Annotated in this window: 49 protein-coding genes, 1 tRNA gene and 1 other RNA gene (2 of these 51 only partly in view); 23 read left to right on the top strand and 28 right to left on the bottom strand. The window is 71.7% G+C overall.

Annotated features, from left to right (window positions below; genetic code table 11):
- The 5 genes from ACIQH8_RS13185 to ACIQH8_RS13165 all read right to left on the bottom strand — a co-directional run.
- On the bottom strand, window positions 1-2448 hold the 5' portion of the coding sequence (locus tag ACIQH8_RS13185) for a M14 family zinc carboxypeptidase (RefSeq protein WP_400999325.1). 654 nt of this gene lie to the left of the window's left edge; the window shows 2448 of its 3102 coding nt (coding positions 1-2448); it begins with the start codon at window positions 2446-2448; its stop codon lies beyond the left edge, outside the window.
- Between the two features lie 135 nt (window positions 2449-2583).
- Window positions 2584-3402, bottom strand: a complete 819-nt coding sequence (locus tag ACIQH8_RS13180) for a TIGR01458 family HAD-type hydrolase (protein ID WP_400999323.1) — start codon at window positions 3400-3402, stop codon at window positions 2584-2586.
- Window positions 3399-4592: an FAD-dependent oxidoreductase gene (locus tag ACIQH8_RS13175; RefSeq protein ID WP_400999321.1), complete on the bottom strand. Its 1194-nt coding sequence runs from the start codon at window positions 4590-4592 to the stop codon at window positions 3399-3401. Before ACIQH8_RS13175 ends, ACIQH8_RS13180 begins: the two co-directional genes overlap by 4 nt.
- A gap of 104 nt (window positions 4593-4696) precedes the next feature.
- On the bottom strand, window positions 4697-6022 hold the full coding sequence (locus ACIQH8_RS13170) for an MFS transporter (RefSeq protein WP_400999319.1): 1326 nt from the start codon (window positions 6020-6022) through the stop codon (window positions 4697-4699).
- A gap of 10 nt (window positions 6023-6032) precedes the next feature.
- Window positions 6033-6956, bottom strand: a complete 924-nt coding sequence (locus tag ACIQH8_RS13165) for a hypothetical protein (protein ID WP_400999317.1) — start codon at window positions 6954-6956, stop codon at window positions 6033-6035.
- Window positions 6957-7082: 126 nt separating this feature from the next.
- On the opposite strand from ACIQH8_RS13165, the gene prfB reads away from it, so the two are divergent.
- From prfB to smpB, 5 genes are all read left to right on the top strand, one after another.
- Window positions 7083-8189, top strand: a complete 1107-nt coding sequence (prfB, locus tag ACIQH8_RS13160) for a peptide chain release factor 2 (protein WP_400999315.1) — start codon at window positions 7083-7085, stop codon at window positions 8187-8189.
- A gap of 93 nt (window positions 8190-8282) precedes the next feature.
- Window positions 8283-8813 (top strand): flavodoxin domain-containing protein, encoded by a 531-nt coding sequence (locus ACIQH8_RS13155; protein ID WP_400999313.1) that lies wholly within the window; start codon window positions 8283-8285, stop codon window positions 8811-8813.
- A 100-nt stretch (window positions 8814-8913) separates the two neighbouring features.
- On the top strand, window positions 8914-10389 hold the full coding sequence (gene ftsE, locus ACIQH8_RS13150; protein WP_400999311.1) for a cell division ATP-binding protein FtsE: 1476 nt from the start codon (window positions 8914-8916) through the stop codon (window positions 10387-10389).
- Window positions 10386-11297: a permease-like cell division protein FtsX gene (gene ftsX / locus ACIQH8_RS13145; protein WP_400999309.1), complete on the top strand. Its 912-nt coding sequence runs from the start codon at window positions 10386-10388 to the stop codon at window positions 11295-11297. Before ftsE ends, ftsX begins: the two co-directional genes overlap by 4 nt.
- A 125-nt stretch (window positions 11298-11422) precedes the next feature.
- Window positions 11423-11899 (top strand): SsrA-binding protein SmpB, encoded by a 477-nt coding sequence (gene smpB / locus ACIQH8_RS13140; RefSeq protein WP_204394997.1) that lies wholly within the window; start codon window positions 11423-11425, stop codon window positions 11897-11899.
- 15 nt (window positions 11900-11914) lie between these two features.
- Here smpB and ACIQH8_RS13135 read toward each other — a convergent pair whose 3' ends face one another.
- Both ACIQH8_RS13135 and ACIQH8_RS13130 read right to left on the bottom strand, forming a co-directional pair.
- Window positions 11915-12241, bottom strand: a complete 327-nt coding sequence (locus ACIQH8_RS13135; RefSeq protein ID WP_400999307.1) for a transcriptional regulator — start codon at window positions 12239-12241, stop codon at window positions 11915-11917.
- Window positions 12234-12692 carry a hypothetical protein gene (locus ACIQH8_RS13130; protein WP_400999305.1) on the bottom strand — a complete coding sequence of 153 codons (459 nt, stop codon included), beginning with the start codon at window positions 12690-12692 and terminating at the stop codon, window positions 12234-12236. Before ACIQH8_RS13130 ends, ACIQH8_RS13135 begins: the two co-directional genes overlap by 8 nt.
- 81 nt (window positions 12693-12773) lie before the next feature.
- Between ACIQH8_RS13130 and ACIQH8_RS13125 the strand changes: the two genes are divergently transcribed.
- Complete coding sequence (locus tag ACIQH8_RS13125; protein WP_400999303.1) at window positions 12774-13511, top strand: tyrosine-protein phosphatase; 738 nt, start codon at window positions 12774-12776, stop codon at window positions 13509-13511.
- Between the two features lie 41 nt (window positions 13512-13552).
- Here ACIQH8_RS13125 and ACIQH8_RS13120 read toward each other — a convergent pair whose 3' ends face one another.
- Together ACIQH8_RS13120 and ACIQH8_RS13115 are read right to left on the bottom strand one after the other, a co-directional pair.
- Window positions 13553-14215 carry an SIMPL domain-containing protein gene (locus ACIQH8_RS13120; RefSeq protein WP_400999301.1) on the bottom strand — a complete coding sequence of 221 codons (663 nt, stop codon included), beginning with the start codon at window positions 14213-14215 and terminating at the stop codon, window positions 13553-13555.
- Between the two features lie 121 nt (window positions 14216-14336).
- Window positions 14337-14891 carry a glycosyltransferase gene (locus ACIQH8_RS13115; RefSeq protein WP_400999299.1) on the bottom strand — a complete coding sequence of 185 codons (555 nt, stop codon included), beginning with the start codon at window positions 14889-14891 and terminating at the stop codon, window positions 14337-14339.
- On the opposite strand from ACIQH8_RS13115, the gene ACIQH8_RS13110 reads away from it, so the two are divergent.
- Window positions 14869-15714 carry a hypothetical protein gene (locus ACIQH8_RS13110; protein WP_400999297.1) on the top strand — a complete coding sequence of 282 codons (846 nt, stop codon included), beginning with the start codon at window positions 14869-14871 and terminating at the stop codon, window positions 15712-15714. The genes ACIQH8_RS13115 and ACIQH8_RS13110 overlap by 23 nt on opposite strands.
- Here the strand turns inward: ACIQH8_RS13110 and ACIQH8_RS13105 are convergent.
- A complete protein-coding gene (locus tag ACIQH8_RS13105) occupies window positions 15697-17892 on the bottom strand; it encodes a glycoside hydrolase domain-containing protein (protein WP_400999295.1) in 2196 nt (731 codons plus the stop codon). The two genes, ACIQH8_RS13110 and ACIQH8_RS13105, sit on opposite strands and share 18 nt — an antisense overlap.
- Window positions 17893-18118: 226 nt before the next feature.
- On the opposite strand from ACIQH8_RS13105, the gene ssrA reads away from it, so the two are divergent.
- Window positions 18119-18486: a transfer-messenger RNA gene (gene ssrA, locus ACIQH8_RS13100) on the top strand.
- A 96-nt stretch (window positions 18487-18582) separates the two neighbouring features.
- On the opposite strand, the gene ACIQH8_RS13095 is transcribed toward ssrA, so the two are convergent.
- The 3 genes from ACIQH8_RS13095 to ACIQH8_RS13085 all read right to left on the bottom strand — a co-directional run bounded on the left by ACIQH8_RS13095 (window position 18583) and on the right by ACIQH8_RS13085 (window position 20647).
- Window positions 18583-18840: a hypothetical protein gene (locus ACIQH8_RS13095; protein WP_400999293.1), complete on the bottom strand. Its 258-nt coding sequence runs from the start codon at window positions 18838-18840 to the stop codon at window positions 18583-18585.
- 86 nt (window positions 18841-18926) lie between these two features.
- Window positions 18927-19862: an LLM class F420-dependent oxidoreductase gene (locus ACIQH8_RS13090; protein ID WP_400999291.1), complete on the bottom strand. Its 936-nt coding sequence runs from the start codon at window positions 19860-19862 to the stop codon at window positions 18927-18929.
- A complete protein-coding gene (locus ACIQH8_RS13085) occupies window positions 19859-20647 on the bottom strand; it encodes an inositol monophosphatase family protein (RefSeq protein ID WP_400999289.1) in 789 nt (262 codons plus the stop codon). The genes ACIQH8_RS13090 and ACIQH8_RS13085 overlap by 4 nt, the downstream gene beginning before the upstream one ends.
- Window positions 20648-20788: 141 nt before the next feature.
- Between ACIQH8_RS13085 and ACIQH8_RS13080 the strand changes: the two genes are divergently transcribed.
- Window positions 20789-20864, top strand: a tRNA-Lys gene (locus tag ACIQH8_RS13080).
- A gap of 81 nt (window positions 20865-20945) precedes the next feature.
- Here the strand turns inward: ACIQH8_RS13080 and ACIQH8_RS13075 are convergent.
- The 3 genes from ACIQH8_RS13075 to ACIQH8_RS13065 form a co-directional block, all read right to left on the bottom strand.
- On the bottom strand, window positions 20946-21707 hold the full coding sequence (locus ACIQH8_RS13075; protein ID WP_400999287.1) for an SDR family NAD(P)-dependent oxidoreductase: 762 nt from the start codon (window positions 21705-21707) through the stop codon (window positions 20946-20948).
- An 8-nt stretch (window positions 21708-21715) separates the two neighbouring features.
- Entirely contained in the window at window positions 21716-22312 is a 597-nt protein-coding gene (locus ACIQH8_RS13070) for a VOC family protein (protein WP_400999285.1), read from the bottom strand.
- Between the two features lie 164 nt (window positions 22313-22476).
- The gene (locus ACIQH8_RS13065) at window positions 22477-23262 is read right to left on the bottom strand and encodes a metal-dependent hydrolase (RefSeq protein ID WP_400999283.1); all 786 of its coding nucleotides are present in this window, start codon (window positions 23260-23262) and stop codon (window positions 22477-22479) included.
- Window positions 23263-23500: 238 nt separating this feature from the next.
- On the opposite strand from ACIQH8_RS13065, the gene gnd reads away from it, so the two are divergent.
- A complete protein-coding gene (gene gnd, locus ACIQH8_RS13060) occupies window positions 23501-24553 on the top strand; it encodes a phosphogluconate dehydrogenase (NAD(+)-dependent, decarboxylating) (protein ID WP_400999281.1) in 1053 nt (350 codons plus the stop codon).
- Here the strand turns inward: gnd and ACIQH8_RS13055 are convergent.
- The 8 genes from ACIQH8_RS13055 to ACIQH8_RS13020 form a co-directional block, all read right to left on the bottom strand.
- Window positions 24550-25143 carry an energy-coupling factor transporter transmembrane component T family protein gene (locus tag ACIQH8_RS13055; protein ID WP_400999279.1) on the bottom strand — a complete coding sequence of 198 codons (594 nt, stop codon included), beginning with the start codon at window positions 25141-25143 and terminating at the stop codon, window positions 24550-24552. The genes gnd and ACIQH8_RS13055 overlap by 4 nt on opposite strands.
- 15 nt (window positions 25144-25158) lie before the next feature.
- Complete coding sequence (locus ACIQH8_RS13050) at window positions 25159-25839, bottom strand: energy-coupling factor ABC transporter ATP-binding protein (protein ID WP_400999277.1); 681 nt, start codon at window positions 25837-25839, stop codon at window positions 25159-25161.
- Window positions 25836-26996: a thiolase family protein gene (locus ACIQH8_RS13045; protein WP_400999275.1), complete on the bottom strand. Its 1161-nt coding sequence runs from the start codon at window positions 26994-26996 to the stop codon at window positions 25836-25838. Before ACIQH8_RS13045 ends, ACIQH8_RS13050 begins: the two co-directional genes overlap by 4 nt.
- Window positions 26993-28282, bottom strand: coding sequence for a class I adenylate-forming enzyme family protein (locus ACIQH8_RS13040; protein ID WP_400999273.1), 1290 nt, complete (start codon window positions 28280-28282; stop codon window positions 26993-26995). The genes ACIQH8_RS13045 and ACIQH8_RS13040 overlap by 4 nt, the downstream gene beginning before the upstream one ends.
- Window positions 28240-28881: a biotin transporter BioY gene (locus tag ACIQH8_RS13035; RefSeq protein WP_400999271.1), complete on the bottom strand. Its 642-nt coding sequence runs from the start codon at window positions 28879-28881 to the stop codon at window positions 28240-28242. Before ACIQH8_RS13035 ends, ACIQH8_RS13040 begins: the two co-directional genes overlap by 43 nt.
- A gap of 529 nt (window positions 28882-29410) precedes the next feature.
- A complete protein-coding gene (locus tag ACIQH8_RS13030) occupies window positions 29411-29662 on the bottom strand; it encodes a hypothetical protein (RefSeq protein ID WP_400999269.1) in 252 nt (83 codons plus the stop codon).
- A 31-nt stretch (window positions 29663-29693) separates the two neighbouring features.
- Entirely contained in the window at window positions 29694-30137 is a 444-nt protein-coding gene (locus tag ACIQH8_RS13025; protein ID WP_400999267.1) for a hypothetical protein, read from the bottom strand.
- 141 nt (window positions 30138-30278) lie between these two features.
- Window positions 30279-30467 (bottom strand): hypothetical protein, encoded by a 189-nt coding sequence (locus ACIQH8_RS13020; protein ID WP_155049931.1) that lies wholly within the window; start codon window positions 30465-30467, stop codon window positions 30279-30281.
- Between the two features lie 127 nt (window positions 30468-30594).
- Between ACIQH8_RS13020 and ACIQH8_RS13015 the strand changes: the two genes are divergently transcribed.
- From ACIQH8_RS13015 to ACIQH8_RS13005, 3 genes are read left to right on the top strand one after another with little or no spacing between them, the layout of a single operon-like run.
- A complete protein-coding gene (locus tag ACIQH8_RS13015; protein ID WP_400999264.1) occupies window positions 30595-31188 on the top strand; it encodes a TetR/AcrR family transcriptional regulator in 594 nt (197 codons plus the stop codon).
- Window positions 31189-31197: 9 nt separating this feature from the next.
- A complete protein-coding gene (locus tag ACIQH8_RS13010) occupies window positions 31198-34092 on the top strand; it encodes an MMPL family transporter (RefSeq protein WP_400999262.1) in 2895 nt (964 codons plus the stop codon).
- Window positions 34089-36335, top strand: coding sequence for a YhgE/Pip family protein (locus ACIQH8_RS13005; protein WP_400999260.1), 2247 nt, complete (start codon window positions 34089-34091; stop codon window positions 36333-36335). Before ACIQH8_RS13010 ends, ACIQH8_RS13005 begins: the two co-directional genes overlap by 4 nt.
- A 69-nt stretch (window positions 36336-36404) precedes the next feature.
- On the opposite strand, the gene ACIQH8_RS13000 is transcribed toward ACIQH8_RS13005, so the two are convergent.
- Window positions 36405-37265 carry a sugar phosphate isomerase/epimerase family protein gene (locus tag ACIQH8_RS13000; RefSeq protein WP_400999258.1) on the bottom strand — a complete coding sequence of 287 codons (861 nt, stop codon included), beginning with the start codon at window positions 37263-37265 and terminating at the stop codon, window positions 36405-36407.
- A gap of 160 nt (window positions 37266-37425) precedes the next feature.
- Here ACIQH8_RS13000 and ACIQH8_RS12995 point away from each other — a divergent pair, with 160 nt between their 5' ends.
- The 6 genes from ACIQH8_RS12995 (at window position 37426) to ACIQH8_RS12970 (ending at window position 46884) form a co-directional block, all read left to right on the top strand.
- The gene (locus ACIQH8_RS12995) at window positions 37426-39597 is read left to right on the top strand and encodes a bifunctional alpha,alpha-trehalose-phosphate synthase (UDP-forming)/trehalose-phosphatase (protein WP_400999833.1); all 2172 of its coding nucleotides are present in this window, start codon (window positions 37426-37428) and stop codon (window positions 39595-39597) included.
- 111 nt (window positions 39598-39708) lie between these two features.
- On the top strand, window positions 39709-41403 hold the full coding sequence (gene ilvD, locus ACIQH8_RS12990; protein ID WP_400999256.1) for a dihydroxy-acid dehydratase: 1695 nt from the start codon (window positions 39709-39711) through the stop codon (window positions 41401-41403).
- Between the two features lie 47 nt (window positions 41404-41450).
- Window positions 41451-43262 carry an acetolactate synthase large subunit gene (locus ACIQH8_RS12985; RefSeq protein WP_400999254.1) on the top strand — a complete coding sequence of 604 codons (1812 nt, stop codon included), beginning with the start codon at window positions 41451-41453 and terminating at the stop codon, window positions 43260-43262.
- A 2-nt stretch (window positions 43263-43264) separates the two neighbouring features.
- Window positions 43265-43774 (top strand): acetolactate synthase small subunit, encoded by a 510-nt coding sequence (ilvN, locus tag ACIQH8_RS12980; protein WP_400999252.1) that lies wholly within the window; start codon window positions 43265-43267, stop codon window positions 43772-43774.
- Window positions 43775-43843: 69 nt separating this feature from the next.
- The gene (ilvC, locus tag ACIQH8_RS12975; protein WP_400999249.1) at window positions 43844-44872 is read left to right on the top strand and encodes a ketol-acid reductoisomerase; all 1029 of its coding nucleotides are present in this window, start codon (window positions 43844-43846) and stop codon (window positions 44870-44872) included.
- A 140-nt stretch (window positions 44873-45012) separates the two neighbouring features.
- Window positions 45013-46884, top strand: a complete 1872-nt coding sequence (locus tag ACIQH8_RS12970) for a 5'-nucleotidase C-terminal domain-containing protein (RefSeq protein ID WP_400999247.1) — start codon at window positions 45013-45015, stop codon at window positions 46882-46884.
- 66 nt (window positions 46885-46950) lie between these two features.
- Here the strand turns inward: ACIQH8_RS12970 and ACIQH8_RS12965 are convergent, their stop codons facing one another.
- A complete protein-coding gene (locus ACIQH8_RS12965; protein WP_400999245.1) occupies window positions 46951-51345 on the bottom strand; it encodes a hypothetical protein in 4395 nt (1464 codons plus the stop codon).
- A 138-nt stretch (window positions 51346-51483) separates the two neighbouring features.
- A complete protein-coding gene (locus ACIQH8_RS12960) occupies window positions 51484-52071 on the bottom strand; it encodes a hypothetical protein (protein WP_400999243.1) in 588 nt (195 codons plus the stop codon).
- A gap of 35 nt (window positions 52072-52106) precedes the next feature.
- Here ACIQH8_RS12960 and ACIQH8_RS12955 point away from each other — a divergent pair, with 35 nt between their 5' ends.
- The 3 genes from ACIQH8_RS12955 (at window position 52107) to serA (ending at window position 54776) form a co-directional block, all read left to right on the top strand.
- Window positions 52107-52622: a DNA polymerase III subunit gamma/tau gene (locus ACIQH8_RS12955; RefSeq protein WP_400999241.1), complete on the top strand. Its 516-nt coding sequence runs from the start codon at window positions 52107-52109 to the stop codon at window positions 52620-52622.
- A complete protein-coding gene (locus ACIQH8_RS12950) occupies window positions 52619-53020 on the top strand; it encodes a bacitracin resistance protein (RefSeq protein ID WP_400999239.1) in 402 nt (133 codons plus the stop codon). The genes ACIQH8_RS12955 and ACIQH8_RS12950 overlap by 4 nt, the downstream gene beginning before the upstream one ends.
- A gap of 163 nt (window positions 53021-53183) precedes the next feature.
- Window positions 53184-54776 carry a phosphoglycerate dehydrogenase gene (gene serA, locus ACIQH8_RS12945; protein ID WP_400999237.1) on the top strand — a complete coding sequence of 531 codons (1593 nt, stop codon included), beginning with the start codon at window positions 53184-53186 and terminating at the stop codon, window positions 54774-54776.
- Between the two features lie 102 nt (window positions 54777-54878).
- Here serA and ACIQH8_RS12940 read toward each other — a convergent pair whose 3' ends face one another.
- Window positions 54879-55445, bottom strand: coding sequence for a TetR/AcrR family transcriptional regulator (locus tag ACIQH8_RS12940; protein WP_400999235.1), 567 nt, complete (start codon window positions 55443-55445; stop codon window positions 54879-54881).
- A gap of 79 nt (window positions 55446-55524) precedes the next feature.
- Between ACIQH8_RS12940 and ACIQH8_RS12935 the strand changes: the two genes are divergently transcribed.
- A protein-coding gene (locus ACIQH8_RS12935) for an MFS transporter (RefSeq protein WP_400999233.1) crosses the window boundary here: on the top strand, window positions 55525-57027 show its 5' portion. The gene runs 51 nt beyond the window's last position; only the first 1503 of its 1554 coding nucleotides appear in the window; its start codon is at window positions 55525-55527; its stop codon lies beyond the right edge, outside the window.

Genomic DNA, 57027 nt, shown 5'->3' with positions numbered 1-57027 from the left:
CTGCTTGTACGAGACGTCGCCCAGCTGCGAGTACAGGTAGTAGTCACCCGTGTGCGGCTCGAACGGCCCGCCCGCGCGATCCCAGCGGGCCGAGACCCAGCTCTCGAACTGCGGGTAGTCCGACACCGGCAGCACGCCGCTCGTCGTGATGAACGAGTTCGTGTGGAACTGGTTCTGCGCGCTGTCGCCGCCGTTGAAGCCCCAGGCGAGGCCCTCGAGCGGGACATCCACGCCGAGCGCGTCGAGCACGTCGCCCTGCTCGTCGAGGCCCGCCGAATCGACCGCCACGTAGGCGCCGAGCCAGTACTGCAGCACGTCGTTCGTGCCGTCGCCGGAACCGCCGAGCGGCCTGCAGCGATCGACCACGAGCGCTCCGCCGACGACGCACTGGTCGTTCGCCGAGGTCGGGTCGTAGTACTGGCCGCCGACGTTCGGCGTGTACTGGCTGCCCGCCCAGTCGCCCGTGTAGAGCACCTGGCCGCCCTCGTTCATGAAGTCGCGCACGTTCAGCAACTCGTCCATCGCCAGGCGCGAACCGTTGCCACCGGTCCGGCCGGCGTCCCGCGTCACGATGTCGTCGCCCGTGTACCAGACGACCGCCTCGTAGTGCGAGAGCACGCCGAGTGCGTCCGCAGCGACACGGCCGCGGGCGTCGACGTCGTAGACGTCGTAGCTCGTGCCGTTATCGTCGAGCGCGTCGGTGTAGTACGACAGGTAGTTCGGCCCACCGGCTTGTCCGGGTGAGGCGCCGGTGTAGTCCTCCGCCGCGAGCACCAGCACGTCGGCATCCGACTCGGAGACCGCCTCGTAGGTGAACGAGTCGCTCACCTCGCCGCCGCCCTCGAACCAGACCTCGACCGAGTCACCGGGGTCGGTGCCGGTCACCATGCCGCTCATCACGTGGTAATAGACATCGGTGTCGCCGCCGTAGCGGTCGCCGCCGTCCCACTCCGCCGTCGATGCGCTCTGCGCGTCGCCGCCGTTGATCGACCACTTCACGGTGACGTCGCCGAGGCTGCGCTTCGCGAGGACGCGCACCTCCTGCGGGTCGCCGTAGGAGTAGTCGAACGTGAAGTTCGACTGCGGCAGCCCGACCTTGTAGTCGTCGTCGCTCTGCAGGTAGAACGGCTCCGTCTCGAGGCCGAGGTGCGACACCGGGTTCGCCGGGTCGGCCGCCGACTTCGCGACATCGGTCGAGAACGGCAGGATCCGCTCGAACTCGGCCTGCACGAGCGCCTCGTCATCGGGGAAGACGAAGCCGCCCCCGCTGCCGCCGTCGCTCAACTCGGGCGTCCAGGCGAGCGTGCCGTGCGCGGAGTGCGCGAAGTCCGTCGTCTCGCCGTTCGTCACGTAGAGGACGTCGGAGGACAGGCCCGGCTCGAAGCCCTCGATCGACGGGCTGTCGAGGTTTCCCGACAGCGCGTAGTAGATCGGGTCGTCGGCGCTCGGAGTGGCGATCTGCCAGCCCTCCGGGTACAGCAGCCACTCGCCGAAGGAGTGCCAGTTCACCTGGAACTCGGGCTGGGCGCGATCGAAGAGCGCCATCATCGCCTGCGTCTCCGGCTCCGATGCGGGCGACGGGCCGCGGTAGGTCTCGCTCGCGGTCTGCGACGACGATCCCTCCTCGTCGTAGCCGAAGTGCTCCTCGTAGTTGCGGTTCGGGTCGACGCCGTCGCCGCGGTTGACCTCGCCGTTGCCGTCGTTGTCGCGCAGGTTCTTCCGCCACAACCGCTCGGCATCGAACGTGTACTGGTAGCCGTCGGGGTTCGCCACGACGAGGAACCAGAGCTCCGTGGTCTTCAGGAGGTCCTTGACCTCCTTGTTGTTCGAGCGCCACCCGTCGACGTACCAGTTCAGCAGCCGCCGGTTGGTCTCGGTCGAGATCCACTCGCGCGCGTGCTGCGTCGAGCTGTAGAGCACCGCCGGGCGGGAGCCGTCCTTCTGGCCCTTCGCGCCCTGCGTGAGCTTCAGCGCGATGATCTCGCGGCCCTGGTAGGTGTGCCCCAGCACGACCAGCTTGACCAGCTGCGGGTTGTCCTTCGCGAGCTGGTACATCTGGTCGCGGATGCCGCCGGGCTCGTCGTACGACCGCCAGACGTCGTAGCCCGAGGCCGCCTGCTCCTCCGCCATCTGCTTCGCGGACTTGCCGTTCTTGCCCTTCGTCAGCTTCACGTCGATGCCGCGCTCGGAGAGCCCCTTCACCTCGTCCTCGGAGAGGATGAGCTGCATCTCGACGCCCTTCCCGGACGCCTTGCTCGCGGCGATGTCGAGCCCGGCATTCGCGAGCTCAGCGGCCTCCTCGGCGCTCACCTCGGCCGTGTACATGTCGAGCGAGCCGACGTCGTCCTCCGCGGCGTTCGCGCCGATGGGACTCAGCATCGCCGCGGCGAGGGCCGCGGCGGCGGTTCCGAGGGCGATCCGGGTTCGGGTGGAACGGTTTCCAGTCATGACGACCCCTCCGGTCCGGCTTCCGGCCAGAGGGGATTGGTGACGACGACGTTGTGCGTACCAAGCTCGCCACGCTTCTGGCGCCTGCGGACCCTACGGGCCACCTTGGCCGCGCGCGTCTCGCGCTGTCAAGGATCAGGCCGAGGATTCGTCGATTCCGCCGTCGGGCGGTCGATTCCGCCACCATCCGGGCAGTTCCGCGACGGAATCGAGCACCGCATCGGGTTCGATCGCACCTTCGAGATCGGCCGGGTCGAACTTCCCGGTCCGCACCAGCACGCCGGTCAGTCCCGCGCCCTGCGCCCCCTCGACGTCGGCCCTGATGTCGTCGCCGACCATGACGGCCTCGTCCGGGGCCTCGGCGAGCGAGTCGACGGCGGCCCGGTAGAACGCGGCCGCCGGCTTGCCGAGGACGACGGCCTCGCGCCCTGACGCGTATTCGAGGCCGCGCACGAACGCGCCGACATCGAGTCGCAGTCCGTCCTCGGCGCGCCAGTAGCGCGTGAGGCCGAGGGCCACGAGCGGGATGCCGGGATCCTCGGCCAGCAGCCGGAACGCCCGATTCATCGTGGCGAAGTCCCAACCGCTGCCGAGGTCGCCGACCACGACGGCATCCGCGAGTCCGGAGGGCTTCGCGCCGCCCACGCCGAGCTCGGCGAACTCCTCGGCCGTCGCCTCCGGCACGAACAGCGCAGGATGGCGGCATCCCTCCGCCTCGAGCCAGGCCGCCGCCGCGACGACCGGCGTGAGCACCTCGCCCACCTCGACCTCGATGCCCATCCGCCGGAGCTTCGCGACGATCTCGCGCCGCGGGCGCGAGGTCGTGTTCGTCACGAACCGATGGGGGATGCCGCGCTCGACGAGCCACGCGACCGTCTCGGCGCCGCCCGGCACGGGCTCGTCGCCGACGTAGAACACCCCGTCGAGGTCGAGCAGCACGCTGCGGACGCTCATATCCCGGTACCGCCCTTCAACCCCGTGCCGCCCGCGATCGAACGCATGACGAGCGAGTCGACGACCGGCAGCGACGACGCGCGCAGCGCCCACCGCCGCAGCAGCAGGCGGAACCGGTCGGGCGGCAGGAACGTGTTCGCGGCCCGGCGACCGGCGGCCTGCTTCTCCTCGACGACCGGACGCCACCGTCGCTCGTACTCGCCGAGGGCGGCCTCGAGCGCAGCGGCGTCGCGGCACGGCCCGACCAGTCCGGTGAGCAGCTCGGCACCCGCGATCGCCATCGACGCGCCCTGCCCGGCGAGGAGCGAGACGGCCTGGCATCCGTCGCCCGCGAGCACGGTCGAGCCGCGGTGCCACTGCGGCAGAACCACCTGCGCGACCAGGTCGTCGTACGGGTGCGGTGGGCAGCGCTCGAGCAACCGGTCGATCGGATGCCACAGCCCGCCGAACACGCGGCGCAGACGCGTCGGAGCGTCCTCGCGCGGATCGGTGCCGGGATGCGCCTCCTCGCGGTACGCGAGGAACGCCGCGACCCGGCCGTCCCGCAGGCCGTAGATGCCGGCCTGCCGGTCGACCGTGTCGGTGAGCACGAACCGGCCGTCGAATTCGGCGTGCAGGTCGGGCGCGCCGTCGATCACGTACGCCGCGGCCCGGAGCCCGAGCGGCCGGACGAACCGCGACTCGTCGCCGAACAGCGCCGCGCGGACGGCCGAGTGGATGCCGTCGGCGCCGATCACCAGGTCGGCGCCGGCGAGGCGCCTGCCGAGCTCGCTGCCGGCGTCCGCCGCCTCGACCGGGCGGTACGGCACACCGTAGTGCACGCGCACCGAGCCCTCGGGTGCGTCGCCGAGTGCCTCGAGGAGCACCAGTTCGAGGTCCGGACGCATCAGGCTGAGCAGCCGTCCGTCGACGGCCCTCGCGAACTTCTCGTAGTCGATGCTCGCCGTCCGCTTCCCCGATCGTGCGTCGACGTACTCGACGGCGCCGATCCGGTAGGCGACCTCGCGCAGCCTCGGCAGGAGGCCCATCCGCTCGGCGGCGTCGAACCCGAGGCCGAAGAAGTCCATCATGTAGCCGTCGGCGCGCGGGCCGTCGGCGCGTTCGAGCACGTCGACCTCCCAACCCGCGAGCGCCAGCTGCCGCGCGCTCGCGAGTCCCGCCATCCCGGCCCCGACGACTGCTGCCCGCACCCTGCCTCCGCTCCGGCGATGGCGCGCACCGCCCGCCGCCGACGCTACTCCGGTCGTGCGGGCGACCCCGGGTCATCCGGCCCGCGGCGCGAACCGATCACGGCTCAGGTGTCGGCGGCGGGGGTCCAGGCCGCGTCGGGCTCCGGCGGTTCGGGCGACGGATGCCGCGGCGCACGCGGCACGTACCGCGGGATCCAGCGCCACAGCATTCCCGCGCCGAGCACGCCGAGTACGCCCATCGCCGCCGCGGCGGCCATGAGGGAGAGCGCCGAGGTGATCGCCGAGATCGCGAGCGGCGCCGCGGCGCCGCCGGCGTCGGCGATGGTGCGGAACGCGCCGAGGAACGGCGCCGGGTTCGACGCGGGCGCGAGGTCGGCGCCGAGGGTCAGGATCACCCCCGACGAGAGCCCGTTCGCGACGCCGAGCAGCATCGTGGCGGCGATGAACCAGGCGACCGCGCCGGGAACGTCGTGCGTGACCGCGAGCACGAGGTGGCCGATCGCGAGGCCGACGAGCCCCGGGATCGCACTCCAGAGCCGGCCGTGGCGATCCATGACGTGCCCGCTCACGTAGAACAGCGCGAAGTCGATCGTCGCCGCGATGCCGATGACGAGCGCGGCGGCATCCGGTGGGACGCCCAGCGACACCGCCCACAGGGGCACGATCACGGTGCGACTCGCGCGCAGCGCGGCGAGGAGCCCGACGCCCGTGCCGATCCGGCCGAGCACCCCGCGATACGTGACGATCGCGTGACGGATGCCGCCCGCGGCATCCGCTCGGCCCTGCCCGACGGTCGCGACGTCGCCGCCGTTCTCGGCGGATGCCGCGCGGACCCGCACCGCGGCACCGAAGACGCGCTCGGGGTCGGGGAGGACGAGGAGCACCGCGACGACCGCGGCGCACGACACGACGAGGACCCAGAACACGGCCGTCGCCGAACCCGTCCACGCGATGATCGCCGCCGCCGTGAAGGGGCCGATCGCCCAGCCGCCGCGGAACACCCCCGCGAGCGTGGACAGGGCGCGGGCGCGGACGCGCGCCGGCACGTAGCTCGTCAGGAACGCGTGCCGGGCGAGCCCGAACACGGCCGTCGCGAGTCCGAGCAGGAAGACGCCCACCGCGAGCGCCCACGTCGTCGGCACGAGCAGCGCGAGGAGCGTGCCCGCGGCGGCGAGCACCGACGCCCCGATCATCGCGGCGCGTTCGCCGATGCGGGCCACGAGCCATCCGGCCGGCAGGTCACCCACGAGGCCGCCGACCATGAGCATCGCCGCGATGAGTCCGGCGAGCGCGAGCGAGGCGCCGCGGTCGACCGCGACGACCGGGATGACCGGGATCAGCGCGCCCTCGCCGAGCGAGAACAGCAGCGTCGGGAGGTAGGCGGGGAGGACGATCGACCGCCACGAGAACGGGGGCGCGGTGTCGGTCATCCTGTCGATGCTATGCCCGGCCGCCCTCCGCCCAGCGCAGCACCCGGAGCGCCCGCAGCGTGTTCCAGCGGCTCGGCCGACCGTCGCCGTCCTCCATCTCGAAGTGGCGGAGCGCCGGGTGGGTGTTCTGCAGGGGCCAGCGCCCGTCGGCGCGGCGGCGCCGGTGCACGAGGTCGATCGCCTCGTCGCAGCGCGGGTCGGGCGGCGCACCGGTCGAGCGGAGGTGGTCGAGCGCGCGCAGCACGTCGTAGTGCCACTGGGGCGGGAAGGAGAATCGGGTCCAGGGGGTCCTGATCACCTCGCCCGTCGTGAGCGAGCGGAACAGCCGGCGCTCCAGCAGGTGTTCCTCGCCACGGACGCGGGCGGCCGCGACGATCGGATCGGGTCCGGACGACCGCTCGACCTCGAGCAGGGCCTCGAGCGCGAGGATGGTGGTGTTGAACGACGCCTTCTGCGACCGCCGCGGGGCCTGGCAGTTCCAGCCGCCGTCGTCGAGCTGCTCGCCGAGCAGCCACTCCAGCAGGCGGTCGACGTGGTCGCCCCTCTCGTGGAAGTACGCGCCGAGCACGAGCACCATGCTGTTGACGCACGTCTCGCGCTCGCCCGCGAAGAACGGCAGCCCGCCGCGTCCTTCCCAGGTCACGCCGTCGCGGACGCGGGCGATCGCGGCGACCGCCTCTGGGGAGTCGGGGTCGAGGCCGAGCAGTCGGAGGAGCAGCAACGTGTACGTCGTCGAGATCCACTTCGGGGAGTAGGTGCCGCCGCCCCACTGCCCGTCGTCGGCCTGCAGCGCGAGCAGGCCCGCGCCCCAGCCCTCGCGGGCGACCCGGGCGCGCTCGGCCGCGACGGCATCGGCCGGGGCATCCGTCAGGTCTCGCATGACCTGCCACCGGATCGACGGGTCGCCGTCGAGCAGCCATTCCGTGACGTCCACCGCACGTACCCCGCTTCCCGTGCCCCTCGCGAACGGGTCGAGTCTGCCGCAGGCCGCGCGCGACCGGAAGGCCGGGCTCGACGCGCGCAGGCCGCTCACGGTCCGGGCCACTAGGCTGGACGGGCCATGTTGGATCTTGACCTCACGCAGGAGATCTCCGCCCTGCGAACCACCTTCAGCGACATCCGCGCCGTCGTCGACGTCGACGCCCTCCGGGCCGACATCGCCCGGCTCTCCGAGGAGGCCGGCGCGCCCTCCCTCTGGGACGACCCCGCGAACGCGCAGAAGGTCACGAGCGCGCTCAGTCACCGCCAGTCCGAGCTCAAGCGCGTGACCGACGTCGAGCGCCGCATCGACGATCTCGAGGTGCTCGTCGAGCTCGCGAACGAGATGGAGGACGAGGACTCCGCCGTCGAAGCCCGCAAGGAACTGGCCGCCCTCGAGGAGACGGTCAGCCAGCTCGAGGTGCAGACCCTCCTCGACGGCGAGTACGACGCGCGCGGCGCGGTCGTCACCATCCGCTCGGGGGCCGGCGGCGACGACGCCACCGACTTCGCCGAGATGCTCATGCGCATGTACCTGCGCTGGGCCGAGCGTCACAAGTACCCGGTCAAGGTCATGGACACCTCCTACGCCGAGGGGGCGGGGATCAAGTCGGCGACCTTCGAGATCGACGTGCCGTACGCCTACGGCACGCTGTCGGTCGAGGCCGGCACGCACCGCCTCGCCCGCATCAGCCCGTTCGGCTCCGCCGACAAGCGCCAGACGAGCTTCGCCGCGGTCGAGGTCATCCCCGTCATGGAGGAGGCGCAGGAGGTCGACATCCCCGAGAACGACATCCGCGTCGACGTGTTCCGCTCGTCCGGACCCGGCGGTCAGTCGGTCAACACGACCGACTCGGCCGTGCGCCTCACGCACATCCCGACCGGCATCGTCGTCTCGATGCAGAACGAGAAGTCGCAGATCCAGAACCGCGCGGCCGCCATGCGGGTCCTCCAGACCCGACTGCTGCTGCTGAAGCGCGAGGAGGAGGCGGCGAAGAAGAAGGAGCTCGCGGGCACCATCACCGCGAGCTGGGGCGACCAGATGCGCTCCTACTTCCTCTACGGCCAGCAGCTCGTGAAGGACCTCCGCACCGGCTACGAGGTCGGCAACCCGGCGACCGTGTTCGACGGCGACCTCGACGGGCTCATCGCGGCCGGCATCAGGTGGCGCAAGCAGAAGGACGACTGATCCGCCGGGACCTTCGGCACCAGCGGCACTGAACCACGCGGCCTAGCCTCCCCGGTGTGGGACTGCGCACGTCCCGCGAGGGGAGTGAGGATCATGCGCGTGCTGGTCGCGTACTCGAGCAAGTACGGTTCGACGCGGGGCATCGCCGACCGGATCGCCGATCGCCTGCGCGACGCAGGGCACGAGGTCGATATCGAGCACTGCGACGACGTCGAGTACCCGGAGGGGTTCGACGCGTTCGTCATCGGCAGCGCCGCCTACGTCGGCAAATGGCGCAAGGAGGCGCGGAAGTTCGTGCGGCGCAACCACGAACTGCTGGCCAAGCGCCCGGTCTGGCTCTTCTCGAGCGGACCGCTCGGCACCGAGCGGGTCGACAAGGACGGCAACGACATGCTCGTCGAGGCCAGGCCGAAGGAGTTCGAGGAGTTCGCCGACCTCATCCACCCGCGTGGCGACATGGTCTTCTACGGGGCGCTGCACAAGGACGAGCTCCGCGGCCCCGACCGGATGGTGAGCTGGATGCCCGACAACGGACTGCTGCCCGACGGCGACTTCCGCGACTGGGACGCGATCGACGACTGGGCGAACGCGGTCGCGGCCGAACTCGCGGAGCAGCCCGCCTGACGGGAGTCCCGCCGCACGGGAGGACGGCGCCCCGCGCGGGCGGCGCGATTTCCGGTGTCGCTGCCCCGAATCACCCGGGCAGCGCCTACGCTCGAACGCGATGATCCGCTTCGACTCCGTCACCAAGTCCTACCCGGGGCAGACCCGACCCGCCCTCGACGACATCACGGTCGAGATCCTGCGCGGCGAGTTCGTCTTCCTCGTCGGCGCCTCGGGGTCCGGCAAGTCGAGCTTCCTCCGCCTGATCCTCAAGGAGGACCGGCCGACGGCGGGTCGCATCCACGTGCTCGGCCAGGACCTCCGTTCGATCTCGACGCGCAAGGTCCCGTACTTCCGCCGCAACCTCGGTGTGGTGTTCCAGGACTTCCGGCTGCTGTCGAACAAGAACGTCTTCGAGAACGTCGCATTCGCGCTGCGGGTCATCGGCAAGTCGCGCGGTTTCGTCCAGTCGGCGGTGCCCGAGACGCTGAAGCTCGTGGGCCTCGACGGCAAGGGCAAGCGGATGCCGCATGAGCTCTCCGGCGGCGAGCAGCAGCGCGTCGCGATCGCACGCGCCATCGTGAACAAGCCGCAGATCCTGCTCGCCGACGAGCCGACCGGCAACCTCGACCCCGTGACGAGCGCCGGCATCATGACCCTCCTCGAGCGGATCAACGCGAGCGGCACCACCGTCGTCATGGCCACGCACGAGGCGGGCATCGTCGACCAGATGCAGCGCCGCGTCATCGAGCTGAGCTCTGGCGAGGTGGTGCGCGACGAGCGCAGCGCGGGCTACGCGGTCGGCGGCACGCTCGCGCCGCCCGTCACGTCGGTCGTCGGCGCGATCCCCGCGGGCGATGCGGTACCGGCGGACCGGGCCGCCGTCGCGCTCGCCGCGGTCGAGGCGGAGACGGGCGCCGACGCCGTCGGCGTCGAGGCGGCCCATGCCGCGGCCGAGGCCGCCACCGCGTCCGCCGGCGGGTCCGCGGTCGCCGATGACACCGCAGACGCGCTCGTGGCGTCGATCCGGGCCGAGGAGGCCGCGCACTCGGGCGAGCATGCCGGCGACCGTCCCGACGCGCCCGACACGTCCGAGCCGGCGGAAGCCGCGGCATCCACCGGCGGGACCGCCCCGTCGAAGACCACGCGCACCCCGGCGCGGAAGAAGCGCACGTCGAAGGCCGTCGAGGCGGCGGCGGCAGAGGACGCCGCCGTCGCGGCATCCGTCGACACCCCGATGGACACCGGCACCGTCGGCGTGGCCGCACCCAAGGTCACCCGGAAGGTCATGCAGGAGGCTCCGCCGCTCTACGTCGAGCCGGAGGAGCGCGACGCGGTCACCGACGAGGCCGCCGAGATCACGGCGGCCGCGACGATGCCGATCGAGCCGCTGACGACCGAGGCCCGGACCGGCGACGGAGGGTCGGACGGCGACGCCGACGGCGACGGCGACGGGCGCGACGGTCCGCCCGGCAGGCCGGCGGCACCCGCGGGTGCCAGGTCCGCGCACCTCACGCTCGCCGAGCGCCTCGGCCTGCGCAGCCCCGCCGGCCCGCGCGCCGGCGACGACGACCAGGAAGTGGGGCCGGTGAAGTGAGGTTCGGTCTCGTACTCGCCGAGGCGGCGAACGGCCTGCGCCGAAACGCCACCATGGTCATCTCCGTCGTGCTCGTCACGTTCGTCTCGCTCACGTTCGTCGGCACGGCGGCGCTGCTGCAATTGCAGATCGCGCAGATGCGCGGCTACTGGTACGACCGCGCCCAGGTCGCGGTGTACCTCTGCACCGCGGTCTCCACGACCGAGGGATGCCTCGACGGCGAGGCGACGCCCGAGCAGAAGGAGGCCGTCGAGGCCCAGTTGCGCGGCGACACGCTCGCGCCGTTCATCGACGAGTACTACTTCGAGGACCGCGACCAGGCGTATGCGAACTTCCAGGAGCAGTTCGCCGGGACGCCGGCCGCCGACTACGTCACGCCCGACGTGCTGAACGAGACCTTCTGGGTCAACCTCACCGACCCGTCGCAGTCGGCGGTGCTCGTCGAGAGCCTGGCGGGCCTCTCGGGCGTCGAGCAGGTCGTCGACCAACGCCGGTACCTCGACCAGATCTTCGACGTGCTGAACGCCGGGAGCTACACGGCGATCGCGGTCGCCGCGGTCATGCTCGTGGCCGCAGCCCTGCTGATCGCCACCACGATCCGGCTCTCGGCGTTCTCGCGCCGCAAGGAGCTCGGCATCATGCGGCTCGTCGGCGCGTCGAATCGCTTCATCCAGACGCCGTTCGTGCTCGAGGGCATCTTCGCGGGGCTGCTGGGGTCGCTGCTCGCGGGCGGTGCCGTCGTCGCGATCGTCTACTTCTTCGTGCAGGGCTACCTCGCCGACTCGCTGTCGTTCACCTTCGTCGGCCTCGACGATGCGCTCCTCGTCGTGCCGCTGCTCGTCGCCGTCGGGGTGCTGCTCGCGGCGGTCTCGGCGGCGATCGCGATCCGGCGCTACCTGCGCGTCTGAGTCGGCGAGCGGGGCGCGCCGTTCCGAAGCCGGCGTCGCGGGCGACGGATGCCGCGACCGCCGCTAGACTGAAGGGCTTGCCGGCGCTCGCCGGCGGCATCCGTCATCGAAGCGAGGAGTGGACCGTGCCCAGGGAACGCGGTGAGAAGGTCGTGGCGACCAACCGCAAGGCGCGCCACGACTACCTGATCGAGGACACCTACGAGGCCGGCATCGTGCTCTCGGGGACCGAGGTGAAGTCGCTCCGGCAGGGCCGGGCGTCCCTCGTCGACGGGTACGCGTTCATCGACGGCGGCGAGATCTGGCTCGACGCCGTGCACATCCCCGAGTACACCGAGGGCACGTGGAACAACCACGCGCCGCGGCGCAAGCGCAAGCTCCTGATGCACAAGCAGGAGATCGTGAAGATCAGCCACAAGACGAAGGAGGGCGGCTACACGCTCATCCCGCTGTCGCTGTACTTCAAGGACGGCCGTGCCAAGGTCGAGCTCGCAGTCGCGAAGGGCAAGCGCGAGTACGACAAGCGGCAGGCCCTGCGCGAGCGGCAGGACAAGCGCGAGGCCGATCGCGCCATGGCCAGCCGCCGGCACCTGGGGGAGTAGGCGGGCGGTCGGCGTTCAGCCCGCGATCTCGCGGAGCGCCTCGAGATGGGCGGCGAAGGCGGCCCGGCCCCGTTTCGTCATCGACAGCCACGTGCGCGGGTACTTGCCGACGAAGCCCTTGCGGACGGAGACGTAGCCCGCCGCCTCGAGCGCGGAGGACTGCTTGCTGAGCGTCGAGTCGCTGAGTTCGACCGCGTCGCGGACGAACGCGAACTCGGCTTCGTCGGCGGCAGCGAGCAGTGCCGCGATCGAGAACGGCACGGGTCGCTGGAGGATCGGGTCCAGACGATGGCGTGGGTGGCCGCCATCCGCCGCGTCGGCGCCGGCCGCCGGGTCAGCCACGGACGACCACCAGTTCGCGCAGCGAGCCGACCAGCGGCGGCGTCGCCGTGACGATGGCGGCGATGGCGAAGTAGGCGGGCGACGCCGGGAAGACCAGCAGTCCGAGCGTCAACCCGACCGCGAAGGCCGCGCCCCAACCCGCGACGGCGATGCCGAACCGGCGGGTGAAGCCGAGGCTCGCCGCACGCATGCCCCGGAGGTGGACGACGGTGAGCGCGCCGAGCACGGCCGCGAACGCCAGCGAGGTGCCGAGGATCTGGGCTTCGTCGGTGCGGTCGAACCACCCGAGGGTGAAGAGGTACAACGCGGATGCCGCCGCGAGGCCGGTCAGCCACGCCGAGGCGGAGGCCGAGCCCTCGACCGAGACGCGGCGGCCAGCGGCGGCCGCCTCGCGCAGCTGCGCGGCGGCGGTGGAAGGGTCGGGGGCGTCGTGCGCGGTGGAGTCGTCCATTCGGCGAACCTAGCAACTGGTTGCCAGTGATGCAAGTAGTTTCCCAGTCTCGATCCCAGCGCTGCGGGGTAGGCTCCGCCCGTGGAGATCTCGACGCGCATCCCGGTGCCGGGCACGTACAACTTCCGCGACGTCGGCGGCTTGCCCGCCCGCAGCGGCACGGTCCGCCACGGACGTCTGTTCCGCTCCGACGGGCTGCACCGGCTCGGCGACGACGGCCGGGATGCGCTCCGCCGGCTCGAGGTGGGCGTGATCGTCGACCTCCGCGACGACAACGAGGCACGCGCCATGCCCGACGACCTCGTCGGGCTCGACGTCGAGGTGCTCCGGCTGCCGGTCTTCGAGGGTTCGGGCGCGTCGCAGGGCGGGCGCGGCATCTCGCTCGAAGCGCTCTACCAGCGCATCGTGACGAAGCACTCGGCCGTGGTCGTCGAGGCGCTGCGCGAGATCTCGACCGCCGGCGATCGCGCGGTCGTGGTGCACTGCACCGCGGGCAAGGACCGCACCGGCATCGTCGTCGCGCTCGCCCTGCTCGCGGCCGGTGTCGACCGCGAGGCCGTGATCGTCGACTACGCCCTCACCGAGGGGCACCTGGCGGGCGAATGGCTCGAGGACATGGTCCGGCTCATCGGCACCTACGGCGTGCCGGACACCCCCGAGCTCCGCGTGCTCATGGGCGGCAGCCCGCGCGAGGCGCTCGAGTCGGCCCTCGACGAGGTCGAGCGGCGCCACGGAACCGTGCGCGAGTACCTCATCGCCTCCGGTCTCGCGCGCGATGAACTCGCCGCGCTGGAGAGGTGGCTGATCGCGCGCGACTGAGCGCGGGTGCTCCGCGTGCGGCCTCAGCCCGCCGTGCGGCCTCAGCCCGCCGTGAACCGTGCGTCGACGGAGGCCTCGATCACGAGCTTCGCGGGCGCGAACTCGGGTGCCGGCGACCCGCCGGCGGCATCCATCGCCATCGCCCGCATCGCGACGGCCTTGTGCGCGCGGGGGATCGGCTGCGCCTGGAGCATGCCGTGGTCGGCGAGCTCGACCGGCGTCGGAGTGCCGAGCCCGAGCGCCTCCGCGTAGACCGACGCCTTCCGGACCGCATCGGCGACGGCGGCCCGCTGCGCCGCTTCCTGCATACGCGAGCGCGTGGCATCCGTCAGCCGCCAGTCGACCCCGTTCACGGTCACGTCGGGTGCTGAGGAGGTCGGGCCGACCCACGCGCCGAGCGCGTCGAGGTCGCGGAAGACGACCTCGAGGTCGGCGGATGCCTCGTGCACGAGCGGGAGCTGCCGGCCCTCGGCATTCCACGGGCGGTGCGACCACACCCGCAACTGACCGGCCGACCAGGACTCGAGTGCCCCGGCCGCGTCGAGCTCGCGGATCTCGGCGAGCAGGCGCTCGTGCGCCTCGCCGACGCCCCCGAGTACGCGGTCGCGCACCGGACCGTTCGAGGCGACGGCCAGCGACACGGCCCCGAGCTCGGGTTCGACGCGCTCCTCGGCGCGACCGGTGACGGCGATCGTGGTCGACATGCGGGACCTCCCGGCGGTTCGGTCGGCCGCGCCCCGGCGCGGCCGACCTCAGCATACGTCCGCCCCTCCGTCCGGCGCGGGAGCCCGGTGGCCGGCAGGTCCGCAGGCCCCCGCGCCGCCCTCAGGCGATCGCGCGCTCGGGCAGCACCCCCACCCCGTCGAAGAGCCGGTCGAACACCACGCCGCGGTCGAACTGCAGCGCGTACGCCCGTGCCCGCTCGGCGCGACGTGCGCGCTCGTCGGGCGACAGCGCGAGTGCGCGGTCGACGGCCACGGCGATGGCGTCGGGGTCGTCGACCGGCACGATGATCGCGTGCTCGCCCACCGCCTCGCCGATGCCGCCGGTGTCGGTCGTGATGACCGTGCCGCCGCCCGCGAGCATCTGCTCGGCGAGGGCGATGCCGAACGTCTCGACGAACTCGGGTCGAGGCTTGCTCGGCAGCACGTAGGTCGCGCACCCGGCCATCAGGTAGGGCTTCTCCGCGTCGTCGACGTCGTCGAGGAACACGATCCGGTCCGCGACGGGCGACGCGGCGGCCCGCGCACGGAACTTCCCGGCCGCCGGTCCGCGTCCGGCGATGACGAGCTGCAGCCGGTCGTTCGCCGGCGTCCGCTCGAAGCCCGCGATGAGGTCGTCGACACCTTTCGCCTCGGTGAGCCGGGAGAGGAACAGCACGTACCCGTCGGGCTCGAGCCCGCGCGCGGCGAGGACGCCGAACGATCGCCGGGTCGAGGTCGAGGTACTGCGACGTGTCGATCGCGGGGTACGAGATGCGGATCCGATCGCGACACTGCTCGGCGAAGCGGGTGCCGTGGAAGGCGTCGATCTCGGATGCCGCGGCGATGATGAGCTCGCGCGTGTACTCCGACACCGCGACGCAGTGGTCCTGCGCCAGGTAGCTCGAGAGGATGTGCGCGGCCGCGCCGAACCGCCCCTCCTCGACGCACGAGCGCACGACGTTCGTGACATCCGACCCCACGGCCTCGGCGATCGTCGTGACGTTCACGGGCAGGCCCGTGCTCCACGCCGCGCGCACGGCGTCGGTCACGGCGACGGTGTGCGGGCTGAGGTAGAGCGACAGGCACACCGTCGGCACGCCGTCGGTGAAGAGCTCGACGAGGCGACCGGTGATGCCCGCGAGGTACCGGCCGTCGGGCACCTTGTAGTCGCCCACGGGCTCCGGACGTTCGACGATGATGCCCGGACTGTACGGCAGCATCCGATCGAGCGGTTTCAGCGGCAGGCCCGCCGCCTCGAGTCGATCGATCGGCCAGGTCACGATGCGCACCTCGTCGAAGCCGCGCTGCAGCGCGGCCTCGGCGAGGTTGCGTCCCTCGACCGAGTGACCGCAGATCACCGGGTCGGCGCGGTTGACGATGACGAGGCGGTTGCGGGGCGGAGCGTTCATGGCTCCTCCTTTCCTGTGGGGCGCGAGGTGCGCGTCCTGATCGGGCAGGTCTGGTGGTCGGATGCCGCGGGGTCAGCGTTCCGGCGATGAGGGCGGGCGCGACATCCGCCCCCATTCGCCCGGTTCGGGACCGAGGCGCAGCAGCAGGCTGCCGCCGCGATGGAGTTCGTCGCCGCGGAGCCAGGTGCGTTCGAGCGGGTCGCCGTTGAGCTCGGCCGACTGCACGTACTGCGCGGGGCCGTCGCGGCGCGGCTCGACGAACCCGGTGGTCTCGATGCGGAACGCGTCGCCGCCGACGCGCAGCTCGGATTCGGCGAAGGCCGGGGCGTTGACGAGGAACAGGTTCTGCCCGGCGACCGGGAACAGGCCGAGGCTCGCCCAGACGTACCAGGAGCTGATGCCGCCGGAGTCGTCGTTGCCGGGCAGCCCGCCCCGGCCGGTGCCGAACTGCTGCTGCACGGCCGCGTGGACGATCTCGGCCGTCCGGTCGGGGCGCCCGGCGTAGTGGTACGCCCAGGGAGCCTCCATGTCGGGCTCGTTGTTGAGGCCCTCGAAGCGGCCGAGCGCGTAGCCGGCGGCGAGCTCCTCGAGGCCGGGCGCGACCCCCGGCTGCCGCACCGGCTCCGCGCCGAACCCGAAGAACGCGTCGAGCGCGGCGACGAAGCCGTCGTCGCCCCCGGAGAGCTCGATGCGGCGGCGCATGTCGTGCACCAGCCGGAACGAGTAGTTGTGGCGGCTGCCCTCGTAGAACGTCGAGTCGTGCAGGAGCCCGGTCTGCTCGTCGAACGCGTTGATCCAGCGCGTCGCGAGTGCGGTGAACTCCTCGGCGAGTGCGCGGTCGCCCACGCGTGCCGCGACCTTCGCGGTGCACCAGTACCCGTAGGCGAGATCGAGCGTGTGGCTGATCGGGTGGGCGTGGCCGCGGAGCAGGAAGTCCTCGCCGTAGGTGCGGCGGAGGTCGGCGTGCATGTGCACGAGGGCCCACTCCCAGTCGATGCCGGGCAGCCCGAGCTGGCAGAGGTCGGCGAGGAACGTCTGCGCGAGCGCGCTGCCCTGGCGCGAGAACCGGTCGCTGCCGCGCGCCATCCGGTACCCGATCGGGAAGTTGCCCTCCTCCTCGCAGATGGTGAGCAGGGCGTTCGCGAGCTCGACCGCCCGCTCGGGGAACAGCGTCGTGATGAGCGGCAGCTGCGTGCGGTAGATGTCCCACATCGTGCAGAGGTCGAACACGAACGGGCCCTCGGTCGGCCAGAACGGGCTCTCCTCGGGCGCGAGGCAGGGCTTGATCAGCGAGTGGTACAGCGCCGTCGAGAAGATGGTCTGGCGCTCGGTCGACGGCGTGTCGACCGTGATCGCCTTCAGGTGCCTGCGCCACGCCTTCTTCGTCCGGTCGCGCCGGTGCGGGAACCGCGCGGGACCGGTGTCCTCGTCGGCGCGGAGGTTCGCGCGCGCCTGCTCGACCCCGCGGAGCGAGAAGCCGATGCGCACCTCGATGCTCTGCCCGGGTTCGCTCGGGCCCGCCCACATGAGCCCGAAGGGGCGCAGCGTGGTGGGCCGGATGTGGTCGAATGCGAGCCTCGTGCCGCCCGGCATCAGGCGCCGGTCGTACCAGAGCATCTGCCGCCAGGTGTGCGCGTCGCACTCGATGTACACGGACAGCGGCGCGCCCTCGACGACGATCTCGCCCTGTGCGATGCCCGGCGCGACCTGCTCGAGCTTCGCCCGGAGCGGGATCGTCTCGCCGTGCGGGATCGAGAGGCCGCCCAGCGAGAAGTCGATCACGATGCGCGCGTTCGGGTTCCGCGGGAACGTGTAGCGGTGCACGGCCGACTTCGGCCCGACGGTGAGCTCGGCGCGGATGCCGGAGTCGAGCGTCGCCGCGTAGTACCCGGGCTCCGCGGCCTCCTCGAGGAGCTCCCAGGTGCGACCGAGCACGTCGAGCGGTTCGAGCATCGGCGTGACGCGGAAGTAGTTGTAGTACTTGCGGATCGCACCCGTGCCCGACTGCTGGAAGTGCGTGAAGCCGGAGGCCACGCCGCCCTCGTGGATCATCGGCGGCACGCCCTCGGTCGCGAGGTCGTAGCGTCCGTATCCGGTCGGGTACGCGCCCGAGTACGCGCATGCCGAGACCATCCCGAGCGGGAAGGTCGCGCCGGGGTGCGTGTTGCCGACCTGCGGCTTCGGCCACCACCACGTCGCGGCCAGCCCGGTCCGCGGGGGCAGGTCGACGGCCTCGGTGCCGATGAACGGGTCGACCCGCGCGATCATGCGGCTCCCGCGCCGGTCTCGGAACGTTCCATGCCGGGACGCTACGGGCTGGCGGCGCCCCGCGGGTTACAGCCACATGAACGATTCCGGCGCGGCATCCGGAATGCCCTCCCGGGTGGACCTGTTGTATCCTGTAGGGCCGCGCTCCCTTCCGGGTTCGCGGTTGGCAACTCCACAGCGTGCGATGACGACCCGCGACCCGACCGACGTCGGGGCCGCGTCTCATGGGGATGATCGGTTTCGACATCGCCTGCGAGACCGCGTGAAGCGGGCCGAGGATGCAGGGTTATCTCGTGAACGCTCCCTGCGAAACAATAACTGCCAATAAGTCGCAGAACGACTACGCCCTCGCTGCCTAAGCGAGTCCGTTAGTCCGTCAGCCCGGGTTCGTTCCCGCCCCGGTCGCTGGCGTCATCTAGGGAACTCGCTGTGCGACGTCGCCTGAGCGTCGTACGGGACTTCTTCAGGCTGGGCCCGTCGACCTGGCTGCCTGTGGCAAGGGTCGGGGCCGAGCAGAACGCTTCACAGGATGCGCCCGGAGAAACCGTGGAATCCCAGCGATGGACGGGGGTTCAATTCCCCCCATCTCCACCACCGGTCGTCATCGCACGCTGCGCACGCCAGTCGAAGGCCGCCTCCGGGCGGCCTTCGCCGTGTCGTCCCGTCGGATCGCCGCCGGTCGGTGCCTCGTCAGCGGTCGCGCGAGGCGTTCACGTGCCCGAGCGCGGCGATGCGGCGGATCCACGAGCCGCGCGACGGCTCCTCGGAGTCGCGCGCATCGCTGCCGGCGGCGGCCGCCGTGTCGTCCGCATCGTCGGACGTGGCGAGCGCGGCCGCCTCGGCCTCCCGCTCGGCCTTCCAGATCAGGTACGCGGCGTACGGATCATCCTCAGGATCCAGCGGTTGCTGGTCGACAATCTCGTGTCGTCGGCGTGCGATCAGCCGCATCTCATTCCCCCTCGAGCCCCCCGGCCCTCAGGACAAGGGTACGCGACGCGGCCGACGTTCAATGACCGATGGCGAGGAAACCTCGATCATCGGACGTGCGGAAGCACCTCTGCGGCGATGAGCTCGACGTGGTCGAGGTCGCGCAGGTCGACCAGTTGGAGGTACACGCGGTGGGCACCGAGGTCGACGAGCCTGCGGATCTTCTCGACCGCGGCCTCGGGCGTGCCGGCGATGTTGACCTCGCCGAAGGTGTCGGGGTCGGCGTGGATCGCACCGAGCCGCGCGAGGTAGGACGCGTCATCCGACGCCACCGCCGTGGGCAGCGCGACGCTCAGGCGCATCGTGTCGGGGTCGCGGTCGATCGCCTCGCAGGCCGCCCGCACGCGAGCGAAGGATGCCGCGATCTCGTCCTCGTCGGAGAAGCCGCGGTTGAACTCGGTGGCGAACCGCGCCGCGAGCGCGGGCAGCCGCGTGCGCCCGCCGCCGCCCATGATCAGCGGGACGGGCGACTGCACCGGTTTCGGCAGTGCCGGCGCGTCGGACAGCTCGTAGTGCCGGCCGGCGAATGAGAACCGGCGGCCCACCGGGGTCTGCCAGAGGCCGGTGACGATCTGCAACTGCTCGTCGAGGAGGTCGAATCGCCGGTCGGGGAAGGGGATGCCGTACGCGGCGTGCTCGGCCCCGAACCATCCGGCCCCGAGGCCCAGCTCGACGCGGCCGCCCGACATGTCGTCGACCTGCGCGACCTGGATCGCGAGGAGCCCGGGGTGCCGGAACGTCACGGGGGAGACGAGGGTGCCGAGCCGGATGCGCTCGGTCTCGCGGGCGATTCCGGCGAGCGTCGTCCACGCGTCGGTCGGCCCGGGCATCGGGTCGCCCGCGCCCATGTGCAGGAGGTGATCGCTGCGGAACCAGCCGTCGAAGCCGAGACGCTCCGACTCCTGCGCCTGGGCGAGCTGCTCGTCGTAGCTCGCGCCCTGCTGCGGTTCGGTGAAGATGCAGACCTCGAGCTCGCGGCTCACTTCAACGCCTCGAGCACCGCGTCGTGCAGCAGCCCATTCGTCGCGAGCGCACTGCCGTTGCCGACGCCTGCCTCGCCCGTGACCGACGTGAACCGGCCGCCGGCGCCCTCCACGATCGGGATGAGCGCCGCGAGATCCCATGCCTTCACGTCGAACTCGCCGACGATGTCGACCAGGCCCTCGGCGAGCAGGCAGTACGACCACAGGTCGCCGTATGCGCGGTCGCGCCACACGCGCTCGCCGAGCGCGAGCAGGCGCCCGAGGTAGCCGGCCTCGCGCCACTGCGCGATGCTCTGGAAGCTGAGGGATGCGTCGGCCAGGTCGGCCACGTTCGACACGCGGATGTCGCGGGGCGCCGTGCCCGCGGCATCCGTCGTCTGCGCGCCGATGCCGGGAGCACCCCACCAGCGTCGCCCGAGCGCCGGCATCGAGGCGACCCCCACGACCGGGCGGCCGTCGACCGTGAGCGCGATGAGCGCACCCCAGACGGGCACCCCTCGGAGGAAGTTGGACGTGCCGTCGATCGGGTCGATGATCCACTGCCGCGAGCCCGAGCCCTCGGTACCGTACTCCTCGCCGAGGATGCCGTCGCCCGGGCGCCGTTCGGCGAGCAGCTCGCGCACCGCGCGCTCGACGGCGAGGTCGGCCTCGGTCACGAAGGAGCGGTCGGGTTTCGTGTCGATCCTGAGGTCGACGGCCCTGAATCGGGCCATGGCGGCCGCGTCGGCGAGGTCGGCCAGTTCGAGGGCGAGGGCGAGGTCGTCGGCGTACGAGGCATCCGTCACCGCCTCAGCCTATCGACGGGCGCAGACGTCGCCCGGGCCCTCCGCCGACGGGACGCGCCCGGGAACGCGCCGATTTCGCGTTCGGGCCACGACCTGATAACTTTGTTCCTCGGTTCGGGGTTGAGAAAATCCCGCCGAAACGCACCTCTAGCTCAATCGGCAGAGCAACTGACTCTTAATCAGTGGGTTCAGGGTTCAAGTCCCTGGGGGTGCACCAGCAGGCCCCGGCGGGTGATCGCCGGGGCCTTCGTCATGCTGGGGTCGGCGTTCCCCGGGTCGGCGATCCGTCGGGTGCGGACTAGTAGTCGGAGACCGCGGTGATTCCCCCGTCGACCACGAGGTCGTGCCCTGTGACCCCCGCCGCCGCTGACGAGGCGAGGAAGACGCAGGCGTCCGCGATCTCACCGGGCAGCACGGCTCGGCCGATCGGCGCCCGACCCGACCAGCGCGCGAGTCCGTCGGGCCACGAGGTGTCGAGCCCGTCCCGCCACACGAGACCGGGCGAGACGGAGTTGACCCTGATGCCGTGCTCGGCGAGCGCGACCGCGGACGTCCGGGTGAGCGAACGCAACGCGGCCTTGCTGCTGCCGTAGGGTGCCTGGTCGGGCGTCGCCCGGTCGGCGGAGATCGAGGTCACGTTGACGACCGCCCCGCCGCCGTCGGCGATCATGGCGCGGGCGGCGTGCTTCGTGCAGAGGTAGGCCGCGACCACGTTCAGCCGGAAGCTCGCGATCCAGTCGTCGGCGCCGAGTTCCAGGAATCCGGCGACCGGGTACGCGCCGGCGTTGTTCACGAGCACCGTCGCGCGCGCGGCCGGCGAGCCGGAACGGAACATCCGCTCGAGGTCGCCCTCGTCGGACAGGTCGCACCGAACCGCGTCGGCCGCCACGCCGTGCGCCGAAGAGATCTCCGCCGCAAGGCGCTCCGCGTCGCGCTCGCGCGACCGGTGATGCAGCACGACGGCAGCGCCTCGGCGTGCGAAGCCACGGGCGATCTCCGCGCCGAGCCCGCCCGTGCTCCCCGTGACGAGGACCGTCGTGCCCTCGAAGTCGCGATCCATCGTGCGCCCTACTCGCAGCCGATCTCGTACGGTCCGGCGTCGGGATCGGTCGGCTGCCAGTCGGCGTGCACCACGCCGTCGAAGGCGGCTCCCTCGAGGCGGCAGACGTCACCCAGCGAGGTCTCGTAGAACTTCACATGCGTGTAGTCGTCGAAGAGCCGGTACACCGGGGCGCAGAACCGACTCTGGAACTGCTGACCGGTCAGCACGTCGCGGTGCCGTTCGATGAACGCCGCATGGTCGGCCCCGACGACGAACCCGACATGTTCCAGGCCCATGCGGTAGACGCGCTGGTGGAAGGGCGGAATGAGCTCGATGAGCGGGATGCCGATGCCGTCGGCGATGCCGATCGGCTCGGCGAGCAGCAGCTTGGAGATCGGGCGGCCGTTCCAGACGTTCTCGAGGTTCGCCGTCGAGTACGACTCGATCGCGTCGCGCGCCGCGACGTACTCGCGCCACGTTCGCGTGCGGATGGCGAGGTGGCTGATCCGGTACCCGTCGGCGTCGATGCCGATCGCGGCGCACTTCGCGATCTGCCGGGCCGTGAAGTCACGCGCCGCGGTGGCCAGGGACTCGCGGTCGAAGTCGCCGGTTTCCAACGTCATGCTGATCTCCTCATCGAGGTCGGGCTGTCCTCACGATAGGCCCCGAAGCTCCGAAGTTCACGCGGGTGAGCAGGCACGGCAACAGATGAGCACGCGACGCGACGGTCGGCCCGCGCGCGAGCGGCGCCGGGCGTCGAGACGATCCGGCGACCCTCCGACCGGACTCACAAGAACGAGAACGGATCGACGCCGATCAGCCGGAGCACCTCGTACGTCGAGCCGACGAAGCAGTACGTGCCGAGCAGGGCTCCGAGCATCGTCTCGCGGAGCGAACCGGTGTCGCCGAGCACCGGCAGCGCGACGTGGCCGTTCGGCAGCCACACCCGGTTCAGCACGGGAACCGGGCGCAGCGCCCGGGGCGGGCGGATCCGCCATGGCCAGATGAGCCCGGGCAGGCCGCCGGTCGTGAGGAGGTCGCCCACCAGGTGCGCCACGAAGCCGACGAGCACGGCGAGGGGGAACCAGGCGACCTGCTCCGGTGCGAACACCACGATGAAGGCCCCGAGCAGGGCGCCGACCGCCCACGCGGCAGGCCACGAGCGGACGAGGCCGCGCGCCTTCAGGCCGAACGCGGTGAGCGCGGCGGTGCCCGTCCCGGCGCCGACGGCGAGCGTGCCGAGCGGGTCGACCGGGAACGCGACGAGGGTCAGCGCCCATGCCGCGGCGAACGTCACGAGCACGCCGACCGGCGAGTGCGCACCCTGCCGATGGCCACCCGATGCCGCCCCCACCGCACCGGTCGCGACCGTGCCGAGCACGGGCACGGAGTGCGCGATGGTGGCGCTGTGGTGGTCGGCATCGGGCAGCAGCGCCGCGCCGGCGCAGACGGCGGTTCCGGCGAGCACGCCGACGGGGTCGAGGGGGTAGGCACCGGCCGTGACGATCGGCATGGTTCCGGTGATCGCGAGCCAGGCGGCGGCGCCGCTCGTGGCATGGGTGATGCCCATCATCGGGTCGGGGCTCCAGGGGTCGGGTCTGAATGCGGCCGCGGGCCGCCGGGCGAGCGTCGGGGAAGGGTCGGCGTGGTTCAGTGTGCCCGAACCCGCGGACACCCGCCCGCCCGTCAGCGGCGAGCCCCGAGCTCCAGCGCGCGACGGTGCGGCGTTCCCGTGACGGGTTCTAGACTGCGGCGTGAACGCGCCGGCCGGACCGAGCGATCCGAGTCGGCTGAGCGACGGGGGACGGCTGATGCAGATCGCGATGGTGGGACTCGGGCGGATGGGTGCGAACATCGTTCGGCGCCTCATGCGGGACGGGCACGAGTGCGTCGTCTACGACGTCGATCCGGGCGCGGTCTCCGCGCTCGAGGCCGAGGGTGCGACGGGAGCCGCGAGCATCGCCGACCTGGCGACGAAACTCGAGGCGCCGCGGACGGTCTGGCTCATGGTCCCCGCGGGCATCACCGGGAAACTGGTGGACCAGGTCGCCACGGTGCTCGAGGCCGGGGACGTGATCATCGACGGCGGGAACTCGAACTACCACGACGACGTCCGCCGCGCCGAGAAGCTCGCGCCGACCGGCATCCACTACGTCGACGCCGGGACCAGCGGCGGCGTCTTCGGCCTCGAACGCGGGTACTGCCTGATGGTCGGCGGCCCCGACGAGGCGGTCGCGCGGATCGAGCCGATCCTGCGATCGATCGCGCCCGGACCCGGTGACATCGAGCGCACGCCGGGCCGCACGGGGGAGCTGTCGCCGGAGGAGCGCGGATACCTGCACTGCGGGCCGTCCGGCTCCGGCCACTTCGTGAAGATGGTGCACAACGGCATCGAGTACGGCATCATGGCGGCGCTCGCCGAAGGGCTGAACATCCTGAAGAACGCGGACGCCGGACTGCGCCCGGAGGAGCATTCGGCCGAGATCGCGCCCCTCGAGGAGCCCCAGTTCTACCGGTTCACGATCGACACGCCTGCCGTCGCCGAACTCTGGCGGCGAGGGTCGGTGATCTCCTCCTGGCTGCTCGACCTGACCGCAGCCGCCCTGGCCGAGAACCCGACGCTCGAGGGCCTCGCCGGCCGGGTCTCGGATTCCGGGGAGGGCCGGTGGACCGTCAAGGCCGCGGTCGACGTCGGCGTGCCGGCGCCCGTGCTGGCGGCGGCCCTGTTCGAGCGATTCGCGTCGCGCGAGGACGACCGCTACGCCAACCAGCTGCTCTCGGCGATGCGGCTCCAGTTCGGCGGCCACCGGGAGCTTCCGGCCGGAGACGTGCTCGAGACGGGCGCCGAGGGGGCGGACGTCTAGTCGTCGACGCCGCGCGCCATGAGCGCCTCGCCGAGGTGGTCGGCCGTGCGGAGCGTCCGCACGATGACCGGCACCGCGAGCGCCGTGAGCGACCCCTCGGCGCCGCGCGCCGTCCGGGCGTCGAGCACCTCGCGCACGAGGTCGGCGAGCAGGGGCACGCAGCGGATGGCGAGGGCCAGCGCCAGACCGACGCGATCCGGGTCGATCCACCGCGCGAGCGGGCGCAGCAGCACCTGCATCGCATCGAGCGTCGCCGTGACCGGCGTGGTCAGCGTGTAGACGGCGGCGAGCGCGACCGCGAGCACGAGCCGTACGCCCATGGTCGCGGCGGCCTCCCACCCGGCGAAGATCCACTGGACGGGCACCGCGAACGCGAGCACCCAGAGGATCGGCGAGACCTGGCGCCAGGCGACGCGCACCGGGATCCGAGCGAGTGCGAACAGCCCCATCGTCGCCGCCGCGACGGCGCCGAGCACGGGAAGCGACGCGATGAGGGCCGTCGCGGTGACCGCGACCGCGAGCAGCCCGAGCTTGGCGAGCGCCGGCATCCGGTGCAGGACGGATGCGCCGGGGTGGAAGACGCCGATCATGACCGCATCACCGCGTCATCCGATCAGTGCCCGGTAGGCGTCGAGCGCGTGCTCGGGCGGGCCGTCCGCGACGACCCGGCCGGCCTCCATCACGATGACGCGGTCGAACGACTCGAGCAGCTCGAGTTGGTGGCTGACGACGACGAGGCGCTCGTCGAGTGCGGCGAAGTGCTCGGCGATGCGGCGCGCGTTGCGGGCGTCGAGCAGCGTCGTCGGCTCGTCGGCCACGACGATCGCGGGTTCGCCGACGAGCACGGCGGCGAGGGCGAGCAGCTGCTTCTGCCCGCCGGAGAGGCGGTGCGCCGGTCGGTCGGCGAGGTCGGTCAGCCCGAAGCGGTCGAGCACGGCCTCGACGCGTGCGGCGGCGGTCGCGGCATCCAGCCGGTGCCGGCGGAGCGTGAAGGCGACGTCCTCGCGGACGGTGGGCATCACGATCTGCGTGTCGGCGTTCGTGAACACGAACCCGACCCGGCGGCGCACCTCGCGCCCGTGCCGGGCGACGTCGAGGCCGTCGACGGTGACCGTGCCGGCGGTCGGCACGACGAGCCCGTTGATCATGCGGGCGAGCGTCGACTTGCCCGAGCCGTTGGCGCCGACGATCCCGATGCGCCGCTCGGTGAGTTCGAGGGTCACGTCGTCGACGACGAGGTCGTCGTCGAAGCGGTGGCTGACGCCGTCGAAGCGGATGGCGCTCATGCGACACGCTCCACGATCATCGCGACGCCCTGCCCGCCGCCGATCGAGCATGCCGCGAGGCCCGCGCGCGCGTCGTCGGAGGTCGCCATGCGAGCGGCGAGGCGCACCAGCAGGATCGCGCCGGACGCGCCCCAGGGGTGGCCGAGCGCGATCGCACCGCCGTCGCCCGAGAGCGTCTCCTCGTCGAGTCCGAGCTCGTCGCTCACTGCCAGCACCTGCGCGGCGAAGGCCTCGGTGATCTCGACGAATCCGAGGTCCGCGGCCGTCATCCCCGCGCGCTCGAGCGCGCGTCGGCCGGCCCACGCGGCGCCGAGTCCGGGCAGGGCGGGGTCGCCCGCGGCGACGGCGGCGGCCCGCACGCGGAGCGCGGGCAGTCCGAGGTCGCGTGCGAGGTCGGCGGTCGTCACCGCCATCGCGGCCGCGCCGTCGGAGAACCCGCACGAGTTGCCGGCGGTGACGGTGCCCTCGGCGTCGCGAGCGGCTGTCACGCCGCCGAGCCCGAACGCCGGTGCGAACCGTGCGAGCATCGCGGCATCCATCGTGGCGCGCGGACGGTCGTCGCGCGCGACGCCGTCGACCGCGACGACCTCGGCGTCGAACCGCCCGCCGTCGCGGGCGGCGGCGGCTCGGGCGTGGGAGCGTGCGGCCCAGGCGTCCTGTCGCTGGCGGCCGATGCCGCGCACCTGCGCGAGGTGCTCGGCCGCCGGCCCCATGTCGGGGTCGGGGAGGCCGGCCGGCGCGAACGGCGCGCGCGTGTAGCGTTCGCCCGTCTCGGGCCACACCCGGTGCGGCGCGGTCGACGCCGATTCGGCGCCGCCGGCGAGCACGAGCCGGGCGTCGCCGGCGCGCACACGCGACGACGACTGGATCACCGCGTCGAGCCCCGACCCGCACTGCCGGTCGACGGTCACGCCCGGCACGTGCGCGCCGAGGCCCGCGTGCAGCGCCGCCACCCGCGCGAGGTCGCCGCCGGGGCCCATGCAGTTGCCGAGGACGACGTCGTCGACCGCGACGCCTGCCGGCGCGATCTCGGCGGCGACCGCGGCGAGCACCGGGGCGGCGAGCGCGTCGACCGTATGGCCGGCGAAGGCGCGCCCCGCGGTGCCGACGGCGGTGCGTCGCGCCGCGACGATCACGGGCGCCTGGTCGCGGATCATGCGTCCCTCCGGTCGATGAAGGGCCGCGGATGCCCCGTTCCGAGCCGCCCGGCGATGATCTCGTCGCGCAGCCGCCCGCGTGCGGGCTTGCCCGACGGGGTGCGCGGCAGGTCGGCGGCGAACCACCGCCGGGGGAGCTCGACCGGCGAGAGTGCGGCGCGGGCGGCATCCGCGACGGTCTCGAGCCGGGTGCCGGGGTCGAGTTCGACGACCGCGACGATGCGCTCGCCGAGCAGGTCGTGCGGCTCGCCCACGACTGCGGCGTCGCGCACGCCGGGCAGCGCCGTCAGGTGCGCTTCGACGTCCTCGGCGAGCACGGTCGCGCCCGCCGTGATGATCGCCGAATCGCCGCGGCCGAGCACGCGCACCCCGCCGGCGGCAGTGCGCTCGACGAGATCGCCGACCGTCGCGAACCCGTCGTCGTCGCGACGCATCCGCCCGCCGACGACGTCGAGTGCGAGGTAAGGCGATCGCGCCCAGACCTCGAGCCCCGCGTCGACCGTTCGCAGGTCGACCTCGACGCCGGGGAACGGTGCGAGGCCGGCGTCGGCATCGTCGCCCGGGTCGTGGCGGGCGGCGAGCACGAACGACAGCTCGGCGGCCCCGTAGTACTCGACAAGGCGGATGCCGCGCGCCGCGGCCTGCTGCCTCAGCCGGTCCGGGAGTGCCGCGCCCGCCACGATCGCCGTGCGTGGCGGTGCCGCATCGGACGACAGGAGTCGTGCGAGGCGAGTCGGCGTGGCGTGCAGCGCGCTCGCCGAGGCGAGCTGGTCGGTCGCCGTCGCGCCGATCCACAGCGCGTGCAGCGCCGCGTAGAGGTGCATGGAGACCGAGAGCGGGCCCGTCACCCCGATGCGGTCGTCGGGCCCCAGCCCGGCGAGCTCGGCGAGCGGTTCGGCGGACGCGAGCCAGGACTCGGCGGTGCGAGCGATGATCCGCGGCCGGCCGTCGGCCGCGGTCGAGCCTGAGCTCGTGAGGGCGAGCCCGGTGTCCGGCGGCAGGTCGTCGGCGACGCGGTCGGTGTCGGCCTGCGTGGCGCCCACGAGCACCGGGCGACCCCGATCGAGGCCGGCGAGCACGGTCGTGATGGCGGCGACGGGGTCGGCGTCGGCGCGACATCCGACCGGTCCTCGCCCCGCGGGCAGCTCGGCACGGGCGACCGCACGCGCGAGCTCGTCGGCGCGGACGCTTCGTCCGCCGAACGAGAGTGCGATGCGGTCGCCGAATGCGCCGAGCCGGTCGATCACGCGGCGGTCGCCCCCACGGCGGTCCGCTTCCACGGCCATGGGCGCGGCTCGATCAGCCCGGGCCACGCACGGTGCACGCCCGTGGCGACGAGCACGGTCACGACGACCTTCAGGAGGTCACCGGGGAGGAAGATCGCGGACCCCGCGATGGCGACGCCGAGCGGGGTGCCGGTGATCGCGGCGAACACCGGGACGCCGACGAGGTAGATCACGACGATGCCGCCGAGCGCGGTCGCGCCGAGTGCGGGCACGATGCGGTAGCGGGGGAGCAGGCGGGCCGTGAACCACCCGATCACGAGCGCGCCGAAGATCCACCCGACCAGGTAGCCGACCGATGGGCCGACGAAGACGCCGAGGCCGCCTCGTCCGCCCGACAGCAGCGGCAGTCCCGCCGCGACGAGCACGAGCAGCAGGAGGACGCTGAGTGCGCCCTTGCGCGCACCGAGGATCGCGCCGGCGAGCATGACGCCGAGCGTCTGGAACGTGATCGGCACCGCGGTGCCGCCGAGGTAGAGCGCGCCCGGCAGGCCGAGTGCGGCGATGAGCGCGGCGAAGACGGCGATCTGCGCGAGGTCGCGAGCGGAGGTGCGGGCGCGGCGCTGCTCGGGCGCGGCGACGGAGCCGGGTGCGGCGGTCATGCGGTTCCCATCGGTCGGCGTGAGGGGCGGGGATGCCCGTGTCGTTCACGCTACGAATCGCGGGGGAGGCGCCGCGCGAGGTGGCCGTACAACAAACACCGCGGGATTTTGGAGCGCCGAGGTCGCCGTCGGCCGCGGGCCCGCGTCATTCGAGAGTGTCGTCACCATTGGCGGGTGCGAACCCCGCTGCACCCACCGATGCTGACGACACCGGCCCCCGCGCACCGGTACTCCTGCCCCGAGGATCGAGACCTGCAGGTATCCGATCACACGCATGGCTTGCCCGATACTTGGCTCGTGCCGCAACGACCCCTGGAGCCCCGCGCTGCACACAGACTGTTCGTCGCAGTCTCGTGGGCAGCACCGATCCTCGTCACCCTCGCGGGCCTTGCCCTTCTCGCCTGGGGTGGCTATCGGCAGTGGGTTGCATACGTGGCGTTCGGACTTGCCGCGATCAGCGCGATCGCGGCAATTCGTGAGCAGCGGAAGGCGCGAGCGCGAGTCGACCGCCCGCCGAACGATTGAACGATTAGGGCGTGCCGCGATTCCAACCCGGCTTCAGCATCAGGCGCTCATCGTGCGCGCGGCGTCGGCACTCCTCCGCGAAGGCGCGCGCCGCGTTCGCGTCGGCGACGAAGGCTGAGTACTCCTCGGCGCTCAGCGCGTAGTACTCCTCGTAGTCGGTGAGGCTGCTCGACACGGGGATCGAGAGGTAGGCGGTGGCGGAATCCTGCTCGACGCCGAGCGAGTAGCGCTCGGAGCGGTCCACGAAGGAATCCACGGACCTCATCGCACGACGCCGATCACGCTGGTCACGCGGCGCGGGCGGGCTCCTCGACGGGCAGTTCGGCGACGTTGTCGGCGCCGAACGCCGGCTCCGCGGCATCCGTCTCGCTCGTTTCGACCGGGTCGGCCCACATCACGAGCGGGGCCGGCGTCCAGCTCAAGGCGTGCGACGTCTCGTCGGCGGGCACGACGACGGCGACCTGCTCGCGTTCCTCGAGGATGGCGCGCGTGACCTCGGCGGCGATCTGGTGGGTCAGCATCGCCTGGAAGATGCGGTCGGAGTCGTCCGCCTGCCGGCGAACGAGGGACCACTGGCCGTCCGGGCCGATGAACCGCGACAGGCGGGCGTTGACGAGTTCGAAGATGTGCTCGCCACGGAGGTCTGCGGCGGTTGCGCGGGGCGAGGGCGCGGGTGCGGTGTGGGCTGCGGCCTGTGCGGCGAGCCGTGCGCGGCGCCAGCGGCGGAACATCGGTGTCCTCTCGGTCGGAACGGGTGGCGGACTCTGTCGGACGGCGTTTCGTCCAGTGTCCGTCACGCGGCGACCCCCCGGGCTCGGACACGCCGCGAGGGCGCCGAGCCGTCGGACGCGGACGGTACGGGTCGGCCGAGGCTACTCGGCCAGCTCGCGTCGCTTCTGCTCGTCGGCGACCGTTCCGATCGCGATGGCGAGCGTTGCGGCCCACGAGACCCACATGAGCACGAGCCTCCAGTCGCGCGGCCCCGCCTGCGTCGCCCGGATGACTCCGACCGCGCCGAACAGCGAACTCAGGACCGCTCCACTGAAGAGGTACTTGCGCATCCCGCAACGCTATCGCGTCCGGATCGGCTCGCGCGACCGGTTGACGCGCGCGGCGCAGACTGTGAGAACGCCACGAGTCTGACCGATCGTGCAGTCTCTGACCGATCGGTCAACTAGCGTCGATCGCATGCCCACCGATGCGAGAACGCCGACGCGCGTGCGCGCCGCCGACGAGTTGAAGCACGCCGCCCTCGAGCAGTTCGCCACCGTCGGCTTCGCCGGCACCTCGCTCCAGCACGTCGCCGACGAGGCCGGGTACTCCAAGTCGAGCGTGCTCTACCACTTCGCCTCCAAGGAGGCCCTGCTCGAGGCGGCGATCGAGCCCGCCGTCGCCGGCTTCGAGGACGTCCTCGAGGCCTTCCTCGCCGGTCGCGGTCGCGCGCGCCGTCACGACCTCGTCGACCGCGTCGTCGACCTCCTGCTCGAGCACCGCGAGGCCGTCCACGTCTTCCTCACCCAGGGCCAGAGCCTCGCGGAACTCCCGATCATCGCCCGCGCGAACGTCGCCGTGCGCCGCCTCGCGGTCGCCGTCTGCGAGGAGCGCGAGAGCGTCGACGACCAGGTGCGCTTCGGCATCGCCCTCGGCGGCGCCGCCTTCCTCCTCACCGCAGGTCGGACGTTCGCCGACGAGTCGACCCTGCCCACCGACGACGAGCTCCGCGACTCCCTCCGCCGGATCATCGCCGACATCCTCACCCCTGCCCGCACCACCAGCAACTGAGAGAGAACCGTGGCCCTCCTCCTGCACCGCATCGGACGCTTCGCCTACCGCCGCGCCTGGATCGTCATCGTCGCCTGGGTGATCGCCCTCGGCGGCCTGGTCGGCGCCGGCATCGGCCTCGGCGGCCAGCTCCAGGAGTCGTACGCGATCCCCGGCACCGAATCGCAGGATGCGATCGACCAGCTCGCCGCCGTCTTCCCCCAGACCGCCGGCGCATCGGCGAAGGCCGTCGTCGAGGCGCCCGAGGGCGACTCGGTCGAGAACGCCCCGTACCGCGACGCCATCGAGGAGATGGAGTCCGAACTCGAAGACGTCGACGGTGTCGCGAGCGTCCTGGGTCCGTTCGACGAGTACGCGGGCGACCAGGTCTCGGGCGATGCCCGCACGGCCTACATCCAGGTGCAGTTCGACGGTCAGGTGACGGATGTCACGGATGAGCAGATCGACGCCGTGATCGCCAGCGGTGAGATCGGCCGCGACGCGGGCCTCGAGGTCGCGTTCGGCGGCGAGGTCTTCCAGGAGACGACCTTCGGCCTCACGATCACCGAGGCGTTCGGCGTGATCTTCGCGGGCGTGGTGCTGCTCATCACCTTCGGCTCGCTGCTGTCCGCCGGGATGCCGCTGCTCACCGCGCTCGTCGGCGTCGGCACCGCCTACGGCGGCATCTCGCTGGTCGCCGCGTTCGCGACGGTCTCGAGCACCGCGCCGATGCTCGCCGTCATGATCGGCCTCGCGGTCGGCATCGACTACGCGCTGTTCATCCTGTCGCGGCACCGAACCCAGCTCGCGCGAGGCATGGACCCCGAGGAGAGCGCGGCGGAGTCGGTCGCGACCGCGGGCGGCGCGGTCGTGTTCGCCGGCCTCACCGTGATCATCGCGCTCCTCGGCCTCCTCGTCGTCGGGATCCCGTTCCTCAGCGTCATGGGCGTCGGCGCAGCGTTCGCGGTCCTCGTCGCCGTCTTCGGTGCGACCACGCTCCTGCCCGCGCTGCTCGGCCTCGCCAAGGGACGACTCGCGCCGAAGCCCGGCAGCCGTGCGCAGCGCCGCGCGGTCGCCTCGGACGACTCGGGCACCCGGACCATGGGACGCCGCTGGGTCGACACCGTGCTGAAGGCGCCCGTCGTGTTCGTGCTGCTCGTCGTCGGACTCCTCGGTGCGGCCGCCATCCCCGCAGCGAGCCTCGACCTCAACCTGCCCGGGGGCCAGGGCGAGGAGGGAACCAGCCAGCGCGAGGCCTACGACATGATCGCCGAGGGCTTCGGCCCCGGCTACAACGGCCCGCTCATCGTCACGGTCGACATCACGCAGACGACCGACATCTTCGACGACCTCGACGCCATCGGCGACCGCTTGGCCGACGTCGACGGCGTCGCCTACGTCGGCCAGGGGCTGCCGAACGAGACCGCCGACACGGCGATCATCCAGGTCATCCCCGACTCGGCGCCGACCGACCCCGAGACCAAGCAGGTCGTCCAGGACATCCGCGCCCTCGAGGACGACATCGTCGACGAATTCGGCACCCCGATCGCGGTGACCGGCTACACGGCCGTCTCGATCGACATCTCGCAGCGCCTGAACGACGCCCTCGTGCCGTTCGCGCTCATCGTCGTCGGGCTCTCGATCGTCCTGCTGCTCATCGTGTTCCGGTCGATCTTCGTGCCGATCAAGGCTGCGCTCGGCTTCCTGCTCTCGGCGTTCGGCGCGATCGGGCTCACGGTCGCTGTCTTCCAGTGGGGATGGCTCGCCGACCTCATGCACATCGAGCCCGGGCCGATCCTGAGCTTCCTGCCGATCCTGCTCATGGCCGTGCTCTTCGGCCTCGCCATGGACTACGAGGTGTTCCTCGTCTCCGGCATGCGCGAGGAGTTCGTGAAGACGCGCGATGCGCGGAACTCGATCGTGCACGGCTTCCAGCACGCTGCGCGCGTCGTCACGGCGGCCGCCCTCATCATGTTCTTCGTCTTCTTCGCCTTCGTGCCGGAGGGCACGGGGGTGATCAAGGGCATCGCATTCGCGCTCGCCGTCGGCGTCGCGTTCGACGCATTCCTGGTGCGGATGACGCTGGTCCCCGCCGCGATGGCGCTCGCCGGCCGCGGCGCATGGTGGCTGCCGAAGTGGCTCGGACGCATCCTCCCGGACGTCGACATCGAGGGCGAGGGCCTGCGCGCCCACCTCGCGGAGTCGGAGTGGGCGGCCGCGCGCAACGCGGACGTGCTCGCCGAGGACCTCCTCGTCGGCGACCCGGCCGCGCCGATCGGCCCGATCTCGGTGAGCCTGCCGCGCGGCGGGGCACTGGTCGTGCTCGGCGAACCGGCCGAACGACGCCTCGTCGCCGCCACGCTCGCCGGGCGCGTCCTCCCCGCGGGCGGACGACTCGCCGTGCTCGACGCGCCGATCCCGATCGACGCCGGCACGGTCATGCGCCGCGTCGCGATCGCCGACGGGGCAGCGGATGCCGCGGCCGCGGGGACCGCGGGCGAACTCATCGCCGCCCGGTCCGACGCGACCCGCGCGTGGTACCGCCTCGACTCGACCGGGTCGGCCGTCGACGCGGCGCTCCGCCGCGTCGCCGATGCGCGCACCGCACCGGGAGACGGGGCCCTCCGCCGTTCGCGCACGATCGACCCCGACACGCCGATCGCGTCGCTCGACGCGCTCGACCGGCTGCTCGTGACGGTGTCGGCGGCGCTCGCCGAGCACCCCAGGGCCGTCGTCGTCGACTTCGACGGGCTCTCCGGATCGGCCGCCGCCTGGGCAGCCCTCGACCGCATCGTTCCCCCCGGCGTCGTGCTCATCGCGACCGCCGACCCCGACGCCGACCTCGACGCCGCCACCGCAGCGCTCGAGCCCCGCGGCATCCGCTCGATCGACCTCGCCACCCGCCCCATGGAGGCACTCCGATGACCCGCACCGACGCCGCCGCCCAGGCCGCACCCGCGGCCCGCCGCAGAGGCCGCCGCGCCGCGCTCCTCGCGGCCGTGATCGCCGTTCCGCTCGCGGTCGCCGGCCTCGTCGCCGGCGCGATCGGCGGCGCCGACGAGCGCATGGACGCGATCCCCGCGATCGTCGTCAACAACGACGAGATGGTGACGACGACCACGCCCGACGGCGAGGAGCAGCCCGTGCTCGCCGGCCGCCTGCTCGTGACCGAGCTCACGGGCGACGGCGACACCGGCTTCGACTGGACGATCTCGAACGACGAGGAGGCCGCTGCCGCGCTCGCCGACGGCGACGCCTACGCGGTGCTGACGATTCCCGCCGACTTCTCGGCCTCGGTCACCTCCCTCGCGGGCGACGCGCCGACGACGGCGGCGCTCGACATCCGCACCGACGACGCGCACAGCTACCTCGCGGGCACGATCGGTGCGACCGTCGGCGACGCGATCGCGACGACGTTCGGCCACGAACTGACGACCCAGTACCTCGAGGGGCTGTACGGCAACCTCGTGCAGGTGGGCGGGTCGCTCGGCGATGCGGCGGATGGCGCGGGGCAGCTCGCCGACGGCGCGGACTCGCTCGCGACCGGTCTCGACCAGCTCGCGGGCGGCATCGGCTCGGCGGCCGACGGCACCGCGCAGGCGGCCGACGGCGCCGCCGCGTACGCGTCGGGTGTCGGCCGGTACACGTCGGGCGTCGAGCAGCTCGCGGGCGGGCTCGGCACGCTCGACGCCGAGGCGGGCGGACTCGACGGCATCACGTCGGGCGTCTCGCAGTACGTCGGCGGCGTCGCGCAGGCCGGCGCCGGGATCGACGACGGCATCGCGCAGTACGTCTCCGGAGTGAAGACGGCCGGCGCCGGCGTGGACGCGGGCATCGCGGCCTACGTCGACGGCATCGGCCTCGCCGGCGACGGGCTCGCCCAGGGCACGTCCGACTACGTCGACGGCATCGGCCAGCTCGCGACCGCCGGCGACCAGCTCGCGGCATCCGTGCCCGCGTTGCTCGCCGCCGACCCGAGCGGGGCCGCGCTCCAGGCGGCGATCGCGCAGTACGTCGCGGGCGTGCACGAGGCCGCCGACGGCGGTGCCGACCTCGTCGCCGGCACCGACGCGACGTTCGACCAGCTCGTGGCCGGCGGGGGCGAGCTGCAGGTCGGCACGGCCGACGGCTTCACGAAGCTCGTCGCCGGCGGCGACGCGCTCCGCGCCGGCACCGCGACCGGATTCGACGAGCTCGCCGCCGGCGGTGCGGCGCTCGTGTCCGGCACCGGCTCGGGCATCGACGGCCTGCAGTCCGGCATCTCCCAGCTCTCGGGCGGTGCGTCGCAGGCCGCGGCCGGCTCGCCCGCGCTCCGCGACGGGGCCGACGGCCTCGCATCGGGCGTGAGCGGCATCGCGAGCGGCCTCGCCCAGCTGGGCGACGCCGCCGCGGCCTCCGCCGACGGAGCGGCCCAGCTCGCCGACGGCACGGGCGAACTCGCCGACGGGCTCGCGCAAGGTGCAGAGGGCACGGCCTCCCTCGAAGGGCTCGACCCCGAGGAGACCGCCGGCGTCGTCGCGGACCCGGTCGTCGCGCAGGCGACGCGAGACAACGAGATCTCGACGTTCGGTGAGGTCGTCGCGATGCTCATCGGCCCGATCGGCCTCTGGCTCGGCGCGATGACGCTGTTCCTCGTCTTCCGTCCGCTCCGCCGGGAGGCGCTCGAGTCGACCGCGCCGACCGGACGGCTCGTCGCGCGCACGCTCTTCCGCGGCTCGCTCATCGGGCTCGCCCAGGCAGCCGCGGTCGTCCTGCTCATGCACACCGTGCTCGGCGTGGCCTGGTCGCTGCTTCCGCAGACCCTGGCGTTCTCCGCGCTACTCGCCGTCGTGTTCACGGCGATCCACGCGTTCCTCAGCGCCTGGCTCGGCCGGATCGGCACGGTCGTGTCGCTCGTGCTCGTGGTGCTCCAGCTCGCGGCATCCGGCGGGGTGTACCCGCTCGAGATCGTGAGCGGCCCCTACCAGGCGATCAGCCCGTTCCTGCCGCTCACCTGGGCGGTCCAGGGCATGCAGCTCATCGTGTCGGGTGCCGGCGGCTCGGGCGTCTGGGCCGCGGCGGGCGCGCTGATGCTCTTCGGGGTGCTGGGCGTCGCGGGCACGGCGATCGTGGTCTCGCGCCGTCGCGGCATCCGTTCGGCACCGCGACTCGCGCCCGCCACCGCCTGACTGATCGGGCGGCGCCGACGGGTGGCGGCCCGGGCGCCGCCGCCCGGGGCTGCCGCCCGGCGGTTCGCCCTAGGAGCTGCGGCCGGGGGTGATGGCGTCGATGACGCGTCGCAACGGCGACGCGGCGGCCGGCTCCGCGGCCTCCGCCGCCGGTGCGACTGCGGTGTGCTCGCGCGCGAACGCGACGGTCTCGCGCAGCATCTCGAGCCGCTCGGCCTCGGTCTTCGCCTTGCGAGTGTTGACCTCGGCGACGATCGAGCCGTCCCAGTCGCGGTCGGCGAGCATCCGCAGGACCTCGGCCACGGGCTCCCTGCCCTTGCCGGGCAGCAGGTGCTCGTCGAAGATCTGGCCTTCGCCGATCGCGCCCGACCCGTCGCACAGGTGCACATGGCGGAGGCGATCCCCGAGGTCGGTCGCGAGCTGCATGCTGTCGGTGCCCGAGAGCGCGGCGTGCGAGAAGTCGAGGGTCACCGCGTCGCAGTCCATCTGCCGCGGGTCCCAGCCCGGCGCGTACGCCTTCATGTTCCGGCCGGCGGCACGCCAGGGGAACATGTTCTCCACCGCGATCGCCACCCCGTGCTCCTCGGAGAGGGTGCGGACGATCGAGAGGAACTCGAGCGCGTAGCTCGCCTGCCAGCGGAACGGCGGGTGGACGACGACGCTGTCGGCGCCGACCGCCTTCGCGAGCTCGGCCGTGCGTGCCAGCTTGACGCGAGGGTCGCGGCCCCACACGAAATGCGTGAGCAGGAGCACCGGGGCGTGGATCGAGAGGATCGGAAGGTCGTAGCGCTCCGACATCTCGATCAGGGCCTCGGGGTCCTGGGTGGTCACCTCCTGGGTGACCATGATCTCCACGCCATCGAACCCGGCGTCCTTCGCGATGCGGAAGGCCTGCTCGGGTTCGAGGGGATACACGCAGGTGGTGCTCATACCGATCGGGATCATGAGGCTCGAAGTCTAGCCCCGACGGCTGGGGATCGGGTGGGGACCTTCGACTGTTAGCCTGAGTCGCGAGCCGCCAGGAGGATCCGACGACGTGAAGCCCGCCACCGACTCCGAGACCGAGCCAGACATCGATCCCATCTACGACATGGTCGTGGTGAGCAACCGCCTGCCCGTCGACTACGTCGGGGGCGAGGGCGCAGAGACGCAGTGGAAGTCATCGCCGGGCGGACTGGTGACGGCGCTCGAGCCGGTGATGCGAGCGAACGACGGCGCGTGGGTGGGCTGGGCCGGCGTCGCCGACCGCGAGTTCGCGCCGTTCGAGCACGACGGCATCTCGATCGTGCCGGTTCCGCTCTCCGTTCAGGAGATCGAGGAGTACTACGAGGGCTTCTCGAACGACACCCTCTGGCCGCTGTACCACGACGTCATCGCGCGGCCGAGCTTCCACCGCGAGTGGTGGGAGGCGTACGTCGCCGTGAATCGCCGGTTCGCCGACGCCGCCGCGGCGGCGGCCGCCGAGGGCGCCGTCGTCTGGGTCCAGGACTACCAGCTGCAACTCGTGCCGCGCATGCTCCGCGAGAGCCGACCCGACCTCATCATCGGCTTCTTCAACCACATCCCGTTCCCCGCCTACGGCATCTACTCGCAGCTGCCGTGGCGGCGTCAGGTCGTCGAAGGCCTCCTCGGCGCCGACGTGATCGGGTTCCAGCGGGCAGCGGATGCCGGGAACTTCTCGCGCGCGGTCCGGCGCCTGTTCGGGTACAAGACGCGCGGCACCGTGGTCGACGTCCCCGCAGAGGACGGCGGGGTGCGCCACGTCGTCGCGCGCCACTTCCCGATCTCGATCGACGCGGCCGCCTTCGAGGAGCTCGCGAGGAAGCCCGAGGTGCAGGAACGCGCCCGCGCCATCCGTCGCAGCCTCGGCGACCCCGACATCGTGATGCTCGGCGTCGACCGCCTCGACTACACGAAGGGCATCCGCCACCGCATGAAGGCGTTCGGCGAGCTGCTCCGCGACGGCCGGCTCTCGGTCGAGCACGCGACGCTCGTGCAGGTCGCGAGCCCGTCGCGCGAACGCGTCGAGACCTACCGGCAGCTGCGCGACGAGATCGAGCTCACGGTCGGCCGACTGAACGGCGACTACTCGACGCTCGGGCACCCCGCGATCACCTACCTCCACCACGGCTACCCGCGACAGGAGATGGCGGCCCTCTACCTCGCGGCCGACGTCATGCTCGTCACCGCGCTTCGCGACGGCATGAACCTCGTCGCGAAGGAGTACGTCGCGAGCCGGTACGACGACGACGGCGTGCTCCTCCTCAGCGAGTTCACCGGAGCCTCCGACGAGCTCCGACAGGCGATCCTCGTGAACCCGCACGACATCGACGGGCTGAAGGACGCGATGGTCGAGGCGGCGGAGATGCCCAAGCGCGAGCGCGCCCGACGCATGCGCGTGCTCCGCAAGCGCGTCAGGGAGAACGACGTCGCGAACTGGTCGGCGACGTTCCTCGAGACCCTCACGGGAGTGGGCAAGATCGACCCGGGCGTGCCCGAACCGCTCCGCATGGCGATCGCGCGGCTCGTCGAAGCCCCGCGCGTGCTCGTCGCGCTCGACTTCGACGGCACGCTCGCACCGATCGTCGACCGACCGGAGGACGCCCGCGCAACGGAACGCGCCCGGGCGGCCGTCGAACGGATGGCCGAGCACGAGGACACGCGGGTCGCCCTGGTCTCGGGGCGCGCGCTCGCGAGCCTGAAGGAGGTCGCCGAACCTCCTGTCGCCGCCCTGCTCAGCGGGTCGCACGGCGTCGAGCTCCAGCTCGACGCCGGCGGGGTGACGATCGACCTCCGCGAGGGCGAGCTCACGCGCCTCGAGCAGCTCATCGAGATCGTCGAGGAGGCGGCCTCCGCCGCCGACGGCGCCTGGGTCGAACGCAAGCCCGCAGGCATCGCGCTGCACACGCGCAAGCTCGGCGCCAGCGCGGGCGCCGCCCTCCAGCGTTCCGCACGCGAGCAGGTCGAACTGGCCCTGCCGGGCCTGGCGACCCGCACCGGCAAGAACGTGCTCGAGTTCGCGGTGCGCGCGAGCGACAAGGGCGAGGCGCTGCTTCGACTCCGCCAGCACGCGGGCGCCGACGCGGTGATCTACGTCGGCGACGACGTCACCGACGAAGACGCGTTCGCCGTGCTCGGCGGCGAGGACGTGGGCGTCAAGGTGGGGCAGGGCAAGTCCCTCGCCGCATACCGGCTGAAGGGTCCCGACGACGTCGCCGAGCTCCTGGAGCTCATCGCCGACGCGCGCGACGCCGCCCGCTGAGACGGGCGCGCCGCGGCATCCGCCCCGCCCTCGACACCGTGGCGAACGGATGCCGCTGCGAGCGACGGACCCGCGGCGAAACCGGTATCCGGCGGCCCGTAGACTCGACCCATGTCGGAGATCGATCCCAAGCCCCGCAGTCGCGTCGTCACGGATGGCATCGAGGCCACCACCAGCCGCGGGATGCTCCGCGCGGTCGGGATGGGCGACGCCGACTGGGACAAGCCCCAGGTCGGCATCGCGAGCTCGTGGAACGAGATCACGCCCTGCAACCTCTCGCTCGCGCGCCTCGCGCAGGCCGCGAAGGAGGGCGTGCACGGCGGCGGCGGGTACCCGCTGCAGTTCGGCACCGTCTCGGTCTCCGACGGCATCTCGATGGGCCACGAGGGCATGCACTTCTCGCTCGTGTCGCGCGAGGTCATCGCCGACTCGGTCGAGGTCGTCATGCAGGCCGAGCGCCTCGACGGCTCGGTGCTGCTCGCCGGCTGCGACAAGTCGATCCCGGGCATGCTCATGGCCGCCGCCCGGCTCGACCTCGCCTCGGTCTTCCTCTACGCCGGCTCGATCGCCCCCGGATGGGTGCGACTCTCCGACGGCACCGAGAAGGACATCACGATCATCGACTCGTTCGAGGCGGTCGGCGCGGTCAAGGCCGGCAAGATGAGCGAGGCCGACGCCAAGCGCATCGAGTGCGCCTTCGCCCCGGGCGAGGGCGCCTGCGGCGGCATGTACACCGCGAACACCATGGCCTCCGTCGCCGAGGCGCTCGGCCTCTCACTGCCGGGATCGGCATCGCCCGCGTCGGCCGACCGGCGCCGCGACTACTACGCGCACCGCTCGGGCGAGGCCGTCGTCGAGCTCCTGAAGCAGGGCATCACCGCGCGGCAGATCCTCACCAAGAAGGCGTTCGAGAACGCCATCGCCGTGGGCATGGCGCTCGGCGGCTCGACGAACATCGTGCTGCACCTGCTCGCGATCGCGCGCGAGGCCGACGTCGAGCTCACGCTCGACGACTTCAACCGCATCGGATCGAAGGTGCCGCACATCGGCGACCTGAAGCCCTTCGGCAAGTACGTCATGAACGACGTCGACCGCCGCGGCGGCCTGCCCGTGCTCATGAAGGCGCTGCTCGACGCGGGCCTCATGCACGGCGACGCGCTCACGGTCACGGGCAAGACGCTCGCCGAGAACCTCGCCGAGATGGACATCGCGCCGCTCGACGGCGAGGTGCTCCGCACGCTCGACAACCCGATCCACGAGACCGGCGGACTCACGATCCTGCACGGCTCGCTCGCGCCCGAGGGGGCGGTCGTGAAGACCGCCGGCTTCGACGCCGCGACCTTCGAGGGCCCGGCGCGCGTGTTCGAGCGCGAGCGCGCGGCGATGGACGCCCTGACCGCCGGCGAGATCAAGCACGGCGACGTCGTCGTGATCCGCTACGAGGGTCCGAAGGGCGGCCCCGGCATGCGCGAGATGCTCGCCATCACGGCCGCCATCAAGGGCGCTGGGCTCGGAAAGGATGTACTACTCTTGACGGACGGTCGATTCTCAGGCGGCACAACCGGCCTGTGCATCGGCCATCTGGCACCCGAGGCGGTGGACGCAGGTCCGATCGCCTTCGTGCGCGATGGTGATCTGATTCGGGTCGATATCGCGGCTCGTTCCATCGACCTACTGGTCGACGAAACCGAGCTGGCAGCCCGCCGCGACGGCTGGGCTCCGCTTCCCCCGCGCTACACCCGAGGCGTCCTCGCGAAGTACTCCAAGCTCGTGCGCTCCGCAGCCGAAGGCGCGACCACGGGCTGAGGCTCTCGCCTGTCCCCGAACCCACCATCACCATGAACAGGAATCGAATGACCACGGAAGCCAACCCCGTGCCATCGCCCGCCACCCTGTCGCAGTCCCAGAACGGGCCCGAGATGCTCACCGGAGCCGAGGCGGTCGTGCGATCGCTCGAGCTCATCGGCATCACCGACGTGTTCGGCCTGCCCGGCGGTGCGATCCTCCCCGTCTACGACCCGCTGCTCGACAGCCGCCGCCTGCGGCACATCCTGGTCCGCCACGAGCAGGGCGCGGGCCACGCCGCCGAGGGCTACGCGTCCTCGAGCGGCAAGCTCGGCGTCGCCATCGCGACCTCGGGCCCCGGCGCGACGAACCTCGTCACCGCCATCGCCGACGCGCACATGGACTCGGTGCCGCTGCTCGCGATCACCGGCCAGGTGTTCTCGAACCTCATGGGCACCGACGCATTCCAGGAGGCCGACATCGTCGGCATCACGATGCCGATCACGAAGCATTCGTTCCTCGTCAAGCGCGCCGAGGAGATCCCCGCGACCATCGCCGCCGCGGCGCACATCGCCTCGACCGGCCGACCCGGCCCCGTGCTCGTCGACATCACGAAGGACGCGCAGCAGGCGACCTTCGCGTTCTCGTGGCCGCCGAAGATGGACCTGCCCGGCTACCGGCCGATCACGAAGGCGCACGGCAAGCAGGTGCTCGCGGCCGCGCAGCTCATCGCCGAGGCCAAGCGGCCCGTCCTCTACGTCGGCGGCGGCATCATCCGCGCCGGCGCGTCCGACGAGCTGAAGGCCCTCGCGGAGGCGACGAAGGCGCCGGTCGTCACGACGCTCATGGCGCGCGGCGCGTTCCCCGACTCGCACCCGCAGCACCTCGGCATGCCGGGCATGCACGGCACGGTCCCGGCGGTGCTCTCGCTGCAGGAGTCCGACCTGCTCATCGTGCTCGGCGCCCGCTTCGACGACCGCGTCACCGGCAAGGCCGCACTCTTCGCTCCGGATGCGAAGGTCGTGCACGTCGACATCGACCCGGCCGAGATCGGCAAGATCCGCGCAGCCGACGTGCCGATCGTGGGCGACGCGAAGGAGGTCCTCGTCGACCTGCTCGCCGCCTACACCGAGGTCACGAAGAAGACCGGTGCGCCCGACCTCGAGGAGTGGTGGGCCACGCTCGACGGCCTCCGCACCGAGTACCCGCTCGGCTTCTCGCCGACCACCGACGGGCTGCTCGCGCCGCAGTACGTGATCCAGCGGATCGGCGAACTCACCGGCCCCGAGGGCGTCTACGCCGCGGGCGTCGGCCAGCACCAGATGTGGGCCGCGCAGTTCATCAAGTACGAGCGGCCGAACTCGTGGCTGAACTCCGGCGGCGCCGGGACCATGGGCTACGCGGTCCCCGCCGCGATGGGCGCCAAGGTCGCCGAGCCGAACCGCACCGTGTGGGCGATCGACGGCGACGGCTGCTTCCAGATGACGAACCAGGAACTCGCGACCTGCACCCTGAACGACATCCCGATCAAGGTCGCAGTGATCAACAACTCCTCGCTGGGCATGGTCCGGCAGTGGCAGACCCTGTTCTACGACGGCCGGTACTCCAACACCGACCTGAACACGGGGCACGACACCGTGCGCGTGCCCGACTTCGTGAAGATGGCCGAGGCCTACGGCGCGCTCGGCATCCGGGTCACGACGCAGGAGGAGGTCGACGACGCGATCAAGCTCGCGCTCGAGACCAACGATCGCCCGGTGGTGATCGACTTCGTCGTCTCCGCCGACGCCATGGTGTGGCCGATGGTCCCGCAGGGCGTCTCCAACTCCTACGTCCAGTACGCCCGCGACCACTCGCCGGCCTTCAGCCAGGAGGACTGAACATGTCGACCCACGTGCTCTCCCTCCTCGTCGAGGACAAGCCCGGCCTGCTGACCCGCGTCGCGGGGCTGTTCGCCCGACGCGGCTTCAACATCGAGTCGCTCGCGGTCGGCCACTCCGAGATCGACGGCCTCAGCCGCATCACCGTCGTGGTCGACGTGGAGGACCTGCCCCTCGAGCAGGTCACGAAGCAGCTGAACAAGCTCGTCAACGTCATCAAGATCGTCGAGCTCGACCCCGCCCAGTCGGTGCAGCGCGAGCACCTGCTCATCAAGGTGCGCGTCGACAACACCACCCGGTCGGCCGTGCTCGAGGCGGTCAACCTCTTCCGTGCCCGCGTCGTCGACGTCTCGACCGACGCGCTCGTGATCGAGGTCACCGGCGACTCCGGCAAGACCAACGCGCTCCTGAAGGTCCTCGAGCCCTACGGCATCAAGGAGATCGCGCAGTCCGGCCTCCTCGCCATCGGGCGCGGCGGCAAGTCCATCACCGAACGCGTCTTCAAGAACTGACCAGCGGATGACACGGCATCGCGCCGCGACATCCGTCACCTGAACCCCACCCAAGGAGAAAGAACCGCAATGGCTGAGATCTACTACGACAAGGACGCCGACCTCTCGCTCATCCAGGGCAAGAAGGTCGCCGTCATCGGCTACGGCTCGCAGGGCCACGCGCACGCGCAGAACCTCCGCGACTCGGGCGTCGAGGTCGTCATCGGCCTCAAGGAGGGGTCGAAGTCGACCCAGAAGGCCGAGGAGGCCGGCTTCGAGGTCAAGAGCGTCGCGGATGCCGCGGCCTGGGCCGACGTCGTCGTCATCCTCGCTCCCGACCAGTTCCAGCGCCACATCTACGCCGAGTCGGTGAAGGACAACCTGAAGGAAGGCGACACGCTCGTCTTCGGCCACGGCTTCAACGTGCGCTTCGGCTACATCGAGGCGCCCGAGGGCGTCGACGTGATCCTCGTCGCGCCGAAGGCGCCCGGTCACACGGTGCGTCGCGAGTTCGTCGCGGGCCGCGGCATCCCCGACATCATCGCCGTCGAGCAGGACGCGTCGGGCACCGCGTGGGACCTCGCCAAGTCGTACGCCAAGGCCATCGGCGGCACCCGCGCGGGCGTCATCAAGACGACCTTCACCGAGGAGACCGAGACCGACCTGTTCGGCGAGCAGGCCGTGCTCTGCGGCGGCGTCTCGCAGCTCGTGCAGTACGGCTTCGAGACCCTCACCGAGGCCGGCTACCAGCCCGAGATCGCCTACTTCGAGGTGCTCCACGAGCTGAAGCTCATCGTCGACCTCATGTGGGAGGGCGGCATCTCGAAGCAGCGCTGGTCGGTCTCCGACACCGCCGAATACGGCGACTACGTCTCGGGCCCCCGCGTCATCGACCCGCACGTCAAGGAGAACATGCAGGCCGTGCTCGCCGACATCCAGTCGGGCGCGTTCGCCAAGCGCTTCATCGACGACCAGGACAACGGCGCCAAGGAATTCCTCGAGCTCCGCGCGAAGGGCGAGGGCCACCCCATCGAGACCACCGGCCGCGAACTGCGCAAGCTGTTCGCCTGGACGCAGGTCAGCGAGGACGACTACGTCGACGGCGAGGTCGCTCGCTGACGCTCGCGGACTCGCTCGCCCGCATGGCGGGGTCGGCTCCGGCCGGCCCCGCCATCGGCGTTCCCGTGCGCGAATGAGCACGGTGAATTCCCGCTCGACCCCTTGTCGACATCGCACCTGTTGTGGTCACATCTGATCCCATGACCCGACACACGGACCCTCAGCACCCACACCACCCCGAACCCGCCCCGCGCTGGTGCTCCTGCGCCGTTCCCGACGAGGAGGTCGCCCCCGCGGCATCCGGTCTCAGTCGACGCAACGTGCTCATCGGCGCATCGGCCGCGAGCGTGCTCGCCGCAGCCGGCTGGCCTGCAGCCGCACAGGCCGCGCCGCGCGACGGCAACGTGAAGATCACGATCATGGGCACGTCCGACCTGCACAGCAACGCCGTCAACTGGGACTACTACAAGGACGCGACCTACAGCGACAGCGCCGGCAACGCGATCGGCCTCGCTCGCGTCTCGAGCGTCGTGAACCAGATCCGCGCCGACCGCGGCCGCGAGCACACCCTGCTCTTCGACGCCGGCGACACCATCCAGGGTTCGCCGCTCGGCTTCTACTACGCCTTGGTCGACCCGGTGAACGAGTCCGGAGCCGTCCACCCGATCGCGGCCCAGATGAATGCGATCGGCTACGACGCCGTCGCGCTCGGCAACCACGAGTTCAACTACGGCCTCGAGTTCCTCGACTACTGGATCGGCCAGATGGACGCCGACGTGCTCGCCGCGAACGCGGTGCACGCCGGAACGAAGGTGCCCGCCTTCACGCCGTACACGATCAAGACGATGAAGGTGAAGGGGCGACCGCCCGTCCGCGTCGGCGTGCTCGGCCTCACCAACCCCGGTGTCGTCATCTGGGACAAGGCGAACGTGAGTGGGCGGATCGAGGTGCAGGGCCTCGTCGAGGCGGCCGCGCGCTGGGTGCCCGTGATGAAGCGGGACGGCGCCGACATCATCGTCGTCAGCGCGCATTCCGGCGACAGCGGCACCTCGTCGTACGGCGACGACCTGCCCGTCGAGAACGCCGCGGCGCTCGTGGCCGAGCAGGTGCCCGACATCGACGTGATCCTGTTCGGGCACGCGCACCGCGACGTCCCGGAGCGGTTCGTCACGAACGCGACGACCGGCCGGCAGGTCATCATGAGCGAGCCGAAGAACTGGGGCCAGCGGGTCAGCGTGTTCGACCTCGAGCTCGAGTTCGCCCGCGGGAAGTGGAGCGTCGCCGACGCCGCGGCGCTCACGGTCAACACGAACACCGTCGTCGACGACCCGGCGCTCGTCTCGGAAATCCGGTCGCAGCACGACGCCGTCGTGACGTACGTCAACACGCCGGTCGCGACCTCCAGCGAAGCGCTCTCGGCGGCCGAGGCCTGTTGGAAGGACACGGCGATCCTCGACTACGTCAACGCGGTCCAGACGGCGACCGTCGCGGCGGCCGTGGCGGGCTCGCCCGAGGCATCCCTGCCGATCGTGTCGATCGCCGCGCCGTTCAACCGGGCCGCGACCTTCCCGGCGGGCCAGGTGACGATCAAGGATGTCGCGGGGCTCTACATCTACGACAACACCCTGCTCGCGTCCGTCCTCACCGGCGCGCAGATCATCGAGTACCTCGAGTACTCGGCGAAGTACTTCGTGCAGGTCGACCCCGCCGCGCCCGTCTCGCCGGCGTCCTGGACGAACAACCTCGGCACGCCCGACTACAACTACGACCAGTTCTCGGGGATCGACTACGACGTCGACATCTCGCAGCCGGTGGGCTCGCGGATCACGAACGTCACCTACGAGGGCGCCGAGGTGACGGCGGGCCAGCAGTTCCTCGTCGCGGTCAACAACTACCGGCAGTCCGGCGGCGGCGGATTCCCGCACATCGCGACGGCACCGGTCGTGTACAACGCGCAGGTCGCCATCCGCGAGGCCATCGTCTCGTACGCCTCGGAGGCGGGCGTCATCGACCCGGCCGACTTCCACGTCGAGAACTGGCGACTCGTGCGCGGTGGCGTTCCGGTGTTCTGACGATCGACGAGCCCCGCGGCGGGACCGGTTCGGGTCGGCCCCGCCGCGGCGCGTCCGGGCGGCGGATCAGCCCTTGCCGCCCTTGCCCTTCCCGGTGCCGCCCTTGACCACGATGGTCGCGGCGTTGGCGTTGTTGCCCGTGTCGGGGTCGGGTGTCGCGCTCGTCACATCCGCATCGTTCTGGATCGTTCCGACGCTGCCGTTGGCCTGCGCCTCGATCACGAACTGCACGCTCGCCCCGGCGGGCACCGTCCCGGCGGTGCACGTCACCTCGTGGGCCGCCGAGTCGTAGGTGCACTGCGGCGAGACGTACTGCACCACGAGCTTCTTCGCGGTCAGCGGCAGGTCATCGACCACCACGATGTCCTGGGCATCGGACGGGCCGCCCGTGCCGCAGTTCGGCGACGGCGTCGACTGCGCGTCCTGCTCGCAACCGGTGTCGTTGTGCACCGTGAGCGTGAACACGATCACGGGCGCCGGGTTGCCCGACCGCATCTCGGCGGTCTTGTCCAGCCACAGGTCCGCTGCCGTGTCGACCTCCGTCGTCTCCGTCGCCTCGTTGTCCGATGCGTCCGGATCGGGCGTGTCGGAGGACACCGTCGCAGTGTTCGAGAGCACCGCGTCCGGCGGGAGGGACGGATCGACCGTGACCGTCAGGTAGACCGTCGTGCTCTCGCCCGGGGCGAGATCGCCGAGGTCGCACACGACCGTGCCGACCTGGACGAGTGCGCACACCGTGGTGCCGTTGCCGTCGACGCCCTCCACGAACGTCGTCCCGTCGGGCAGGTCGTCGGTCAGGAGCACCGACGTCGCGGTGGACGGACCGTCGTTCCGCACGGTGATCGTGTAGGTGAGGTCGTCACCCGCGAGCACCGGGTCCGGCGAGTCCGTCTTCACGACTGACAGGTCCGCGGATGCGGAGACGTCGGTCACCACCGTGTCGAGGTTGTCCGACAGGTCGTTGTCGAAGGTCGCACTTCCGACGCGCGCGTCGTCGTGCAGTTCACCCGTGAACTCGGGAAGGATCCGGACCACGACGGTCATGGTGCGCGTCGCTCCCGGGGCGAGGTTGCCGAACGAGCACTCGCTCGGTCGCGCGGCATCGCCGGGCACGCCGGCGTTGCAGGAACCTCCGCCGGACCCGGCCACCGAGACGATCGTGACCCCGATCGAGACCGCGTCGGTGACGACCACGCCCTGGGCGGTGGACGGTCCGTGGTTCTCGATCGCGAGTGTGTAGGTGATCTCCGTCCCGGCGATCGCGGTGGGCGGCCCGGTCTTGTCGATCGACAGATCCGCGACGGCCATCACGCTGATGGACTCCTGCGCCTCGTTGTTCGACTGATCCGGATCCGGTGTCGGCGAGCTCACGCGGACCACGTCGTTGATGTCGACGTCCTCCGTCGCGGAGACCTCCACCGTGATCGTCGCCCTGCCGCCGGCCGACGGCGAGGCCGCGGCCAGATCGCCGATCTGGCACGTCACCACGCCGGCGCTCACGCCGCACGACCCTTGGCTCGGGGTGATCGCGCCGAACGAGAACACGCCGTCGCTCAGGTTGGTGTCGGTCACGACGATGTCGCGGGCGGACGACGGCCCGAGGTTGTCGACGAAGATCGTGCAGGTGCCCGTCTCGCCCGCGGGGAGCTCGTCGTCGGGCTTGCAGACCTTGGTCACGGCGAGGTCGCTGCGCTCCTGGACGAACGTGTACTCGGTGGAGGAGTTGTTCGTCAGGTCGTCGTCGACGCTCGCGCCCGAGACCGTCACGACGTTCTCGATCCGGAGCGTGCCGTCGTCCTCGTCCACGACGGTGTCGGAGTGGACGCGGGTTTTCACGACGATCTCTCGCGACTCGCCGGCGGGGATGTCGCCGACGGCGCACGTGAGCCGGTGCTCGACGGCGTCGTACGTGCAGTCGCCATCGTCGGAGAGGTAGTCGAGGTCGTCCGGCAGATCGTCCACGACGACGACGCCGGCCGAGTCAACCGGGCCGTCGTTCGTCACGGTGATCGTGTAGAACAGCTCCTCTCCGGCGATCACCGGGTCGGGGGAGTCCGACTTGTCGACGCGCAGGTCTGCGATCGGGATGACATCGGAGATGTCCTCGACGAGCCAGCTGCCGCGACCCATCGTGCCGACGAGCAGCACGTCGTCGCCGGCGTCGTAGGTGAGGTCGAACGACACCACGTTCGGCAGTCCTGCGCCGAGTTCGGCCCAGACGCCGAGGTTCTGCGTCTGGCTCATGAAGACGCCGGTGTCGGTACCGGCGAACAGCGCGAGCACGTTCATGCCCGGCACCGGGACGATCTCGAGCGAACGGATCGTCGCGCCCGGCGCCACGGTGGCGAGGTTGCCGGTCACGTCGGCGAAGGTCCCGCCGGCGTCCGTGGTGCGCATCACCTGCGTGGCGGTGGAGACGAACGCGTCGGCCCAGTTCTCCGGGTTCAGGACGATGTCCGTGGTGACGCCGCTGGTCCACCCGGGCAGCGCGGCGGGCGTGCCGGCGCCGCTGCTCCGGAGGAACAGGCCGCCGTTGGAGTCGCCGTACCAGAGCACTCCCGCGTTGTCGGATCCACCGGCGCGGCCGCCGTAGGCGATGGCGCGAGTGGTTCCGACGCCTGCCCCGAGGCTGTTCACGATGATGGAGAGGTTGTCCAGCGAGTCGGTCGACTCGTAGACGCGGTTCGAGGTGACGATGAACCGGGTCCGGTCGATGTCGTTCATCACGAGCGGCGTGTAGAGCGGCAGCGTGGAATTGCCTGCGGCGTTCGTCTCGAACTGCTGCAGGGTCTGCCCCTGCCCGACCACGTTGAAGCCCGGAGCGGAATTCACGCAGACGTTCGCCGCGGTGCAGGCGCGGCGAAGGAAGGATCCGGCGCCGAGGCTGTTCGAACTGCTGAAGCGCACGGATGCCGCTCCGGTGTCGTTGACGGCGACGAATCCGCCGTCGCCCGCGCTCAGGGTCTCCCAGCTCGTCGAGCCGGATGCGGACTGTTCGGGAGCCCCGGTGTCCTGATCGCCGCAGAGGATGATGTCGCCCACGTTGTCGTAGTCGCACGAGTGGTGCTCGCTGATCTGGAGGTCGCCGTTCAGCGACTGCCATTCGCCGTTCCCGGTCGACGGGTCGGTCTGCCGATAGATGCCGCCGTCGTCGCCCTCGAGGATGTCGCCGTTGGCGTCGAAGACCATCTCGCGGGAGTCCGCGTGCGGTGCGCTGTCATCACTCGTGCCGCTGTGGGTCAGGGGCACGCACTGGCTGCCGGCGGCGAGGCCGGCGTCGCATCGGAACAGCCGCCCGCTGAAGTCGTCGGCACCAATGGAGTTCGGGAACGTGCCCGTGTTGGGGCCGCCGTTCAGCGGCTGCCGGTCGCCGCCGAGGTACACGACGTCGGGATCGGATGCGTCCGCGAGGATGGAGAAGTGCACGCCGCCCTGCCCGCCCGGCTTCTCGCGCGGCTGCAGGCCGACGATCACGCCGCCCTCGTTCGTCGTCGGGGTGTCGAGCTGGGTCCAGTTCGCGCCCTGGTCGGTGGAGCGCCACAGCCCGTTCAGCTGGCCGCCGTTCACGACGCCGGCATAGACGACGTTGTCGCCGCCGTCGGCGTGCACTGCGAGTTCGAGGTTGTTCGTCGTCGCGTTGTTGATGCCGGTGACCTGGTTCGTGACGTTCGTCCAGGACGAGCCGGTGTTCGTGCTGCGGAAGATGCCCTGCTGGGAACCCGCGTAGAGCACGGTGGGATCGGACGGGTCGCCGACGAGGTCGAACACGCCGATGTTCGGCAGGCCGCTGGTGCCGTTGCCCGAGAGGCGCGTGAAGTTCGCACCGCCGTCGGTGCTGCGGAAGATGCCGCCCTGGCCTGCGCCGAACACGTTGCTGTTCGCGTTCGAGGCGACGACGATCGTGGCGCCTCGCGGCGCGACGCCCGAGATGCTCTCCCCGGCGAGCTGGGCGGCGCCGAGCGGCGTCCAGGTCGTACCGGCGTCCGCGGTGCGGAGCAGCCCGTTCAGCGGTCCGGATGTTCGGCCGAAGGAGCTGACCCGGCCGATGCCGGCGAGGAGGACGGTGTCGCTCGCGACCGTCGGGTCGAGTTCGAGTGCGCCGATCGAGAGGCTGGACTGCTGGTCGGTCAACGGGGTCCAATGCGGGGACGCCGACGTCGCGTCGTTCGTACGCCAGACGCCGCCGTTGACGGTGCCGATCCAGGCGATGTCGGGATCATCGGGGTGTGCGACGACGGTGTGCACCGCGCCGGCGACCTCGTCGTCCGGCGACACGGACTCGACCTGGCCGCCGGTGATGGGGCTCGGGCCCTGGGCCACGTAGTCGGCGTCGATGGTCGCCGCCCCAGCCCCCGCTCCCGGCGCGAGGATCTGGGTACTGAGGAAGACGGCCGCTGCGAGTGCAGCCAGGAACCCCTTCTTCGATGAATCTGCGGTCTGTTCGGCGACGCGCTCGGTCATCACAACCCCCTCGGCGCGTCCCGGGGCACCCCCATGTCCCATGAGGGACGCACTCGACGGCGCCGAGTATGGCCCTGCCCCGCCGCGACGTCCAGCCCCGGTCGGACGATCGGCACCCCCCAGTTCGAGGGCGGACATTCACACGAGCGGATCGCTGCGCTCGTCCACCGCGAACCAGACCTTGTCGCGTCGCTCCCGACCGTCGACCGTCTGCCGCTCCACGGTGCCCTGGAGCATGTACGTCGCCTCGCGCACCCACTCACCGCAAGCGCCTGCACCGTTGCCGGGTTCGGCGCAGGTCACGAGCGCGCCGTCCTCCGCGAGCGGGATCGCCCGGTCGACGTCCGCCGCGATCAACGTGCCCAGTCCGGGGTCTGCGAGGTAGCCGACGAGGACGCAGGGGGTCGCTTCGGCGCCCGGCGGCGGACACTGCGAGAGGAAGAACACCTTGCCCTCGACCTCGACGCGCCGGTCCAGCCAGCCTTCGGGGTCGGCGACGAGGTCGTCGACGGATGCGTCGGTCATGACCTCCTCGGTGGGTTCGGCGGATGCGTCGGGGCTCGGGGAGCCGGTCGGCGAGCCCGCGCCGCCGGGCGAGGCGCACGCGGAGAGGGCGATGATGATCGCGATCGGGATGACGACCCGGCGTCGCCGGGTCGAGTCGATCCCCGACGGGGTGGCGACGCCTTCCCCGACCGACCGGGAGCCGTGCGCTGCGACGCCCATACCTCCATGGTGCGCGTCGTACGAGGCGTGGGTCAATGCCGACGCTCGATAGGCTGACCCGCATGGGGCGCGACGGCGACGACGAGGAGGCTCTCCGCTGGGAGGGCGATGACGATGCGACGCTCGCACCCGGGTGGAAGCGGGTCGGCGAGCCGACCGCCGCCCCTGCGGCGACCGCGGGCGGTGACGAGACGACGGATGCCGCGGCATCCGCTCGCACGGACCGTGATGCGGAGGCCGTCGCCGACGCGGAGGCCGGACCGCAGATCGGCTCGGCCGAGCTGGTGCTGCTCGGCGTCTTCGGGGGCGTGTTCCTGCTCTACACGCTCGGCTGGATCCTCACGGCGCTGCGGGTGACGAACACCGCGACCGATCCGGTGGCGTGGTTCATGTTCGCGCTCGGGTTGTGGCTGGCGGTGCTCGCACCGGCGCTGTGGTTCGGCGTGACGTTCGCGCTCACGCGCGGGCGTGTGCCGCTGCGGTTCACGTGGCTCGCGATCGGCGCGGTCGTGCTGCTGCCGGTGCCGTTCGTGGCGGGGGTGACGGCATGAGCGCCGACGAGACGAGTGGTGCCGATCGGGTGACGGATGCCGCGGACGCGACATCCGCCGACGTGGTGCCGTCCCGCCGCACGCCCTTCTGGCTCGAGCTCGTGCTCGCCATCGCGTTCGGCCTCTTCTACGCGTACGACGCGTGGGAGGCGGTCGGCAACCTCGTCGGCCTGGCCGGCGTCGCCTCGGCGCTCGGCACGACGCTCAGCGCGACGGGCTGGATCGTGCTGATCGTGGCGATCCTGCTGCCCGTGGCGCTCTTCGCGGTGGCGTTCCTGATCGGCCGACGCCGAAGCGCCGTCGTGCAGGCGGCGCTGTACGTCACCGGACTGGCCGTCTCGGCCGTGCTCTACCTCGACCTCCTGCTCATGTTCGGGCCGGGCGCGCTGCTCGCCTGAGCAGGCTCGACCGGCACGCACGCTCGTCTGCGCGCGTCACACGATTCGGGCGGCGTGATTCCCCTGAAGTAGGCTGGCCGCGTCATCCGCGCCCCGACGATGCCGGCGCGACGTTTCGCGGCGCATTCCGCACCGCATCTCCAACCGCAGTGAGGAACCGTCCGTGACCAAGCCGGTCGTGCTGATCGCCGAAGAACTCTCGCCCGCCACCGTCGACGCCCTCGGGCCCGACTTCGAGGTCCGCAACGTCGACGGCACCGACCGTCCGGCGCTGTTCGCCGCGCTCGCCGACGCGAACGCGATCCTCGTCCGATCGGCCACGAAGGTCGACGCCGAGGCGATCGCCGCAGCGCCGAAGCTGCAGGTCATCGCTCGCGCGGGCGTGGGTCTCGACAACGTCGACATCAAGGCGGCGACGACCGCGGGCGTCATGGTCGTGAACGCGCCGACCTCGAACATCATCTCGGCCGCCGAGCTCACGGTCGGCCACATCCTGAGCCTCGCGCGGCACATCCCCGCCGCGCACTCGGCGCTCGCCGAGGGGCAGTGGAAGCGGTCGGCCTACACCGGCACCGAGCTGTACGAGAAGACGGTCGGCATCATCGGCCTCGGCCGCATCGGTGCGCTCATCACGGCCCGACTGCAGGCGTTCGGCGTCGAGGTCATCGCGTACGACCCCTACATCACGGCCGCACGCGCGCAGCAGCTCGGCGTGCAGACCGTCTCGCTCGACGAACTGCTCGAGCAGAGCGACTTCATCACGATCCACATGCCGAAGACGCCCGAGACGACGGGCATGATCGGCGCCGAACAGCTGGCGAAGATGAAGCCGACCGCGTATGTCGTCAACGTCGCGCGCGGCGGCCTCATCGACGAGGACGCGCTGCACGACGCGCTCGTCGCGAAGACCATCGCGGGCGCCGGTCTCGACGTGTTCGTGCAGGAGCCGCCGAAGGAGTCACCGCTCCTCGCCCTCCCGAACGTCGTCGTCACCCCGCACCTCGGCGCCTCGACCGACGAGGCCCAGGAGAAGGCGGGCATCTCGGTCGCCAAGTCGGTGCGCCTCGCGCTCGCGGGCGAGCTCGTTCCCGACGCGGTGAACGTCGCGGGCGGCATCATCGACCCGTACGTCCGCCCCGGAATCCCGCTCGTCGAGAAGCTCGGCCAGCTCTTCGCCGGCCTCGCCCAGGGCCCGCTCGAGAGCCTCGACGTCGAGGTGCACGGCGAACTCGTCGACTACGACGTGAGCGTGCTGAAGCTTGCCGCACTGAAGGGCGTCTTCACCAACGTCGTGAGCGAGTCGGTGTCGTACGTCAACGCGCCGCTCCTCGCCGAGCAGCGAGGGGTCGCCGTGCGCCTCATCGCCGACGCCGAGAGCCCCGAGTACCGGAACGTCATCACGCTGCGCGGCGCGCTCGCCGACGGCACGCAGGTGTCGGTCTCGGGCACGCTCACGGGCACCAAGCAGACCGAGAAGCTCGTCGGCATCAACGGCTACGACGTCGAGGTGCCGATCGCCGACCACCACATCGTGATGCTCTACACCGACCGCCCGGGAATCGTCGCCGTCTACGGCAGCGAGTTCGGCGACGCGGGCATCAACATCGCCGGCATGCAGATCGCGCGCCGCGAGGCGGGCGGTCAGGCGCTCTCGGTGCTCACGGTCGACTCGCCGGTGCCGACCGAGGTGTTGGATCGCGTGCGCGACGCGATCGCCGCGGACGTGCTCGTCGAGGTCGACATCACCGAGTCCTAGTCCGAGACGGATGCCGCGGGGCGGCGGGTCGCACGTGCGGGCCGCCGCCTCTCGACGTCTCTGCGGATTGGGGTCTCGATACGCTCGCGGCTTCGCCGCGTGCTACTCGACCGACGGTGCGCCGTGCGCGAGGCGCTCGAGGAACGAGACCAGTGCGTCCATGTCGGCGCCGTGCGGCGCGTCGACGCCGATCTCGGGGTCGACGCCGTGCAGGGCCGAGTCGTAGTAGAGCCCGTCGCCGATGAGCGTGATGGCCAGGGCGATCGTCGCGTCCGGGACGTGTCGGCGGATGGCCTGCAGCCACCGGTCGCGCACGTCGCGGATCATCCGCACGGCCGGTTCGCTGCCGGCCTGGGCGAGTCGCGCCGCGGCGACGCCGGCGCGCTCGAGCGGCGTGTCCTGTGAGACGGAGCTGCGCACGTAGTACGCGACCGCGCCCTCGGGTGCGCGCTCGAGCACGGCGATGTCGTCGTCGATCAGGCGCGAGAAGCGCTCGAGCACGCCGTCGACGAGCGCGTCGCGGCTCGCGAAGTGGTACAGCAGCCCGCCCTTCGAGACGCCCGCCGTGCGGGCCGTGGCGTCGAGCGTCGCGGCACGCACGCCGCCATCGATGAGCAGTCGCTCGAAGGCGTCGAGGACGGCGTCGCGGGCGGCGGGGGGTCGGCTCATGGCTCCGATGGTAGCGAGGGGAACGGTCGGCGGCATCTGATACTCTACCGTCCAGCCGGTACAGTAATAGGACTCCGACATGACGAACACTTCCACCATCACCATCGAGACTCCCGCGACCCGAGCAGGCGGGCGTCGAGGGGCCGCTCGCCGCTGGGTCGCGCTCGCCGTGCTCATGCTGCCGGTCATCCTCATCGCGGTCGACAACACCGTGCTGAGCTTCGCCCTGCCCGAGATCGCCCGCGACCTCGGTCCGACCGCGGCGCAGCAGCTCTGGATCATCGACGCGTACCCGCTCGTGCTCGCGGCGCTCCTCGTCGCCATGGGCAGCGCGGGCGACCGGTTCGGCCGCCGCCGGATGCTGCTCATCGGCTCGATCGGCTTCGCGATCGTCTCGATCGCCGCGGCCTTCGCGCCGACCTCCGAGGCCCTCATCGCCGCGCGCGCCGCGCTCGGCTTCTTCGGCGCGATGCTCATGCCCTCGACGCTCTCCCTGCTCCGCTCGGTGTTCACCGAGCGCGAGGAGCGCCGCCTCGCGATCGCGATCTGGGCGTCCGGCTTCGCGGCCAGCGCCGCGCTCGGCCCGATCGTCGGCGGCGTGCTGCTCGAGCACTTCGCCTGGGGCTCCGTCTTCCTCCTGGCCGTGCCGGTGCTGGTGCCGCTCGTCGTGCTGCTGCCGATCCTGATCCCCGAGAGTCGCGATCCGGCGCCGGGCCGTATCGACGCGTCCAGCATCCTGCTGTCGTTCGCGGCGATCGGCGCGACCGTCTACGGCATCAAGCACCTCGCGACCGAGGGCGTCGATGCCATCGCGATCGGCGGCATCCTGGGCGGCCTCGCCCTCGGCGCGTGGTTCGTGCGGCGACAGCTGCGGGCCCGCACCCCGATGCTCGACATGCGGCTCTTCCGCAACGGCGCGTTCGGCGGCGGCGTGCTCGTGAACCTCCTCAGCGTCATCGCGCTCGTCGGGTTCCTCTTCTTCGTCTCCCAGCACCTGCAACTCGTCGCCGGACTCTCGCCGGTGCAGGCGGGGCTCGCGCTCGCGCCGGGACTCGTCACGATGATCGCCGCGGGCCTCGCCGTGGTGCCGCTCGCGCGCCGGATCCGCCCGCGCGTGCTGGTGCCCGCGGCGCTCGCGGTCTCCGCCGGCGGGTACCTCACCGTCGCGCTCACGGCCGGGCAGGGCATCGCCGGTGTCGTGGTGGCGTTCATGCTGCTCGGACTCGGCATCGGCATGGCCGAGACCGTCTCGAACGAGCTCATCCTCTCGGCGGCGCCTCCGGCGAAGGCGGGCGCGGCCTCCGCGGTCTCCGAGACGGCGTACGAGCTCGGCGCGGTGCTCGGCACCGCGCTCCTCGGCAGCATCCTCGCGGCGTGGTACCGCGCGTCGCTCGACCTGCCCGCGGGTCTCACGGCGGCACAGGCGCATGCCGCGCAGGAGACCCTCGCGGGTGCCGTCACGGTCGCCGAGACCCTGCCGCCCGCGGCATCCGTCGAGCTGCTCGCGTCCGCCGCGCACGCGTTCGACGGGGGCGTGGTCGTGACGTCGTTCATCGGCGTCGCACTCATGGTCGGCGCAGGG

The organism is Agromyces sp. GXQ0307, from assembly GCF_044769845.1.
GTDB lineage: Bacteria > Actinomycetota > Actinomycetes > Actinomycetales > Microbacteriaceae > Agromyces.
Note: the sequence above shows the minus strand (reverse complement) of the source record. Positions and strands in the feature narration are given on the sequence as shown.

What these genes read in the sequence shown, in the direction of transcription:
- ACIQH8_RS13180 (WP_400999323.1), bottom strand. Translation starts at nt 3,402, where the DNA reads ATGAGCGTCCGCAGCGTGCTGCTCGACCTCGACGGGGTGTTCTACGTC.
- ACIQH8_RS13170 (WP_400999319.1), bottom strand. Translation starts at nt 6,022, where the DNA reads ATGACCGACACCGCGCCCCCGTTCTCGTGGCGGTCGATCGTCCTCCCC.
- prfB (WP_400999315.1), top strand. Translation starts at nt 7,083, where the DNA reads ATGTTGGATCTTGACCTCACGCAGGAGATCTCCGCCCTGCGAACCACC.
- ACIQH8_RS13155 (WP_400999313.1), top strand. Translation starts at nt 8,283, where the DNA reads ATGCGCGTGCTGGTCGCGTACTCGAGCAAGTACGGTTCGACGCGGGGC.
- ftsE (WP_400999311.1), top strand. Translation starts at nt 8,914, where the DNA reads ATGATCCGCTTCGACTCCGTCACCAAGTCCTACCCGGGGCAGACCCGA.
- ACIQH8_RS13130 (WP_400999305.1), bottom strand. Translation starts at nt 12,692, where the DNA reads ATGGACGACTCCACCGCGCACGACGCCCCCGACCCTTCCACCGCCGCC.
- ACIQH8_RS13120 (WP_400999301.1), bottom strand. Translation starts at nt 14,215, where the DNA reads ATGTCGACCACGATCGCCGTCACCGGTCGCGCCGAGGAGCGCGTCGAA.
- ACIQH8_RS13105 (WP_400999295.1), bottom strand. Translation starts at nt 17,892, where the DNA reads ATGATCGCGCGGGTCGACCCGTTCATCGGCACCGAGGCCGTCGACCTG.
- ACIQH8_RS13095 (WP_400999293.1), bottom strand. Translation starts at nt 18,840, where the DNA reads ATGCGGCTGATCGCACGCCGACGACACGAGATTGTCGACCAGCAACCG.
- ACIQH8_RS13075 (WP_400999287.1), bottom strand. Translation starts at nt 21,707, where the DNA reads ATGGATCGCGACTTCGAGGGCACGACGGTCCTCGTCACGGGGAGCACG.
- ACIQH8_RS13070 (WP_400999285.1), bottom strand. Translation starts at nt 22,312, where the DNA reads ATGACGTTGGAAACCGGCGACTTCGACCGCGAGTCCCTGGCCACCGCG.
- ACIQH8_RS13065 (WP_400999283.1), bottom strand. Translation starts at nt 23,262, where the DNA reads ATGATGGGCATCACCCATGCCACGAGCGGCGCCGCCGCCTGGCTCGCG.
- gnd (WP_400999281.1), top strand. Translation starts at nt 23,501, where the DNA reads ATGCAGATCGCGATGGTGGGACTCGGGCGGATGGGTGCGAACATCGTT.
- ACIQH8_RS13055 (WP_400999279.1), bottom strand. Translation starts at nt 25,143, where the DNA reads ATGATCGGCGTCTTCCACCCCGGCGCATCCGTCCTGCACCGGATGCCG.
- ACIQH8_RS13050 (WP_400999277.1), bottom strand. Translation starts at nt 25,839, where the DNA reads ATGAGCGCCATCCGCTTCGACGGCGTCAGCCACCGCTTCGACGACGAC.
- ACIQH8_RS13045 (WP_400999275.1), bottom strand. Translation starts at nt 26,996, where the DNA reads ATGATCCGCGACCAGGCGCCCGTGATCGTCGCGGCGCGACGCACCGCC.
- ACIQH8_RS13040 (WP_400999273.1), bottom strand. Translation starts at nt 28,282, where the DNA reads ATGGCCGTGGAAGCGGACCGCCGTGGGGGCGACCGCCGCGTGATCGAC.
- ACIQH8_RS13035 (WP_400999271.1), bottom strand. Translation starts at nt 28,881, where the DNA reads ATGACCGCCGCACCCGGCTCCGTCGCCGCGCCCGAGCAGCGCCGCGCC.
- ACIQH8_RS13025 (WP_400999267.1), bottom strand. Translation starts at nt 30,137, where the DNA reads ATGTTCCGCCGCTGGCGCCGCGCACGGCTCGCCGCACAGGCCGCAGCC.
- ACIQH8_RS13020 (WP_155049931.1), bottom strand. Translation starts at nt 30,467, where the DNA reads ATGCGCAAGTACCTCTTCAGTGGAGCGGTCCTGAGTTCGCTGTTCGGC.
- ACIQH8_RS13015 (WP_400999264.1), top strand. Translation starts at nt 30,595, where the DNA reads ATGCCCACCGATGCGAGAACGCCGACGCGCGTGCGCGCCGCCGACGAG.
- ACIQH8_RS13005 (WP_400999260.1), top strand. Translation starts at nt 34,089, where the DNA reads ATGACCCGCACCGACGCCGCCGCCCAGGCCGCACCCGCGGCCCGCCGC.
- ACIQH8_RS13000 (WP_400999258.1), bottom strand. Translation starts at nt 37,265, where the DNA reads ATGAGCACCACCTGCGTGTATCCCCTCGAACCCGAGCAGGCCTTCCGC.
- ACIQH8_RS12995 (WP_400999833.1), top strand. Translation starts at nt 37,426, where the DNA reads ATGGTCGTGGTGAGCAACCGCCTGCCCGTCGACTACGTCGGGGGCGAG.
- ilvD (WP_400999256.1), top strand. Translation starts at nt 39,709, where the DNA reads ATGTCGGAGATCGATCCCAAGCCCCGCAGTCGCGTCGTCACGGATGGC.
- ACIQH8_RS12985 (WP_400999254.1), top strand. Translation starts at nt 41,451, where the DNA reads ATGACCACGGAAGCCAACCCCGTGCCATCGCCCGCCACCCTGTCGCAG.
- ilvN (WP_400999252.1), top strand. Translation starts at nt 43,265, where the DNA reads ATGTCGACCCACGTGCTCTCCCTCCTCGTCGAGGACAAGCCCGGCCTG.
- ilvC (WP_400999249.1), top strand. Translation starts at nt 43,844, where the DNA reads ATGGCTGAGATCTACTACGACAAGGACGCCGACCTCTCGCTCATCCAG.
- ACIQH8_RS12970 (WP_400999247.1), top strand. Translation starts at nt 45,013, where the DNA reads ATGACCCGACACACGGACCCTCAGCACCCACACCACCCCGAACCCGCC.
- ACIQH8_RS12965 (WP_400999245.1), bottom strand. Translation starts at nt 51,345, where the DNA reads ATGACCGAGCGCGTCGCCGAACAGACCGCAGATTCATCGAAGAAGGGG.
- ACIQH8_RS12960 (WP_400999243.1), bottom strand. Translation starts at nt 52,071, where the DNA reads ATGGGCGTCGCAGCGCACGGCTCCCGGTCGGTCGGGGAAGGCGTCGCC.
- ACIQH8_RS12955 (WP_400999241.1), top strand. Translation starts at nt 52,107, where the DNA reads ATGCCGACGCTCGATAGGCTGACCCGCATGGGGCGCGACGGCGACGAC.
- ACIQH8_RS12950 (WP_400999239.1), top strand. Translation starts at nt 52,619, where the DNA reads ATGAGCGCCGACGAGACGAGTGGTGCCGATCGGGTGACGGATGCCGCG.
- ACIQH8_RS12940 (WP_400999235.1), bottom strand. Translation starts at nt 55,445, where the DNA reads ATGAGCCGACCCCCCGCCGCCCGCGACGCCGTCCTCGACGCCTTCGAG.